Below are 57,671 nucleotides of genomic sequence, written 5' to 3' on the forward strand. Positions count from 1 at the left end.
TCGAAAGACGACTTTGCGGTACCTTTCGGCCCTCACGATAGACGATTTGGGCACGAGAAGACCTCTTGCGTTACCTTTTGGCCCTCACGGTAGACGATTTGGGCACGAGAAGACCTCTTGCGTTACCTTTCGGCTTCCCAGGGAGCACGGTTGGGATCGAAAGGCGACTTTGCGGTACCTTTTAGCTCTCACGGGAACCCGATTGAACACTGTCTGCCAATGATTGGACCCCTTGCAAGCCCAATCCCGCCTCGTAACGCCCTCTTAACCCTTGTCTCAGGCATTATTTTAAACACAATCCATTGATCCACTTCTCATAATAAACTTATGTAATAAGGACAGGGCTTTGCCCTGTGAAATCAGTCTTCATATTTCCTGAATGCAATGGTCGCATTATGGCCGCCAAAGCCAAGCGAGTTGCTAATCGCGGCATTTACTTGTTGCCTGCGGGTTTTATTAGGCACATAGTCCAGATCGCATTCCGGATCCGGGTTCACGAGATTGATGGTCGGCGGCAGGATACCTTCCTTCAAAGCCTTGACTGTGAAAATCGCTTCCACTCCGCCGGCAGCTCCGAGCAGGTGGCCTGTCATCGATTTCGTCGAACTTACCGCCAGTTTGTATGCCTGTTCCCCAAATACTGTCTTGATTGCTATTGTTTCGTATTTATCATTGTATTCCGTGCTTGTTCCGTGGGCGTTGATATATCCGACTTCTTCCGGTGCCATGCCGGCATCGTCTAGCGCCATTTTCATTGCCCTTGCTCCTCCTTCGCCTTCAGGAGCCGGAGCGGTAATATGGTAAGCGTCTCCGGTTGCGCCGTAGCCTACGATTTCTGCATATATTTTTGCGCCGCGGGCGAGGGCGTGATCAAGTTCTTCAAGCACGACGATTCCAGCTCCTTCTCCCATTACGAAGCCGTCACGGTCTTTATCGAAGGGCCTGCTAGCAGTCTTAGGGTCATGGTTGGTCGATAGGGCTGTATTGGCACAAAAACCGGCAAACGACATTTTCGTTATTGGCGCTTCAGCACCGCCTGTTACCATTACATCCGCATCTCCGCGCTGGATAACCTTGAAGGCATCACCGATTGAGTTCGTTCCGGTTGCACAGGCAGTCACCGTGCAGGAATTGAAACCTTTTGCTCCAAGAGTGATTGAAACCTGGCCAGTCGCCATGTCAGGGATCATCATTGGCACAAAGAATGGACTGACCCTGCGGTATCCTCTATTAAGGAAAGTTTCATGCTGCTGCTCGAATGTTTCCATCCCCCCGATGCCAGATCCGATCCAGACACCAACCCTTGGTGCATTTTCATCGTTGATTTCAAGATTCGCATCCTTTACGGCCATCAAGGAGGCAGCTACAGCGTAATGTGTGAAGCGGTCCATTTTTCTAGCATCTTTCCTGTCAATGAAGTTTTCAATATTGAATTCTTTTACTTCAGCGGCTACCTTTGCAGGATAATCATCTGCATTCAGGCGTGTTACCGGTCCGATTCCCGATACACCATTAATGATATTGTTCCACGTCGTTTCTGCGTCATTTCCTACAGGTGTGACTGCACCGATTCCAGTCACTACAACTCTGCGTTTCTCCATCCTATTGCATCTCCTTTAACATAAGAGTTCATTTTCCCCAGCGCATTGCAATCGCGCCCCAAGTCAGGCCACCGCCGAAGCCGACCATGATGATGACATCCCCATCTTTGATTTTCCCTGCTTCCAATTCTTCAGCAAGCGAAATTGGAATCGAAGCAGCGGATGTATTTCCGTACTTATGGACTGTTTTGGACATTTTTTCAATTGGCAGTTCCAGTCGTTGGCGTGCAGACTCCATGATCCTGATATTCGCCTGATGGGGAATAAGGAAATCCACATCCTCTTTTGAAAGACCCGCCTTTTCCAGGACGTTGATACTGCTTTCTCCCATTTGCCTGACGGCGAATTTAAAAACTTCCCTTCCGTTCATGACAACGTAATCATCCTGGTACAGATACTTTCCGCCTGAACCATCTGCTCCAAGTTCGAAGGAAAGGACGCCCATGCCTTCTGAGACAGGTCCCATGACAACCGCGCCAGCCCCGTCACCAAACAGGACAGCTGTATTCCGATCTTCCCAATCTGTAATTTTCGACAGTTTTTCTACACCAACTATTAAAACATATTTATAGGTGCCTGCTTCAATGAATTGTTTTGCCGTCACCATGCCATACATAAAACCGGCACAGGCTGCGCTTAAATCCATCGCAGCTGCTTTTTTCGCCCCAAGCTGTTCCTGGAGCATGCAGGATACGGTCGGGAATGGCTGATCAGGTGTGACAGTTGCCACCAGGATCAAGTCAATCTCCTCCGCCGAAATTCCCGCCTTGTCAATCGCTTCCTTTGCTGCACGATATCCCATATGCGAAGTATCGATATCTTCCCCGGCAATCCTTCTTTCTTCAATCCCTGTCCTTGTGCGGATCCATTCATCAGAAGTGTCCATCCTCTTTTCCAAGTCCAGGTTCGTCACGATATTTTCGGGTAAATATCGTCCAACCCCAATTATCCCTGCGTTCATGGGATCCATCTCCTTTTTATAAAAGTTATCCTATATCTATTTTTAATATCAAATATTATGACTTGGTACTAATTTTATCAGAACCTCTCTCCATTCTGCAACAGTAATTTCTTAATTCCGCACCAGCCCTGATCCATTGATGTCCATCTTTCATACACTAACAGTGATAAACAAACATATAGGAAGGCGGGAATGGTATGGCTGATGAAGAATTGCGGGATATCCTGGGTATTGGGAGGAAGGATGCCAAAAGTGATGGGAATGAGACCGAGGGAAGGGATGATTTTTTCAGTCGCTTCATGTTCGGCGGACGGGAGCCGGAGCCTGTCCCGGAGATAAAAAAGGCTGGAGTGCCGAGGTTCCTTGATGACATAGACCTCGATCAATTGCTCTCTCATGTAGATACGCTGATAACATCTGCACAGGAACTTAAACCATTATTCAGTAAAGCTAAGCCTTATCTTGATCAATTCATGAACAAGCAAAAGAGCTGAGCGAAAGGCTCAAGAAGTTATAATGCATTATTTTAAAGGCTCTATTAAACCTTGGTGTGATTTCCACTCCAGAGACACGCTTTCCGCGGGGCGTCAGTGGAGCTGGTCCAGCTTCAGCGCTTAGCCCGTCCGAGTCGCTTCGCTCCTGCCAATGAAGTCAAAGAGCGACTTGACCGTCAGGCCCTTCGACGGACAGGACGTCCTAGTGCCGACGTTGCCGCAGGACGCGGCGGTCTTAGTCGGCCAACGCTTGTTGGGGCTGACCAAAGCGCTTCAGCTTCCCCATCTCCTCGGCACTAAGGGCGCCTGCGGGGTCTCCACCTTGCCGCTGTTTTCGCAGGACACTGAATGGCTCCGGCGAATTCGCCCACGCACGAAGGAAATGCATTAGCATTTTCAAGGAGGACGTCCCATCCGTTCCAATCAACTCTTAAAAAAACAACATTCAGCTTTAACACAGCCATTTTAAAAAGGGTTAGGCAATCAGGGAATAATTAGCCGCGTATATGACATAGGCCGTCCCGTTTTAAAAAATGGAGAAATGCAAATCATCAACGGCAACCAGGCCGTTCACCATTTTGCATCTCTCCAAATCGCACTTGTTTTCTCTAGACTTTCCAAGGGCAAAAATTCATTAAAAGGGCGTTAATCTCCTGGATTAACGCACCTGCCTAACTTCCTGTCATTCTTTTGCAGCATCAGCTTTGCCAAGCTCGTACGCTTCGTTCATCACTTTAGTAAACAGCGAGAAAAATGGCTGAAGATTGTCCATTGTCAGTTCGATTCCAGCTGCCTCCAGCTGTTGCTGTGCCTCGGGAAGGTGCTTCATCGCAATTTGCATGAACTCCATTGTCTTATCGTTTCTCTCCATGATTGCAATCTCCTTTGCTGTGATTATTGTTTGGGCAATTTGCCTGTCTCTTTGTAGGATTGGATCGATTCGGCCAATCTTTGCCTGAATTCATCATCAACCTTCGGGCTGAACGCTCCAAGCGAGATGACATCGTCCTTAAAATCAAAGAATAGGTTGCCTGATTCCAGCTTACCTTTATTGAATCTTCGGGCAGATAATTCATATAAATCATCCACATGCTGGACAGTGCTTGTCAATACAGTCGATTCCCCAAAGTCTGACTGGTCGGAAATATAACCAATTACATATTTGCCTTTTTCCTTCACTCTTTCTATGACAGGGACATTGAAGCCATCACCAGCAGGATAGATGACATCATTCCCTTCAGCGAGCATTTGATCAAGGGCTTCAAGCGCTTTTTCATCATCATCCCAATGCCCGACATATCGGATCTCTACCTCAATGTCCTTGTTTTCATAAACGGCCCCTTCATAGAAGCCTTCCACTTCAGGCTGCCACTCAAATGCCGCCAGGACGCCAATTTTTCCACTCTTGGACATGTGGCTGGCAACCATTCCGCCGAAGAATCCCATCGCATAGGCGTTAAAATTAAGGCTGGTTGTGTTTTTCTCGGTAGCATCTCCATTAAAACTAATAAAATGGATATCCGGGTATTCCTCAGAGAGCTTGTTGAAAAAGGCTGCATATTCATTGCCATGGCCATACACCAGGTTGACGCCTTTTCTATCAAATTCTTCAACCGCTTGTTCGACAAGCGTCTCTGTATTCATTCCTTCTTTAAAAAAGACATCGACATTCAAACTCGACTGGATTTGCAGAAGTCCCCTATAGCCCTTCGTTCCCCATACCTGGTCATAGATGGTCTCAGGCACCAGCAGGCCCACTTTCTCTACCTTTCCAGGCGAGAGAGGTTGTCCGCATCCGCCAAATAAAAACAGGCTTATCAATATGAGCCCGAAGCGTTTCAGCATCCAATGCATCTCCTTTTATGCAGCGCTGTGTTTTCGGCTGATTGTTGCGCTAATTTTAGAAATGTTTCCATCAAAAACAATCATTTTCCATTTTACTCTTTAAAGGTGTGCTTTGAAAGCCATTTATCAAAATTCGTCTATACGCTACTTTCCTGAATCCGACAAAATCTCTGCTTTTGTTTTAGGATGCCAGCCTTTATACTCTCATTCCTATCCACGGTGACGATGTGGATCCCTTCCTTAATTTCAGGGCTGGTGCGCGGATTCCCAATGATTTTATCGAGCTGTGGGCCAAGAAGGCTGCTGGCACAATCCAGCCACTGGTTCTCTTCGCCGCTCGAAAGCATAAATTGCCCTTCGTGCTCCTTTTCTGCAGTCTTTAGGATAAGCTGAACGGCATCATCGATATAGAGCGCATCATGGATCCATTCGCGCCCTGTGAGTAACGGGAGCTCACTGCCATTCTCAATGTAATTCAACGACTGCTGAAAAAGAAATTCTTCAGGCTGCCAGGGGCCGTAGACAGTAGGCAGATAAAACTCAAGAAGGCCTGCTTTTTTCCTGGAGAAAAAGTTCGCAATCTTTTGCTGGATTCCAGGTGCCGATTCGCCTTTTACAGCGAGGGCAGCAGGAAGGATTAGCACTACCTGGAGACCATCTCCCTTAATTGAAGCAAGCTTTGCCATCCATTCATCCATATACTGCCCTTCACTAAAGATTTTCTCATACAGGGAAATGAACAGGATATCGATTGATTCCGCAACCTCCCATTCCTGGAAGTCTTCCTCGCAGAAATTGGCATTCCTTCCGATTTCGAGTCGTTTCTGCTCTTTATAGTGATTTTCCCGATACGCCAAATCGATTCCTTCAATCTCCAGACCGGTTTCAAGCAATGTTTGGCACAGGCCATAGCCAATGAAACCATACACTCCGAGGATTGCTGCCTTTTCCATTTTGATTCCCCCTTGCAAACAGTCTTTTGTATCCTATGAACTGAAATGGAGAAATATTTGCCTGGAGTCAAAGGACTTGCTCATGATCTTTATAAAACCGGACTGCCTGTACGCCAATTTGCTGTTTTTTTTCAGGAAGTACATACGTCACCTGTACAGGAAGCTTTTCTTGTTCCCAAACAGCCGATAATTCATTAATGGTTTTCGATTGTTTATAGGCGCGGTTGCCTGACAGCACATGAATGATTTTCACCGGCACCTCAGGATGGAAGGTTAACTTTCCTTCCTCTTTTTTTACAATGGCTAAAAGGGAGTTTCTTTCGACTCCATACGCTCTCTCCAGCTCTCCCAACAGCTTTTTATAAAAGAACTTATTTTCCTTCTCCAGCTCGAGATGCCTTGTCAGCGAAAGCACGGGATTGATGAGGACGACAGACCTGATCGATACATCTTCCTGTGACAGCAGCTTTAGGGCAGCAAGGGCTCCCATCCCTTCCGCCATTACATGAAAGGTTCCATTCAGGATTTCATTGCGGACAATGTGGCTGCAGAGCCGTTTGGACATGTCAACAGCCTTGTCACTCCCCCAATGCCTGCCGTATAGATTCGAGTAAAAAATCGTATAGCCTTCCGCCTTCAGAAAATCCAGCAAATGAACCTTTCCTTCATTCTGTGTCCAAAAGCTGCTGCTTTTGTCAACAAAATTCCGTTCATCTCCCAATATGAGGATACCGAAACCATTCGGTTTTTCAGGATAATGGATCATATTCCATTCGGTATCCAATATAAAGTTCCGGCTCTCCATCATATCAACTCCTTTTTACAGATTATTTATATTACTGTATGAAAATAAACAAGAAATGAACGGGAGTTTGCCTATTTTCCCCTTCTTTACTGTCTCATTTCCTCCTTTTCCGCGAGCTGGTTGACCAAAGCAGATGAAAACGCTTTTCAATTTGTCAAAATATCATTTATAATAAGGGGAGCATATGGTAATATTGAAAAAGATTCAATAATGTTAGAGGTGAAACTGATGCAATATTTCTGGACTTTTTTCTGGACATTCCTTTTGGTTCAAATGTTGAATTATGTTGCCGGATCCATGCTTGGTGTTCCGTTTGACTTTGCTACCGGAAGCATCCTTGGGGTTGTTGCGACAATCATCATCCTGGTTGTTCCATCCATCCTTCCAAATGAACCGGCAGAAAAACACCTTCACTAAGATTTTTACATAAAAAAGTCATCCAGGCTAAGCTGGATGACTTTTTTCTTGGCTTTTTACAAATTTCCCAATTTTTCTATCCTTGACCTTGTCAGTCGGAACAAAAATTTTGCGATATCAAGTTTCTTTTAATGCACTTTGTGCAATTGGTCTCATCCGGAAAAGGAGAAAACTTAACATGCTGGAATGGCGAATGCCTCCCCTAAGAGTCAGGCACCACTGCCTAAAGATGGCTATCGAATCTCCAATCGGATTTCCCCATCTTCGACCGCTATTTCCACTTCGCTCTTCTCTTTGATCCTCCCTGAGATGATTTCTTTAGCAAGCTTAGTCTCGACACTCCTTTGGATAAATCGTTTGAGCGGCCTTGCCCCGTATACTGGATCAAATCCTTGTTCCGCGAGATATTCTTTGGCTTCATCAGTGATTGCTAACCGGATCTGCTGGTGGGCAAGTCTTTCTTGAAGTGCTGTGATCAATTTTGAGACAATCTGTTTGATTTCTTTTAGCGCAAGTGGTTTGAATAAAATGATTTCATCTACACGGTTAAGGAACTCCGGCCTGAAATGGCTCCTGAGCTGCGACATCACAAGGTTCCTTGTTTCATCTGCTATTTCGTCCACTCCTTCCTGACGTTCAAGCAGGAAATGTGATCCGATGTTGGATGTCATGATGATAACTGTATTCTTGAAATCGACTGTCCTGCCCTGGGAATCGGTAATACGCCCATCATCGAGCATCTGCAGAAGGATGTTGAACACTTCCGGATGGGCTTTTTCGATTTCATCAAGAAGAATGACAGAATAAGGGTTCCTTCTAACGGCTTCAGTAAGCTGTCCGCCTTCTTCGTATCCGACATATCCTGGAGGCGCGCCAATCAGCCTTGATACAGCATGCTTTTCCATATATTCCGACATATCTATGCGGATGATATGCTCTTCACTATCAAAAAGGGATTGCGCGAGCGTTTTTGCCAATTCGGTCTTTCCGACTCCGGTCGGCCCGAGGAATATGAAAGAACCGATTGGCCTGTTAGGGTCCTTGATTCCCGCCCTTGCCCGTAAAACCGCATCCGCTACAAGCGATACCGCTTCATCCTGTCCGACAACCCGGTCATGGAGGATACTCTCAAGCTTTAGCAGCTTTTCCCTTTCACCTTCGACAAGCTTCATAACCGGTATCCCCGTCCAGCGCGCTACAATGGAAGCAATCTCTTCCTCTGTCACTTCCTCCCGTAAGAGCCTGTCCCCGGAATGGTCGCTTACAGAAGCTTCAAGATCCTTCAATTCCTTTTCCAATGCGGGAATTCTTCCATGCCTTAATTCCGCAGCTTTGTTCAAGTCATAATCATTTTCAGCTTTTTCCAGCTCCCGCCTATGCTTTTCAAGCAATTCACGTTTTTCCCGGACCTTCTGGATGCCTTCCTTCTCCATTATCCATCTTGCCTTCATTTCATTGGATTTTTCTCGAAGATTGGCAAGCTCCTCTTTAAGCGCATCAAGGCGCTCGCGGCTAGCATCATCTTTTTCCTTTGTCAAGGCTGCTTCTTCGATTTCAAGCTGCATGACCCTCCTTGTTACCTCATCAAGTTCGGACGGCATTGAATCGATTTCAGTCCTGATCATTGCGCATGCCTCATCAATGAGGTCAATCGCCTTGTCCGGTAGGAAGCGGTCGGTGATGTACCTGTCGGACAAGGTCGCTGCAGCCACTAATGCACGGTCATGGATATTGACACCGTGGTGGATTTCGAATCTTTCTTTCAAACCTCGTAAAATCGAGATCGTATCTTCAACATCTGGCTCCTTTACGAGTACCTGCTGGAACCTGCGTTCAAGCGCAGGGTCTTTTTCGATATACTTTCGGTGTTCATCCAGCGTCGTGGCGCCAATACAGTGTAGCTCGCCGCGTGCAAGCATTGGCTTAAGCATATTTCCTGCATCCATCGCGCCTTCCGTCTTCCCGGCGCCGACAATCGTATGGAGCTCATCAATGAACAAAAGGATGTTTCCTTCGCTCTTTTTCACTTCATTCAATACGGCCTTCAAACGTTCCTCGAACTCACCCCGGAACTTGGCTCCGGCAATAAGCGAGCTCATGTCCAGGGCAAAAATAGTCTTATCCTTAAGGCCTTCCGGGACGTCCTTCCTGACAATCCTCTGGGCGAGCCCTTCAACAATCGCGGTTTTACCAACTCCGGGTTCTCCAATGAGCACTGGATTATTCTTCGTCTTCCGCGAAAGGATGCGAATGACATTCCGGATTTCCGCATCCCTGCCGATAACCGGGTCAACCTTGCCTGCTTTTACCTCCTCGACAAGATCCCGGCCATACTTTTCCAATACCTGATACGTTGCTTCTGGATTTTGTGAAGTCACTCGCTGATTCCCCCTTACCTGTTTTATTTTCATCAATAGCTTGTCCCTTGTTAAGCCCAGATTCTTCATGATTGTCCCTGTTTCCGATGAGGCAGTCGCTAAAGCGGCTAAAATCACATGTTCGACAGACAGGAACTCATCCTTAAAAACTTTCATTTCATTTTCAGCCTGTGCCAAAACATTTCGCAGTGATGCTGTGATGTATAATTTTCCTTGGCCAGTCCCAGTGCCCGTGACCTTCGGCATTTTCGCCATCGCTGTTTTCAATTGTTCCATCAGGGGTTCAGTGCTTACTCCACTGCCTTCGATCAGTTGAGCTGCCAAATTCCCTTCCTGGCCCAGGAGTTCCAGAAAGAGATGGACGTCATCAATCCCCTGATGATCATTCTGGAGAGCCAGGTTTTGAGCAGATAAAAAAGCATTTTGCAGACTTTCTGTCATTCTATTCAAATCCAAAGCAAGCGCTCCTTTGACCTTTTTTGACCTTTTGCTTTTATTATAATAAAAATTCCCAATAAGTAAAGCCATCCGCATTGGATGGCTAATATTACAATCATGCATTTTTCATCAAGGTTTCCGCTGGTATGTCCAAAGACGGTTGTGATTCGAGGTTTCCGGAAAACGGTCCCCGGCCTTGAGCTTTAACAATTGTGGATTGTTGACATTGCTCCCTGTTTCGCCGATTTCAATGTACATACCATTGTTCGGAGCCTTCTGCCCTGGTCGAAATTGACGGTTCTGTCCCATTTTGCCTTCCTCCTTAAAAGTATTCCGGCCATTATAGTATTTGCACCCCGGATTATCCTATCGGGATAAATAGTTGGAAATTCCACCGTCCAGTTTTTAAAAAGAGTGGTTATCTCTTTACATCGAAAAAGGTTATACGTTAGATTAGGTGGTATGGAAATCAAACCATGAGATAAAACGGAGGAATTCCAACACTTTATGGAAAATTTATATGATTTGATCAAATATGTTCTATTAGGTCTTTTCCAGGGACTGACTGAGCCGATTCCGGTTTCGTCCAGCGGGCACCTGGAAATAGCTGAATACTTTTTCGGACTGGAAATCAGGGGCATGAGTTTTGCCCTTCTTGTCAATACCGCTTCGCTTTTCGCTGTTTTGCTTGTATACAGGGAAGATGTCCTCAGGTTGGCCAGGAATGGATTGGACTATTTGAAAAACAGGGACCCGAAAGCTAAACCGGATTTCATGTTCATCGTATACTTGATCGTCGGCACCATTCCAGCTGGGGTCATCGGTGTCCTTTTTGGGGATTTCATTGAAGATAAGCTAGCTTCCATTGAAACTGTCGGCATCACGCTGCTAATCACAGGTCTCGCGCTCTGGTTCATCCGCAATTTGCGCGGCCGAAAAAATGACGGCGATCTGCGTTTCAAGGATGCTATCATCATCGGACTTGCACAGGCTGTTGCGCTGATTCTGGGAATAAGCCGGTCAGGGGCGACTATCGTAGCTGCCATGGGACTGGGGATGAAACAGGAAACGGCATTAAGGTATTCTTTCCTATTATATATTCCAGTCAGCCTTGGCGGGATGATCCTTGGCATTTCCGATATCCTTAAGGACCCGTACCTGGAGGAACTTGCCTTCCCGTATGTCATGGCGTTTTTCGCTTCACTCGCGGCATCTTATTTTTCTTTGAAATGGTTCATGAATATCATGGCCCGCGGAGACCTGAAATATTTCGCGATTTATTGCTTCATCGCCGGGCCGTTTGTAATTTTCTTTTCATAAATCCAGCGATCAAAGCGAGCCTCCGCTGCGCATTGCCATTGAAGCATCTCTTCGGATTTTTCAATGGTTGAATACAAACTTTATACCACCTAAATTGGCTGCCGGCTCAAATCTTGCTGCCGCCAATTTATCTTAGTCAATATATGAAGAAAGCCGGCTGGGAACTCATCGTTTCCAGCCGGCTTTTCCTTTTGTTCTGTTCTAGGATCAGAATTGTGCAGATAAGCCAGTACCCAATTCATCCGGAAGGTGCAAAAAGCTGGATTCTTGCTCTTTTTCTTGATCACGGATCGCAAAAGAAGCACAAGGCATCCTTCCTATTTAAGGATTTCAACAAGCAGGGCTTTTTGGGCATGCAGACGGTTCCCTGCTTGCTGGAACACGACGGAATGGGCACCATCGATAATTGCTGAAGAGACTTCCTCACCGCGGTGGGCAGGAAGGCAATGCATGAATAAAAAGTCCTCGTTGGCAATGGCTGCTAATTCCTCGTTGACCTGATAGCCATGAAAATCCCTTAAGCGCTCCTGATTTTCATTCTCCTGGCCCATACTCGTCCAAACATCGGTGTAGAGGATATCCGCATTTTTTGCTGCTTCGTATGGGGAATCGGTGATGATAAGCTTTGCTCCGCTTTGCTCTGCGTATTCCTTACACTGCGCAGTTACGGTTTCATCAGGGGCATACTCTTCGGGTGCAGCAATTGCTACATCGATCCCTACCTTGGAGCAGGCAATCATCAATGAGTGTGCAACATTATTGCCATCCCCGATATAGGCAAGCTTCAATCCCTCCAGCTTGCCCTTATGTTCATGAATCGTCAAGAGATCAGCGAGAGCCTGGCAAGGGTGGTAAAGGTCAGTCAAACCATTGATTACCGGAATATCCGCATATTTTGCAAGCTCTTCTACAGATTGATGGGAAAAAGTCCTGATCATGATGCCATCAACATATTGCGACAGCACTCTCGCAGTATCGGCAATCGTTTCACCCCTGCCAAGCTGCAGATCATTTCCATTCAAGAAAAGGGCATTCCCCCCAAGCTGGATCATCCCCACTTCAAATGAGACTCGTGTCCGGGTCGATGATTTATCAAAGATCATACCAAGAATCTTCCCTTTTAAAGGCTGGACGATTTGTTTTTGCGCCGTCTTTTCTTTTAAAGCAACAGCCTTTTCAACAAGCAATCGGATTTCATGGGATTCAAGTTCCGCCAATGTCAATAAATCCTTGCCTGCTAAATTCAATTCTGCGTGCTGTAATGCCGTCATTTAGCCATCACTTCCTCATTGATTAATTCATGCCATTCACCTAATGACTTGACGTCCCATCTCCCTTTTGAAGAACTTTTCAGGAATGCATTCAATGTCTCTTCTTCCGTGAAGACGAGCTTGCGATTCTTGATTGCCCATTCCCTCATCTGGACATCCCTTTCTGAATCCCCTGGCGAGTACAGGACAGAGATTTCTCTGGAATCCTCGACTTCCCCAAGTTCAACAAGGGATATATCTGCTGCGCCCATATCCATGCTAACAGCCGCAAAATCACTTTTTTGGGCAAATGCTACTGTTTTCTTCAGTTCCTTTCCGAGAAGTGAATGAAAGCTTTTAAACAGTGCTTCTTCAGCTGTCTTTGCTATGCTGATCCCTTCCCCAGTCGAGATCATCTGTGGGCCCGTCTTTGCGTCCAGTCCTTTTAAAGCAAAATTGGAGAAAACGGGATGCTTGACACAAATGAAAGGAAGATTCCCATCAAGCAATATTTCGTCCTTCGACAAATAATATTTCCCGAGCAATATTCTTGTCGCTTTTTTCACTAAGTCCTCCCCACTCACTTTGCTGACAATCGGCATCGTCCGGCTGGAACGAGGGTTTACCTCCAGCATATAAACCTGCTCATCCTTCACGATGAACTGGATATTCATCAACCCTTTATAGTTCAATGCTGTTACGATCTTTTTCGCATATTCCGCCATCAGCTGTTGAAGATTCGCTGGAAAATTTTGAGATGGGATGAAGCAAAAGCTGTCACCTGAATGGACACCCGTTTTTTCAATGTGTTCGATGATTGCTGGGATAGCAATGTGCTTCCCATCTGCTGCAAGGTCCAATTCGGCTTCCTTCGCCTCAAGGTATTGGTCGACCAGGATCGGATATTGCATTGTTCCTTGTTCAATATAATCTTCAAGCTGGCGTTCGCTGTTGATGACTGTCATGTTCAGTCCGCCAATCACATAGGAAGGCCGGACAAGAACAGGGTAGCCAAGACGCGCCGCCGCTTCAAGGAGTTCTGATTTATTCTCTGCAGTTTCGCCTTTTACCCTCGGAATCTCAAGACGGTCAAGAAGCTGATAAAACAGGTCCCTATCTTCAAGCACATCGATTGTTTGGGAATTTGTTCCCAGCAGCGTTACACCAGCTTCCTCAAGACCCTTTGCAAGATTCAGGGCTGTCTGGCCGCCAAGCTGGACGATCGCTTCTTTGATTCCTTCCGCCTCGACCACATTCAGAATATCTTCGATTGTTAATGGTTCAAAATATAATCGATCGGAAATAGTAAAGTCAGTACTCACGGTTTCAGGATTGTTATTGATCATGATGGTTTCGACATTTTCTTCTTTTAAAGCGAAAACCCCATGGACAGAGCAATAATCGAACTCGATCCCCTGGCCGATACTGATCGGTCCGCTCCCAAGGATGAGTACTTTGTGTTTTCCACTCTGTGCAGGTGTCTCACTCTCTCCGGAATAAGTAGAGTAGAAATAATTGGATGATGATTCAAATTCAGCGGCACATGTATCAACCATTTTAAAGGCAGGTTTGATGCCGTGTTCTTTGCGCAGCATCCTGATTTCAGCTTCGGGAACTCGCCATTCATTCGCTAAATATTGGTCACTGAAGCCTTTTTCCTTCATCAGCTTCAGTTCTGGCCTAGTAACCGATTTTATGTCCAATTGGGAGATCATTGTTTCTATTTCAATCATGTTCCTTAATTTATCAAGATAGAATAAATCGATTTTCGTACTCTGATGAAGGGTATAGAGATCAACCTTCCTGCGCATAAGTTCGAGGAGCACAAAAATACGCTGGTCCGTTTGCTTGCCTGCCAGTTCATGAAGCTGTCCCACGGTGAGCCCCGATAATGCAGGAAGCTTCAGGTCGTGCGTCTTGATATTCAGCGACCTCACTGCCTTGGCAAAAGCACGTTCGAAATTGCGGTCCATCGCCATCACTTCCCCGGTAGCCTTCATTTGGGTACCTAGTGTCCTGTCGATTTGCGGGAATTGGTCAAATGGCCATTTCGGTATTTTAACGACGATATAATCAAGTGATGGTTCATAGCTTGCAAATGTATTGCCTGTCACAGGATTCTTAATTTCCGCCAACTGGTATCCAACTGCCAGCTTAGCCGCCATCCGGGCAATCGGATAGCCTGTTGCTTTTGAAGCCAAGGCTGAAGATCTGCTCACTCTTGGATTCACTTCGATCAGATAGTAATGTTTGCTTACAGGATCCAGGGCAAATTGAATGTTGCAGCCGCCAATGATTCCTAGGGCCGAAACGATTTTCACCGCAGATGTCCGGAGCATCTGGTATTCGCGGTCGGTCAATGTCTGTGACGGAGCCACGACAATCGAATCACCGGTATGGATGCCGACTGGGTCAATGTTTTCCATATTGCAGACAGCGATACAAGTTCCAGATGCATCCCGGATCATTTCATATTCTACCTCTTTGTAGCCTGCGATGCTCCGTTCTATCAGGCATTGAGTAATCGGGCTTTCATTGAGCCCGCTTGAGACAATCGCTTTTAACTCTTCCATTGAGCCGGCAATCCCGCCTCCTGTCCCGCCCAATGTATAGGCCGGCCTGATGATAAGGGGGAAGCCGATTTTTTCCGCGAATAAAACTGCTTCATTTATAGTATGGACAATTTCACTCTCAGGGACTGGCTCATTCAGTTCATGCATCAAAGTCCGGAACGCTTCACGATCCTCTCCTTGCTTGATGCTGGCGACAGGTGTTCCGAGGACTTTGATATTGTGTTTGTCGAGAATTCCCTGTTCGCTCAGCTTGAACACGAGATTCAATCCTGCTTGCCCCCCAAGTGTCCCGAGGATGCCATCCGGCTTTTCCCGTTCGATGACCTTTTCAAGACCTTCGACAGTCATAGGTTCAAAATAGACTGCGTCTGCGTATACATGGTCCGTCATCACAGTCGCTGGATTGTTGTTCACCAGAATGACCCTGTATCCTTCTTCCTTCAGGGCAATGCATGCCTGCGTTCCCGCATAATCAAATTCGGCTGCCTGGCCAATGATGATGGGGCCGGAGCCGATTACTAACACTGATTCAATACTCATGTCTTTAGGCATAGCTGACTTCTCTCCGTTTAATTGATTTGACTGTGCTTATGAATTCCTCGAAAATGAAGGAACTGTCTTCCGGCCCCGGATTTGCTTCCGGATGGAACTGGACGGTAAGCAGCGGAAAGCTTGTATGGAACAACCCTTCTATTGATTGATCATTTTGATTATAAAAACGGACTTTCAAGCCTGTACCTGCAATGCTTGCTGGTTCAACTGAATAACTATGGTTCTGGGAACTCATGAATACCCGTTTTCCTGCTGTATCGTAAACCGGCTGATTCGCGCCGCGATGTCCGAATAGCATTTTCTTCGTATTGCCTCCAAGTGCAAGGGCAGCTAGCTGGTGCCCAAGACAAATTCCAAGAACCGGATAGTTTTCAATGACTCTTTTGATTTCAGGCACCTGGGCGAGGAGGTCCTTTGGGTCGCCAGGTCCATTCGATAACAGCACCCCATTTGGCTGAAGGACAGCGATTTTGTCAAATGGATAGTCAAATGGAACGGTCGTCACACGGCAATTTTGCTTAATGAGCATTTCCGCTATCGATTTCTTGAATCCGAAATCCATCAAGACGATATGGACATCACCGCTGCCGATCGTTTCTGGTTGAGTGCTTGATACTTGCTTGACCTTCATACCCTCTGGATGCTCCATCTTCAAGTCAAACTTTGATTTTGCAGATAGGGCAGCCGGCATTGTTCCCTTTTGGCGGATCCTCTTCACTAGTTCTCTTGTATCGATATGCTCCAGGATTGGAATATTCCAATCCTTTAAATAATCAAGGAATGAGTACCGAGCTTCATAATGGTATGCCGTCCTGGCGGCCTCCTGCACGATTACAGCGGCTACCCTGGGTTTCAGGCTCTCAGAGTCATTTGCGTTTATTCCATAATTCCCGATAAGCGGGTAGGTAAATACGATGATTTGATTTGTATAGGAGGGGTCGGTTAAAACCTCCTGGTATCCGGTCATTCCTGTAAAAAACACAATTTCGCCGGCAATGCCGTGTTCAGGCAGCTCGCCATGCAAGTCTCCCTGAAATGCCTTTCCATCAGATAGATGCAGATATCCTTTCATTAGGCACCTCCTCATTTGTATTTTTATTAATACAAATTAATTTTTATTCAAAAATAAACAAAAAAATCAGTCAGTTCAGGAAACCGCATCTGCTGTGCTGAAGGCATTCTTCATAATCAGCATAGCTTTTTCAATCTCCTGGACCCTGACGGTCAAAGGCGGAAGCAGCCTAACTACATTTTCCCCTGCCGGAAGCGCAAGCAGGCCTGCTTTTCTTAAATCGGCAAGCAGTGGCTTTAATTCAGCCTCCACCTCAATCCCAGCCATCATCCCTATTCCCCTGATTTCTTTAACAATTTCAAGACTGGCTAGTTCCTTTTCTAGCAAATCGAAAAGAATATGTCCTTTATCTATTGTTTGCTGTAAAAACCCTTGTTCGAAGATAATCTCCATCGTTGCCTTTGCTGCCGCAATGCTGACAGGGTTCCCGCCAAATGTGGAACCATGGCTTCCAGGGCCAAAATGTTTGTTGAGGCTCACCCTGCCGATAACCGCCCCGATTGGCAAGCCGCTTCCAAGCCCTTTCGCCACCGTAACCAAATCGGGAGTAAGATTAAAATGCTGAAAAGCAAATGGTTTCCCGGTTCGCCCAATTCCGGTCTGGATTTCGTCAATGATCAATAATGCCCCATATTTGCGACAGGCCGCTTCCACTGCCTTCAGGAATTCAGGCTCTGCTACATGTATGCCTCCTTCACCTTGAATGACTTCAAGCATGACGGCAGCAGTGTCAATGTCGAGTTCTTTTTCAAGTCCCGCGATATCGTTGAAGGGAACATGCACAAAGGTTTCCAGCATAGATCCGAATCCCTGCTTGATTTTGTCCTGTCCAGTTGCTGCCATCCCGGCAAACGTCCGTCCGTGGAACGATTGGAGGAAGGAAATGATCTTTGTTCTTCCTGTCGCTTTCCTTGCCAATTTGATAGCCGCTTCATTCGCTTCAGCTCCGCTGTTGGCAAAGAATACACTGCCGAGCCCTGCGGCTTCCGCCAGGCATTTTGCAGCCTGTTCCTGTGCTGTTTGCGGGAATAGATTGGAGACATGCCAGAACAATCCGAGCTGTTCTTTGACAGCCTGTTCAACCCCTTTCGGGCGATGGCCAAGATTGCAGACACCGATTCCGGATGTAAAGTCGAGGTATTCCTTTCCGTCCTTCCCCAAAATTACAGAGCCTTCAGCCTTCGCTGGTTCGATATCCCACCTTTGATAGGTAGGGAATAAATAGCTCATTTCAAAACCCTCTCTTTTGCAGCTATAGCAGTTCCCTGCCAGCTGTTATTTTTATAAAATTGTTTTTTCCCTGAAATGATCATCACTTTTTGTATCCCGGCGTGCATGGCCGCCAGAGCCGATTTCACCTTTGGGATCATTCCTCCGTATATATTGCCATCTCCGATGGATGCCTCTATTTCCTGATCCGTCATTTCGGCTTTGATTTTCCCATTGACCATAATGCCGTCAACATTGGTCACAAAAGCGCATCGATCCGCATTTAGTGCTTTGGCGATCGAGGCTGCGGCGTAATCGCCGTTCACATTCAGCTTGCTGCCATCTTTCGCAGTTGCAATTGGAGTTATCACCGGAATATAGCCATTCTCCAGCAGCATCTTGATCAGTCCTGCGTTGACAGATGAAATCTCCCCTACATAGCCAAGGGCCGATTGATCTATGAAGTCTCCTTCAAGACAAGCCCCATCGCTACCGTTCAATCCAATCGGCTTGAATCCATGCTTTGCCAGCAAGGCACAGAGCTTGCGGTTTACCTCACCAGCAAGAACGAGTTCAACGATTTCCATCGTCTTCTCACATGTTACCCTTAAGCCATCACGGAAGCTTGCCTCGACCTCGAAGAAATCAAGCATCCTGTTGATGGCCGGTCCTCCGCCATGGACAATCACCGGGTAATGCCCATTTTCAATCAGTTCCCTCAGGCTTCCAAAAAAGTCATCCTTCAACTCTTCCAAAACACTTCCGCCACATTTCAAGACAACGATATCCAAAAGATTCTCTCCTTTATGTGCGATAGCTAGCATTGATTTTCACATAGTCATAAGACAGGTCACAGCCCCAGGCCAAACCTTCACCAGCTGCCAGGTGCAGATTAACGAAAATTTGCACATTATCCTTTAAAAGATATTCCTTGGCCTCTCCTTCATCAAAAGCAACAGGCTTGCTGCCTTCGAGCATGGCGATGGATCCCAGGGAGATATCCACCGTTTTCGGATTCACTTCGGCTTCACTTTGGCCGATTGCCCCAATGATCCTCCCCCAGTTTGCATCTGCTCCGTGGACGGCTGTCTTCACTAGGTTGGAACCGGCAATCTTCTTGGCGACCTTCCTTGCTTCCTCATCAGAGACTGCCCCTTTAACAGAAACTTCAATTAATTTGGTCGCCCCCTCTCCATCACGGGCAATTTGCTTCGCAAGGCTCGCACAGCTTTCTCGCAACATTCCTTTGAAGACATCCCATTGCGGATGGCCGGGATGGAGGGGATCATTCCCTGCTGACCCGTTCGCCATCACAATCACCATGTCATTAGTCGAGACGTCTCCATCTACCGTGATTTGATTGAAAGTGGTGTTGGTGACTTCCTTCAGTGCAGCCTCAAGATGTTCAGGAGAAACTGCTGCGTCTGTTGTCAGGAAGCCGAGCATTGTGGCCATGTTTGGATGAATCATTCCCGACCCTTTGGCAGCCCCGCCCATCGAAACGGTTTTCCCGTCAATTTCAGCAGTGTAACAGCATCGTTTCATGACCATATCCGTTGTCAGGATAGCTGTTTGGAAAGCTTCTGCCTTTTCGGACTCTTTTCCTGGATCCGCCATCTCGATCCCGGCTGCGATTTTATCCATCTGAAGATATTCACCAATCACACCTGTCGATGCAACCGCGATTAAATGCTCATCGATTCCCAGCTTCTTAGCTGTGAGCGACCTCATCATCAAGGCATCCTTGTATCCCTGGTCACCCGTGCAGGCATTCGCACAGGCACTGTTCACTACGATTCCCTGGATTTTGCCCGCCTTGCTGATGCTATCCTGCGTCACAAGCAATGGCGGCGCCTGAAAGTGGCTTGTCGTGTAGACGGCTGCTGTACTGCAAGGCGTTTCACTCACGATCATCCCCATATCGAGCTTGTTGTAGCGGAGTCCCGCATGGACACCATCGCACTTAAAGCCTTTCGGAGCTAAAATACCGCCGTCGGTCTTTTCTTTTATCAACTGTTTTTCTGTCATTGCCTGGTACATGAGAACCTCCTTATGGATATATTGGAATCATTTCAAGTCCTGCTTTTTCCTCGATTCCGTGCATGATATTGGCGTTCTGGACGGCCTGCCCTGCTGCGCCTTTCATTAAATTATCGATGACAGTAACGATGGTCACCCTTCCTGTCCTGCCATCTGCATGCAGCCCGATATCGCAAAAATTCGAACCCCTTACTTCCTTTATTGCGGGAAAAACCCCTTCCTTCCTGACTCTGATGAATGGATGTTCCCGATAGAATTCTTCATATAATTCAAGCAGCGTGGATGTCTCCAATTCATTGCCCAGCTCTGCATACATCGTTGCCATGATGCCCCTGGCCACTGGGATCAAATGGGCATTGAAAGTAACCTTGACTTCCTTTCCGCCCCAGATCGAGAGCTGCTGCTCGATTTCTGGAATGTGCTGATGTTCATTCACTTTATAGATTTTGAAATTTTCATTTAATTCAGAGTAGAGTGTACCCATTGAAGGGGACCTTCCTGCTCCAGTCACCCCTGACTTGGCATCGATGATGATAGTCTCTGGGTTGACCAGTCTTTCCTTGATGACAGGAGCGAGGCCTAGGAGGGCAGCTGTCGGATAGCAGCCTGGATTTGCAAGTATCCTGGCTTTCTTGATTTCTTCCCTGTTCCATTCGCTAAGACCGTATACCGCTTCTGAAAGGATTGTCTCCCCAACGGGTTCATGTCCATACCATTCTTTGTAGGAGTTCCTGTCTTTCAACCTTAAATCTCCTGATAAATCAATCACCTTGATATCCTTTCCGTGAAATCCCTCAGCAAGTTTCCCGGAAACCCTGGACGGTGTTGCAAGAAAAACAACATCTGCCTCTTCTGCAATCCTATCAATCTCGATTTTTTCAAGGACTTTTTCAAATACCCCTGTCAGATGTGGATACTCCTCTGATACTGGCCGCTCATCCCTTGCTGTATGGACGGAATCTATTTCGAAGACAGGATGCCCCTGCAGGATCCGGATCAACTCTCCTCCTCCATAACCAGATGTTCCGATAATCGCTGCTTTCAACTTTCTCCCCCTTTTGGATGAACGCTCATTTGAATAAATACTCATCCGGATTAATAATTATAAATTTAAGTTCTTTTCATTATAAGAATACATTTTTGAAAAATCAACAAATTTATTAAAAATATGTGAACTATTCACAAATTTATTGCTCATTTTCAACTCTTTGCAATATAATTATATTAAAATCGAAGATACGGTTAGGTGTATACTCCCCAGCCTATGATAAGGTGGTTATAACATGCAGGCTGCAACAGCTATTTCACCAGATTTGAATAAATTATTTGAAAGAGTCCACAGAGTCAAAAACATCGAAAAGGGGGATTTCCTGTTTGAAGAAGGGAATTCCGCTAACGAACTGTATATTATCCAAAGCGGCAAAGTCCAAATCAGCAAGATGGTCCCGGACGGCAGGGAACTGACAATCAGGATGTGTTCGGCTGGTGAATTGGTGGGGGAACTCTCGTTGTTCAGTCCTGCTGCCAAGCATATGATTAATGCAAGAGCGGTTGAGAACGGTTCGGTGGCCGTCATCCATAAGGATAAACTTGAGGAAGAGCTAGCCAGGGATAATGGCCTGGCCCTTGAAATGATCAAGTGGCTTTCACTGCAGCACAGAAAATCGCAAACAAGATTCAGGGATTTGGTCCTTCATGGCAAAAAGGGAGCATTGTATTCGACGCTGATCAGGCTGGCCAACAGCTATGGCGTAGAAGCGGATCAAGGAGTCAAAATCAATGTGTCGCTTACAAACCAGGAGCTTGCCAATTTTTGTGGAACGTCAAGAGAGGTTGTCAACCGGCTGCTCAGTGAAATGCGCAAGGCTGGCAGCATTTCGATTGATAGGGGATTCATTACCATCCATGCGATGAACCATTTGCGAAAAGAAATTGATTGTGAAGGCTGCTCCGCAGAAATTTGCAGCATAGAATAGGAAAAACAGAAGCCGCCAGCGAATGCTGGCGGCTTCTGTTTGTTCAGATAGCAAATAACATTATGATGAAAAACAAGGAAGCATTGACGATTTCGTATATGCCTACCTTGATGACCGTAAGCGGCCTTCCGTAGAACACGACAGCCCTGAGCAGGCTGGGGAGTGCTGCGATCGCTGCCACTTCCTCCCCCGCTGACACCCAAAGGATTGGAACCAGCAGATGGTAGACCCAGGAAATCCACTTATAGTTGGCATTCCTCTTTTCGCGGATCATTGTTTTAACATAAAAGGTACTACCAGTGAAGAAGAGGATCGATGCGGCGAATACGAGAATCGCCTCCCGTCCGATCGATGCGGCCGGCAGATAGCTGCTGGCAAGTCCTGCTATTGAAAAGACTACGATGGCGCTGAGATCATTCAGCAGGTCCCGATCTTTATTTTTTGATGAGAAATAGGCATTGATGATGAAAAATGGGATCATTGAAAAACCGAAATACACAATCGTTGGCGTCGTGAAGAGCGGTACCATTAAGAAGAGCAATGCCGGCGCCAAGTAGATCAGTGTCCATTTGCGATAATACGGGATTTTTTTCCCTTTGAACATCAAAAGCATTGGATAGGTCGCAAGATATAATAATACCCAGCCAATGAAAAACGGGATATGCTGCCAGACTATTCCGCCTGCTGCTGCGCCCAGCCAAAATGGGATGACAAGCATGGCCCAGGCGCCGTGCTGTTTTGGCATAAATAATTTCATGATTTACACTCCCTTTTGATTCCTACCTTAACTATAAATGAGCAGCGACACCCAATAAGTGAACCTCATCACATTTTCCGCCTGCAAAGGCCATCTGACACCGAACTGTCAAAAAGGGAGATTTTTTCCCATATAATACAAAAAGCTGAATCTAACATCCCGTTAGGTTCAGCCTCTTTTTTCCAATTGCAGTTTCAAAAATAGTTTCTTTAAGTATAAATGCGGTTTCAACAGATAGGAAATTTCCTTCGTGAAAGCCAGGATCAGCAAGAATAAGAAAACAGAAATGAAATGTATCTTTGAGAGGATGGAAATGTCCAGGATCAATTCCTTATCCGGCTGCAATTGGGCTAGGCTTATCAGCCATTTCAACAAGAGCACCGGTTCATTCGAAAGCCTGCCTGACAATACAATTGCTATTCCTGTCACTGTGCAGACAATCATCAATCCCTTGACTGCATAGGCCAAAAGCCTTCCCGCCTTGCTTTGTGAACCTTCTTCCCTGGATGAATCGTACTGCCAAACCAGCCCCATGACCACAATGGCGGCAACCGTATAAGGATAGACTATCCACAAAAAGATCTGAAGCATTTCCATTGCCCTCACCTCGACCCATATGTCACAAACATTAACCCCTTTTAACATTCTAACTGGGGAAGGATCGAGATACAGTGACAAAAGTCTCTTTTCCCGCCTTAACGGAGGACTTTTTTGCTATTTGATGAACACCGCTTTCTCTTAGATGGGGTTTTTCACCTATTTGCCTGTTCTTTCACAAGCCTCAGGATAAGGTGTTCCCCTCTGTCGTCACCAATATGGAATGCGGGCATTGGAAGCTCTTTGAATAACTTTTCCAATCTGGAATCATGATAGAGAACCACCTTGATTGCCTGAAGCTCGTCCAGCAGGCACAAATCCTCTTCATTGCGAAGGAGCAGCGCTTTTGGAAAACTTTCATGTTTATGCCCTTCTATTAAAATGACATCAGGGTCCAGAGACGAAAGCAGCTCTATTTTTTCCTTGATCGTCCATTCGCCATCTTCTGCCTGAAGGAGGAGCCTCCCACCGCCTTCGACAAGGGAAGCGGAGGCGCCGGCAGTAATATGGCGCCCTGAATCCTTTTGGCCGTTTACATCCGGTTTGCCTCCATGTCCATGATGCTTGACCGTTGCGACCTTCAAACCCGATTGTGAAAGTTGTTCAATCAGCTTCAGGGATAATGTTGTCTTGCCGCTGTCCTGGAAGCCGGCAATCTGGAAGATTACCGGCTTTACCAAGGCCATTCACTGCCTGTATGATCCTCAAGCATCAAGACTTCAACATCATCGCCGTTTTCAAAACCTCTTGTTCCGCCAGGGAGGATCATCAGGGAATTGGCTCCCGCAAGGCTCATGATGATATTGGATTTATCCAGGCCGCTTGGAGAAACGACAAGTCTGCCATCCTCGATTGTCAGCGCGCTCCTTACAAACCTTGTGAATGGATTGGCTTTCGGGAAGTCAGCCTGAAGGACCGCTTTTTCCTTGCGTAAATGTGGTTGTTCCGTGAACAGCATCGCCCTGACTGCCGGACGAGCGAACAGCTCGAAGCCAACATAGCAGGCCGATGGATTGCCTGAAAGGCCAAACAGGAGTTTTCCGTCCAGCTGGGCAACAGTCGTTACGCTCCCAGGACGCATGGCAACCTTATTGAACAGCACCTCTGCTCCAAGCTTGGCGTAAATTTCCGGAAGATAGTCGAAATCCCCAACCGAAACACCGCCGGTTGTGATGAATAAATCCACCTCTTTGACCGCTTTGCTGACAGCCTCAAAGCAGGTGTCGAAATCATCCGGGAGTTGTCCGAGATATTTCACATCCGCTCCTGCGCGCCGGATCTGGGCAGAAATCATATAGGAATTGCTGTTGCGGATTTTCCCCGGCTCCAAAGGCTCGTGGACATCCAGCAACTCGGTTCCAGTGGCATAGAGTCCTATGACGGGCTTTTTGGCAACGGGGACTTGTGCATATCCGAATGTTGCGAGCATCGCCTGGATTCCTGGGTTAATAAAGGTTCCTTTCTTGACAAGAATCTCACCTTCTTTCGCATCTTCCCCGCGATACGAAACATTGTCCCCCTTTTTATGCTTCTTTTTCGTTTGCATATATTTTTTGCCGTCACGTTCCTGCTCTTTCGACAGCTCCAGCATGACAACTGCATCTGCTCCGACAGGCATTTGTGCCCCGGTCATGATCCTTACCGCCTGGAATGGGCCAAGTTCTTTATCGGTGAGCATTCCTGCTCCGATATGGTCAATGACTTCAAACTCTATTGCTTTATCCTGAGATGCTTCCTGGGTATCGGCAGATCGGATCGCATATCCATCATATGGGGCCCTGTCAAAATGAGGCACATCGCTTGTCGCCTTCAAATCTTCGGAAAGGAAGCGGCCATAGCTTTCGTTTATCGAGACGAACTCAGTGGAGCCGGTTTTCTTATGCTCCATTATTTTTCTTACTGCCTCCCCGATCGGGATCGGATTTCTTTTCTCCAACATACTATCAGCTCCTACTGCAGGCTAATCTTAAATTTTTGCGAAATCATCCTCTTACATTATAAGACTAATGGAAAAGAGGAAATATAACAAACCTCACAATTTCCCCTTATAATGCTCAATTATTCACAACATAAATCCATAAAAAATGATAATTCTCTTCCGGAAACCGCCTCATGATTTTGCCCCTCCAGGTTCTCCCCCAGCCGCATATTCCTGCAGAATGACCGGGCTTCCCTTGAGCTCAGTCTTGCACGAAGGAAACGCTCAAGCTTTTTTGAAGAGTCCTCATGCCATCAAATCCTAACCAGCCAATATTCAAAAATCCACCGGCCAATAACATTGCCTAAAAATTTTTGCGATGTGTGATGCAGGTCACCAGGTGATACCCCCATTTCCTTTATGATTAATTTGTAGCCAGAAAAAAATTGGAGGTATTAGTGATGACCATGCCTTTTAATGAAAACACGTTGGTTAAAGATATCGTCAACCAGTTTCCCCAGGCAAGCGACCTTTTCAAAAAGAACAGACTTGATTTTTGCTGTGGGGGGAATCGGCCGCTTGCGGATGCAGCTGCGGAAATGGCGCTTGATGTGCAGGGTATCATGGCAGATCTTGAAGAACTCTATAAGAAGCATAGCGGTTCGGCCGAGAACATGGAGGCTTGGACAGATACAGATTCAAAAGCACTTATCGAACATATCAAGAGTAAGTACCATCGCGAACTGGAAGAAGAACTGTCATTGCTGAGCCCGTATGTGACAAAGGTTTCCAAAGTCCATGGCGAGCGCCATCCCGAGCTTGTGAAAGTCTATGAACTTTTCCGTGAATTAAAGAATGAACTTCTTGAGCACACCGCAAAAGAAGAGGCAAGAGTTTTTCCGCTTCTACTTGAACTTGAAGATGCCGCGGAAGAAATACGGACCGAAATCCTCTCTGAAATCGCGGAACTTGAAAAAGAACATGACGCTGCCGGATCTATCCTGAAGGAATTGCGCGACATCACGTCGGACTTCAACCCGCCGATGGATGCTTGCGGCACCTACCGCCTCGTGTACAAACGCCTTGAGTTGCTCGAAGCGCATACCTTCATGCATGTGCATCTGGAAAACAATATTTTGTTCCCAAGATATACAGCATAGAACAGCCTGATCGTTTACAAGGAAGCAGGAGAATATTCTCCTGCTTTTTATAATACACCTGAAAACAGCCTGGCGAATGATTCCTTCGTCCTTTCCCACAGTCCCCTTTTATAATATTGCACTGGGCTGATCTTTTCCGATTCTTCCATATCCTCCTCATTATGCGCGACAAGGTCCCTGATGGAGCTTGTCCCGAACAGGAATACATTCACCTCGAAATTCAAATGGAAACTCCTCATATCCATATTCGCTGTCCCTATTGTCGCAAGATTCCCATCGACGATGATGACCTTTTGATGCAGGAAACCTTTTTTATAGGAATAAATTTCAGCACCATTCCGGAGCAGTTCACCGAAATAGGAGCGGCTGGCATATTGGGTAAAATAACTGTCGTTGATTTCCGGTACCATGATCTTCACTTCTATCCCCTTCGCAGCTGCCACTCTGAGTGCTGTCCGTATTGCTTCATCAGGGACAAAATACGGTGTCGCTATCCAGATGGACTTTGTCGCGCAGGACATCATCGTATAGTAAAAGTCGCTCATGATCCCTTGCTGGGTATCTGGGCCACTTGCCACCACCTGGATGGCACCATCAAGCTCATCCGCTTCCTCTGGTTTCTTCACGGCAAGGTGTTTTTCCAAAACGCGCTCCCCGCTGACATATTCCCAATCAAGGAGGAATACATTGTGCAGCGTATATACTGCCTCGCCCGTCAGCATCATATGTGTGTCCCTCCAAAATCCAATGCTGTCATCCTCTCCCAAATATTCGACTCCAACATTCAAACCGCCGACAAATCCAACTTCTCCGTCGATGATGACGATTTTACGGTGATTGCGGAAATTGAACTTTTGATTGAAGAATCCATACTTCAGGGGAGAAAACGGAAATACTTTAATACCCGCATCCTGCATTTCCTTAATATCCTTCCCCGCAAGATTCATGCTGCCGGCAGCATCGAAGATGAACAGTACTTCGATGCCCTGCTTCGCTTTATCGATCAGGATGTCGATAATTTCTTTCCCAAGCCTGTCAGACCTGAAAATATAATATTCAAGATGGATGAATTTTTCCGCCTTTCTCAGCTCGGTTTTAATTTCAGAAAAAGTCTCAGGGCCATTCTTGAGGATTTTCGCTCGCGACCTCGTCGTAATTGGGGTGAGTGAAGCGTTCTTCGCATAGCTGGCGAAACACATCTGATTTTCAATCAGGAAGGACAAATCACGGGATTCTTCATTCCTCATCAGCTTTTCCCATTGATCACGGTCCCTTGTCCGCTTGTTCTTATATAAATAACCTTTCAAATAAAGCTGTCCAGAAAACAGATAAAAGAAGTAACCAGCCACAGGAAACAGGATCATAACATAGATCCAAAGCAGTGTATTTTGGGCAGATCGATTCTCCAGGATCAGTGAATAGATGCTGACCAGGATGATCACCGCGTAAAACAGGATTGCCGATCCTTTTACCAGTTTACTGTAGTCGCTCAGGAATACGATATAAAGACAAACAATCAAAATGAATACAAATAAAAAATCCAATCTTCTTTTCAGCATCCAGCATTCTCCAAGTCATGTATAATGATGTAACGACATTACGACTATACCCAAATATGATTTATCCAGAAACATAGTATGCCCAAATCCTGACTTTGCAAGAAACTTGCCAAGGGCAAAAGAAAAAGACCCCCTAGGGAGTCTTATCTTATCCGCCAATATAGGACATTTCGATTTTCTTCCGGTTTGCGGCTGTTTCTTCAGTCCGTTCATCAGAATATCTGTCCGCCCGATGGTTCCATATATCAGTAATGCGCTGCTCCAATTCTTCATCCGTAGCACCATTGCGCATGAAATCACGGATGTCATGGCCATTGCCGTTGAAAAGGCAGTTGAAAATCTGGCCGTTGGCAGACAAACGGGACCTGGTGCAGCTTGAGCAGAAGGATTCGGACACGGATGAAATGAATCCGACGTTGATATCCGTTCCTTTATAGCGGTACTTTTTCGCTACCTCTCCGAAATAATCAGGGTCTACTTTTTCCAGTTCATAATGTTCGCTAATGATATCATAGATTTGCTTTTTGGTGATGACATCATCCATTTTCCAGCCATTCGTGCTCCCTACGTCCATATATTCAATATAGCGCAGCTCAAGGCCTTCTTTTTTGCAGAATTCAGCCATTGGCAAAATCTCAGTATCATTCAGCCCCTTTTTGATGACAGTGTTGATCTTAACGCCAAGACCGGCCTGCTTAGCTGCCTGGATTCCTTCAAGGACAGGTCCTACACCGACATTCCTGCCGTTGATCTGGCCAAATAGTTCATCCTTCAAGCTGTCCAGGCTGATGTTGACCCGCTTGAGCCCGGCTGCTTTCAACTGCCTGGCATGTTTCGGAAGCAGGACCCCATTGGTTGTCAACGCAATATCCTTGAGGCCCTCAATCTGGTTAAGCTTCCCCACGAGGATTGGAAGGTCTTTCCGCAACAGCGGTTCCCCTCCTGTTAGCCGGATTTTTTCTACCCCCAAACCAATGAAGATCTTCGCAACCCGTTCGATTTCCTCATATGATAACAACTCACTCTTTGGCAGGAAAGCAAAGTCGGGACCGAACTTCTCGGCAGGCATGCAATACCGGCAGCGAAAATTACAGCGATCTATGACCGAAATCCGCAAATCGCGAAGCGGCCTGTTTAATTTATCCTTAATGATTTTCTTGTCCATTTACGTCAACTCCATTTAGAGAAGATCTTATTATTGCGATTGTAACAGTATTAAAAACAAATAAACTGTTAATAATCTCACACTAACACATTAACCTTCTATTTAAAATAGGCGTTTCACAATCTTGTAAGTATATTACAACATACAAACTACTCGGATAGTGTTATTTACCCTTAATTGTCATGATGTTGTCAAAAAAAATGAAGATGGAAAAAACTGCATCCTGTTTACGATGCAGTTTAGCCAGATTATCTCTTTTTAAACTCTAGTTCACTGAACATCCCGACAAAGTTCTTTACTTCCCCAGCATCGTTTTTCACCGGGCTGATTGTCAGCCATTCTGGATAAATCTCTCCGTTTTTCCTCTTGTTCCAGATTTCTCCCTGCCATGAACCCTTTTTTTTGATTGTCTCCCACATTTCAGAATAGAACTGTTCCCCATGTTCACCCGAACGAAGGATTCGCGGATTTTTCCCGATTACCTCTTCAGGCTCATATCCAGTAACCAAAGTGAAGGCGGGATTCACTTTTTCTATATTCCCCTTCAGATCAGTAACCATGATTCCTTCGGCGGTATGGTCGATGATGTCGGAAGCCAGGCTCAGCTTATCTTGGTAGAACATCCAGATGACGATGATCAAGCTTGCAAGAGCCACCTGCGAAAGAGCCATGAAGCCAATGGCATAATGCCCTGTCAGGTTGAAAAGGATAGATAGCATCAGAGGCGGGAAGAAGCCTCCAAGACCGCCCATCGCCGATACAATCCCATTGACGATACCTGCCTGTTTTGAAAAGTAAAGCGGGACAAGCTTAAAAATCGTTCCATTGCCAATGCCGGCACAGATAGCTACTGCAAGGCAGCCGATCGTGTACAGTGTCAGCGAAGGCATGAATGACAACAAGATTCCAGAGATTGTCATGCCAGCGAAGACAACCATAAGGATGACGAAGGAGTTGAATTTATCCCCTAGCCAGCCGCCTACCGGTCTTAAGAAGGTCGCCGTCGCAATAAACCCTGCGGTGCGGAGGCCTGCGTCTACCTTATCAAGTTCGAAATGTGTCACCAGGAAGTTCGGCAAATAGATTGTGAAAGCGACGAATGATCCAAAAGTCAAGAAATAAAACAGACTTAAAGCCCAAAGCTTTTGATTCTTATAAACGCTTTTGATCTGCTCACCAAGCGGTGTAACGACCTTTTTTTCATTTTTATCGCCAAAAATGAAGTTGAACAAGGCGAAGGCAAGCAGCAAGATCAAATACAGTTTCACAGTCGTTTGCCAGCCGAGCTCGATAGCGACCACTGGTGCCGAGAAGGTTGAAACCGCGGTCCCAATGTTCCCGACTCCATAAATGCCATTCACGAATCCATGGCGTTCTTTTGGATAATATTTTGGCAATGATGTTACCCCTACTGAAAAAATTGCGCCGCCAATCCCGACGAACAGGCCTCCGATCAGCAAATCTGTATAGCTGTCAGCAAGGCTGATGAAATAAACAGGGAATAAGAGCAATGTAAAACTGATGAAGAACAATCTTCGGGCACCGAAACGATTTGTCCAGTAACCGATCGGTATCCTCAAGACTGAACCAAGGATGACTGGGATTGCCGTCGCCATCGCGATTTGATTGGCAGACATCGGTATGTCTTCTTTGATGAACGGCATGAGTGACGATAAAATTACCCAAACCATGAACCCTGCAACAAGGCTAAGTGTCTGGAGCGGCAATTGGATTTTTTGTGTTTTCATGTTTATCTCCCTTTCGTGATTTCCCCGTAAGGTTTTGTATGTTCCAGTAGTGCTTTCCTTGGGTAAATCGTAAGAAAATCATACACTTTAAGATGTGACGAACTTCACACCTACTTCTTTGTTCAACAAACCGTCACAGTTAATCAATAAACCTCGAACAAATAAGGCTTTTTTTATCGTTATAATAGAAAAAGCGATTGTTGCATTTTTGTGAACATTACCATACAGTAAAAATGACGACATTTTGACATTTCCTGCTGGTTTATACATTTTACACTATGGCGGTGTTATTATTGTATCTATAGAAATAGTGTCACGGGAAATAAAACAAAGGGTGATGACCATGCCGAACACGAACAAAATAACTCATTCAATTGAGATAAAAGAATTGTTTCAATTTGCGGACCGGACAATCCAGGCCGAGAAAGGGAGTTATATCTTCCAGGAAGGCATGGAAGCAGAGGAACTTTATTTGATTCTAAGCGGCAAGGTGCAAATCAGCAAGGTTTCACAGGATGGGCGTGAACTGGCACTTAGGATTTGCGGCGAAAATGATATTTGCGGGGAGCTGACTTTATTTACCGACGCACCCAAGTACCTTTTAAGTGCGCTTGTACTGGAAGACGCGAAGGTCCTGGCGATCAGGAAGGATGTCATTGAAAGAGAAATTTTCCAGAATCCATCACTGGCATTTGAATTCATGAAGTGGATGAGCGACCATTTCCGTAAGACCCAGACGAAATTCCGTGATCTTGTGCTGAATGGAAAAAAAGGAGCGTTATTTTCAACTCTGATCAGGATGACGAATAGCTATGGAATTAAGAAAGAGAACGGAATCCTGATTGATTTGCCGCTGACGAACCAGGAACTGGCAAACTTTTGTGGCACTTCGAGGGAGAGCACAAACAGGATTCTCAACGACTTGAAACGGGAAGGAATCATTTCGATTAAGAAGGGCAAAATCCTGGTGCATGACCTTGAGTATTTACGGAGAGAAATCGGCTGTGAAAATTGCCCGGCTGTATTTTGTTCTATCGATTAGGAAACAAGCGTTTACTTCCACTGGCCTCAACCATCGTTTCCTTTGCAAAAACAAGCCAGGAACGAGATCATCGAACAAAAATCAACGAATAACGAAAATGGGTGAAGCCTGCTGGCTTCACCCATTTTAAGTAGCAGCACTGAAGGTTATGCGGCACAAGTAAACCCGGGTATTTGCTGATTAGGCTTTCTTTTGTTTTCTTAACGCTTCAGGGATATAAACACAGAATGGCTCGCTTTCCAAATAATCCCCTGTCATCGCGTATGCGCGAGAACGGGAACCGCCGCATACATGCCTGAACTCGCACACTCCGCATTTCCCTTTGTACCCATCAGGATTCCGGAGCGATTTGAAAACCGGGGATTCCCTGTAAATTTCAGCAAGAGGCTGTTCCCTGATATTTCCCGCCTTTACCGGCAGTAGTCCGCTAGGATAAACGTCCCCGATATGTGAAATGAATACAAAGCCATTTCCATCATTGACTCCTTTAGGTGCCCTGCCAAGACCATCTATCGAACCTGTCAATCCTTCCTTCGTCAGCGCAGTCAGGTAGTCGATCTGTTCTGTATGCTCCTTTGATTCCCTCATTTTTTGCTGGATGACAACGCGCCGGTAGTGTTGGGCGGCTGTTGTCTTGATATCAAATGATACCTTTTTGCTCAACTCATAGAGCCATGTGAAGACCTTCTCGTGTTCAACAGGGGAAATCATATCTGTTTCCTGTCCCCTTCCTGTCGGTACGAGGAAGAATACGCTCCAGAGCACACACTCCAGTTCTTCAATCAGCTTCGCCATTTCCTCTAAATAATCAATATTGTAGCGGGAAATGACCGTATTGATTTGAATCGGGATTTCAAGCTCATGCAGGTATTTGATTCTTTCAATCGTCAAGTCGAAAGATCCTGCTGTCCCGCGGAAGTGATCATGGATTTCTGCTGTCGGTCCATCCAGGCTGAAGGCCCAGCGCGACAGGCCTACCTCCTTCGCTTTTTCGATTGCTTCCTTCGTTACGTTCGGCGTGGCACTTGGCGTCATTGAAACACGGACACCTTTCTTGACCGCATAGGCAGCTATGTCAAATACATCTTCACGCATCAATGGATCCCCTCCGGTAAAAACAAGCAGCGGGTTGTTCATTTCATATATTTGGTCAATAAGCACTTTCCCCTCTTCAAACGAAAGCTCGCGAGGATCTCTTCTATATTGGGCTTCTGCCCTGCAGTGCAGGCATTTCAACTGGCAGGCTCTTGTCAGTTCCCAAATTACTATGAATGGGTCCTGATTAAAATCTCTTGAAAACATCGAATGGCGCCTCCTTATACTTCTCTATAGCTGAAGTATAAATTTATTTACATCATGATTAAGTGAAATAACTCACATCTTTGCAATCCCATCCGATGGATTGTATGACAATTTTGTGTCCTGCCTGTATCCAGTTTCCTTGTTAAAGCATATTGGTTGTTCCAAAATCAAAAACGAAATTTGATTCAATCAAAGGATCAGGTATTGCCAGTATTACATAAATTCTAACCTGTCTCTTATGATTTTCTTATCCCTGTCTCACCATCACCGCCCACTCACGGTACATTTTCTAGGGAAGCGGAAAATGGGTTCCTGAGGGAGCGAATTGAAATAAAAAATTGCTTCCATAGTTATCAAAAAAAGCAGCAGGAGCTGCTCCTGCTGCTTTTCTAGGATATCGTAACGACTTCATATTTTGCGGCTAAATCGACAAAGTCAGCCATTCCGCTGATTTTTCCGGCAGCCAATTTTTCTTCCACGCCGTAATACTCCACACACGTTTTACAGGCCAGGACATTTACACCCTTATCTTCCAATTCTTTAAGATGGACGGATGAAAAGGAATCGGCAGTCAATGCATAGACCCCACTGTTCATGAAAAAAATGGCATATGGAAGGTCATCCCTTTGCTTGAGGACTGTAAAGAAGGTTTCAAGCACGCCCTCTCCCAGTTCCTTATTCCCTCTTCCCAGCTGGTCTGAACTGACCAAGATAACTTTATTTTTCATTTTGCAGCCCTCCAGGAATCCTTAATCCCTTACACCAAGCGCAATCTTGGCGTAGCGGGACATCATATCTTTTGACCATGGAGGATTGAAGACGATATTGACTTCTGTATCCTTGACTTCCGGTAAGTCTGACAGCGCCATTTTTACCTGATCGACGATCGTGCCGGCAAGGGGGCATCCCATTGAAGTCAATGTCATCGTGACCGTAGCCAGTCCTTCTTCATTCAATTCGACATCATAGACTAGTCCAAGATTCACGATATCTATTCCAAGTTCAGGGTCGACTACCATTTCGAGCGCACCCATGATGCTGTCTTTCAATTCTTGATCCATGCTGATCACTCCTTATGAATTACTTTTATCTAATGATAACAATGATGGACGGGTATTTAAAGCGGAAACTGCCGTAAATGCATGTGAGATTTCTCACATTGTTTTAACTCCCTCTCATATCATTTTATATTTCACTTGACTTTTATACCTGCCAGATGCTTTTCAAACCAATTTACAGTACTTTTGACCCCTTTATTGGTCACATTGTGCCCCGCCTGCTCATCGGTGATGAACATGAGCCTGTCTTCATTTCCTAGATAGTTTTTCCTGATTTGCTGATAAAAATCATGCGCAGCATGGTAGGGGACAATAGGGTCCTTCTTGCCATGCCAGAAGAGCAGCGGCCGCTTATCCAGCTTTTCAGGCTGGGCACTCAGGTCGTATTTTTCCAATTGGCTTAAAAGACGATCGACTTCCTCATCGGAGAGGTTCAGGCTTATCTTCTGCTGTTCCAGCTGGTCCATCTGCCAGAGAGCGAATTGCCCAAATGCCGGATTTCCCATCAGACTGGCAGCTGTCCTGATCCAGTCATATTCAGAGAGCGCTCCAAGCGTGGCGATCGCTCCCATTGAAGTACCTGCCACTCCTATCTGCGACGGATTTATGAGCCTCTCCGCAGCAAGTTCTTCTCTCATGATGGAGAGCTCCTTTATGGAAGTGATGACGATTTCCCAAAACTTTAGTGCAAGCTGTTTTTCAGGCAAGTCCTTCGCCCGTTTTCCATGGTATATGGCATCAGGCATGATGACCCTGAAGCCTCTTTCTGCCAATAGGTAGGCGTAGTGCATGTTCCTTTCCTTTGTACTTGTAAACCCATGAAGGAATACAACAAGGGGCAATTCTTCTGAAAATTTCTTTTGTTTCACTACGTGGAGAACGGGAATATGTTTTATGCGTTTTTTCTCGATTACAATCAACTTACTTCCTCCCTGTCAAGGCGGATATGATGGTTTCCGAATTTTACCGCCTTTTAAGTTTAGATAAATGATTTTTTAACAATTTAACTGTAAAATGATAATCACAGCATTCAAGGAAGAACCAATATATGTATTGTAGGACTCTTGGGAAAAAAGAGCCAACGATACGCATATTATTAAAATAAAAAGAAAAATTCATGATTAAGAAGGAGTTTTTATGGCTGAAAAACATTTAATCGCATTAGATTTGGATGGTACTTTACTTACTGATGATAAAAAGATTTCGGAGAACAACAAACGTGTGATCCAAAAAGCGCGTGAAGAAGGGCATGTTGTGATGATTGCGACAGGGAGGCCCTTCCGCGCGAGTGAAATGTATTACCATGAACTTAAGCTGGACACTCCAATCGTCAATTTCAACGGGGCATTCATCCATCACCCGCTTGATGAAAAATGGGGCGTACACCATTCTCCGCTGTCAATCGATGTCGCGCAGGATATCGTTGAAGCGCTCGAGGATTTCAAATATCATAACATCATCGCTGAGGTGATTGATGATGTCTATATCCATTATCATGATGAGAAACTGCTTGATATTTTCAATATGGGCAATCCAACCATCACCACAGGCGATTTGCGGAGGTTCCTGAAGGCATCCCCTACAAGTATGCTGATCCATACGGAGGAAAATGACCTGAAAAACATCCGCCACCACCTGTCAGAGGTGCATGCCGAGGTCATCGACCATCGAAGCTGGGCAGCACCCTTCCATGTCATTGAAATTGTCAGATATGGCTTGAACAAAGCGGTGGGCCTGAAGAAGGCAGCGGAGCATTACCAGATTCCGGCGGATAGGATCATCGCTTTTGGAGATGAGGATAACGACCTGGATATGCTTGAATATGCGGGCCGGGGAATCGCGATGGGAAATGCCATTGATGATGTAAAAACAATTGCCAATGATATTACTCTTTCAAACGAAGAAGATGGCATCGGCGTTTACCTCAATGACCTTCTCAACCTGAAAGCACTGTAAAAAATCCCTTCTGTGTTCCAGGTTGAATCCCCTTGTAAAAGAACATAATAATAATTGAAACGGGCTAGTCCCGTTTCAAAAATTAGCTCGTACATGGAGGGGTAAACAATGGGTAAACGCAATAAATCCAAACGTTTTGTACAGCAAGGTGCAGATACTGTCGCCAAGCACGATGAACGGATCCCTTACCACACGACGTATGCCGATGCAGAAGCGCAAAAGCTTGAGAATGTCAGGAATGCCTCATTAGGTGGAGCTTAAATGGGCAACTGGCTTTTCCGGGAAGCAAAGAAAGCTATCTTCCTGGCCAGGATGGCACAGCCAGTTCTCCACAAAACCACAATCAGGAATGCACAGGCCGCCTTGCCACCCGCTCAGGCGACTCCGGCAATTGCTGAAAAAGTGAAGCTGCGATCGTTCCAGGACGAGCTGGATTCAATTGGAACCAACTAAACGAAAACAAAGCAGGAGGCCATGCCTCCTGCTTTGTTTCAGTTACTTGAATCTTTCAAGGAGTACAGGATAAATGTTAAGCATGGTTCCAGCCTGATCTTCTTCATACAGATTCAAGATGAGCGAACCGCTTGAGGGAAGTTTTTCCCTTGTCACGTCAATACGGATCGTGAAATGTTTCCACTCCGGATACTTCGATCCGGTTGCAACCTTCGTTTCGCTCACTAGCTCATTATGGCCGTCTTCTAGTGAATAATGGAACCAGCCATTTCCCGGCCTTGCTTCCCCATACACAATATAACTCCCGTTGCTTCCCTCCACGTTTATCTTCCTGAAGACTGGATTCATGCCGGGAATGACCAAGCTTTTCGAATCCATGAGTGCAGATTGCTTTGAAATCGGCTTGGTATTCACCCCTACTGCCTTCAGTTTTGCTGCAACCGTATACTCACCTGGTTCCACCCGTTCTCCATTCTTGTAATAATCCCAGCTTTCCTTCCACCGGATGCTTTGCTGCGGCTTAAGCTTCAATGTTTCAAAAGCCTGGGCAAAAGCCTTCCCCTCAGAATATTGATATACCCTTTGCTTACTGGCATCATAAACAGTTATTTCATACTTCTGGGAGGTTGGAAATTCGAATGCCAATGGTGTTCCTCCATCATTCCTCAGCACTAATTCGAATTCCGCTTTTTCCGGCCCAGCTACCAGGTCTGCAAAAAAGGAGAAGGGAATTCCTGATTGTCTGGAATCCTGTTCTTTTCCGTCAACTGCCTGTGAAGGCGCCGACGATATCAGCAGCACTGCCAACAGCAAAATGATACTTCTCAATACCTAGCCTCCTTTCCTTATTCCTTCCTAAAGGATCCGAATATTCCAGCTGTCTCGATAATATTGGTGAAGGCTTGCGGATCAACTTCCCTGATTGTCCTTTCAAGGTCAAACATCTCATATCTGGTGATGACAATGACCAGCATTTCTCTTTGCTCTCCACTGAAGGCTCCTTTTGCAGGAATGATCGTAATCCCTCTGACTAGTTTTTCATGGATGGCTTTCTTTAATTCATCAGGCTTCTTGGTCACGATCATTGCCGTCAACTTTTCATGCCGGGTATGGATAGCATCAATGACCCTTGTTGAAACATAGAGTGCTACAAGTGTATAGAGAGCGTTTTCCCAGCCAAACACAAAGCCCGCCGTTACTATAATGATGCTGTTCAACGTAAAAAAATATGTACCGACCGGACGATCCTTCATTCGTGACAGCACCATCGCAATGATATCCATCCCTCCCGTCGATGCCCCCCATTTGAGTGTCAGCCCTACTCCGATTGCGCCAATCACCCCGCCGAACACCGCATTCAGCAAAATATCCTCAGATAATTGCTTCACTGGAAGGATCTCAAGAAAGAAAGATGACAGCAGCACGGAAATGAAACTGTATAATGTAAAGGATTTGCCTACCTTCATCCATCCGAGAATCGTCACAGGAATGTTCAGGAGCAATAACAAAATCCCTGTTGAAATATTAAATGGCGCAAATTCGCCCAGTATGCTTGAAACGAGCTGTGCGATCCCTGTGAAGCCGCTGGCATAGACATTTGCCGGGATCAAGAAGAAATTCAGGGCTAATGCGTTCAGGAATGCCCCTACCAGTACAATAATGATTTTTTTCGTTTCCAACCAGACCATATGAATCCCCCTTTTTTTATTCTTCCTCTACCCCTATTTTACGGAAAATCACTACATTTAATTGTCTTTTTGCGATATTCCCTTTAAACTATTAGCATATACTGGTTGAAAGCAGGTGAAAGTTCCATGTCAGTAAAAATCATGGCTGACAGTGCGTGTGATTTGCCATTGGAATTTTATGGGCAAAATGACACGCTATTATTTCCTTTAAAAGTTCAAATTGATGGGTCGGAATATGACGACCTCAAGACGATACAGCCAGATCAAGTATATGATGCAATAAGGGCTGGCAATCTTCCTAAGACATCCCAGGCTTCCCCTGCTGGTTTTAAAGAGGCGTTCACAGAACTGGCGAAAAACAAACAGGATGGAATATACATAGCCTTTTCTTCTGAATTATCAGGTACATACCAGACAGCGGTGATGATTGCCGATCAGGTAAAAGAAGAATACCCTGACTTGAATCTGACAATCATCGATACGAAGTGCGCTTCCCTTGGATATGGCCTGATTGTCATGGAAGCTGTAAAAATGGCAAAAGAGAATGCATCAAAGGAAGCCATCCTGAAGGACATAGAGTTCCGCCGCCAGCATATGGAGCATCTATTCTCGGTGGATGACCTCGATCATCTTGCAAAAGGCGGACGCGTTTCAAAAGCATCGGCCTTCGTTGGCGGGCTGCTGAACATTAAGCCACTACTGAATGTGGAAGACGGGAAACTGATTCCCATCGAAAAAATCCGCGGCAAGAAAAAGCTGCTCCGACGGATCCTCGAAGTGATGAAGGAACGCGGGGTAAGCTTCGAACAACAAACCGTTGGCATCAGCCACGCAGATGACCTTGGAACAGCACACGAGATGAAAGACATGATCAGCCAGGAACTAAATCCAAAAGAGATCGTGATCACCTCCATCGGTGCAGCAATCGGGTCACATACCGGACCCGGGACAATTGCCATTTTCTTTTTGAATAAACTGCCATCATAATCATACATACTCCTTTTGGGTTTCAGGAACAATAACATCAATCCTGACCTTGAAAGGAGTTTTATTATGCCAAATACCTCGGATAACGATAAAAAAGCAAGGGACAATAACGCCCTTCGTCACGAAAAGAACATGGAACGCGAAAAGAACCGGAAGGCCGGAAAGCATCAATATTCGAAAAAAACAGATCATTTATAAGGGAAAACAATGCAAAATAGAGCCACTTGGCTCTATTTTTGTTTTTTGAATGTCCAATTATCCTGCTGATAAATCCTATCTTCCTTCATCAGCCTGCCAAGCGCCCTTTTGAAGGATCCCTTGCTCATCCCAAAACGTTCCTGTATGTCTTCTGCCATGCTTTTATCATGGTATGGCATGGCGCCATTCCTTGACTCAAGATAGTCCATGATCTTTTCGGCATCTTTATCCAGGGCCTCCTGTTTCCGCGGCAGAAGTGAAACGTTGATTGAGCCATCTTCTTTGACATCGATGATCCTGCCTTCGACTTTCTCTCCAATCCTGGGTTCTGTGCGGCGTTGCGATTCATGGATGAAGCCTTTGAAGCCCTCTGTGGTGATGATCCAGCTTCCCACTCGCGCAGTCCTGTAAATATAACCGTGGACATTTTTATTGAAATCCTGTCTTGTTGCCTTCACGGAGATTTCCTGGATGACCGGGTCAGCAGCCATCCTCGCGTAAATCATGTTATTGCGGTTCACCCTGAGAGTGATGTAGAGCAAATCCCCTTTTTGTGGCCAGACTGCTTTTACCACTGGCAAATCATCCTTCCCGAGAAGGATGTCTTTATTGATGCCGATATCGAGAAAAGCACCCAGGCCTTCTTTGACTTCAACGACAGGGACCCAGTCATATTTCCCAACCGTTACTTTAGGAATGGTTGTTGTCGCAGCAAGCCTCCCTTGTGAATCCACAAACAGGAAAACTTCAACCGTATCGCCTTCCTTAAAAGTTCTGGCGGTATCGTTTGAATGAAGAAGGACATCTTCTTCGCCATCGGTCAAAAAATAACCATAATCTGCAATCCTTGCGACCGTCATCTTTAAGACCTGGCCGGTATAATCCTGTAAAGACATTTCATTCCTCCTGCAAAGGTTTTATTTAAAAGTATAACCAAATATCGTGAGCATTGTTTGAACTGCTATATTTTACTATAATGAAAGGAAAAGCGAAAGCGGCTTAAACCGGATGGGGCGTTTTCGCCAAAAAAAAGAAAATTCTTTCATGTTGGAGGTAGCTATGGCTAAAGAAAGTTCGTTTGATATCGTATCCAAAATCGAAATGTCAGAAGTAACGAATGCAATTAACATCGCGATGAAGGAAATCCAGAATCGTTATGATTTCAAAGGAAGCAAAAGCGACATTACCCTGGATAAGGAAGAGCTCGTGCTGATTTCAGACGATGAATTCAAACTTGAGCAATTAAAGGACGTGCTTTTCAGCAAAATGGTCAAGCGGGAGATTCCGGTAAAGAATCTCGATTATGGCAAGGTGGAGCGCGCTTCTGGCGGAACTGTCCGCCAGCGGGCCAAATTGATCCAGGGAATCGATAAGGAAAACGCAAAGAAAATCAATACTATCATCAAAAACAGCGGCGTAAAAGTCAAGAGCCAAAACCAAGATGACCAGATTCGCGTCACAGGCAAAAGCCGCGATGATCTCCAAAAAATCATTGCTGCTATCAAAGAAGCCGATCTTTCGATAGACGTACAATTCGTGAACTATCGTTAATAGCAGAAGCGGGCCATCATTGGTCCGCTTTTCCCCTATCTAAATCTTCATAAATCCTTCACAAAACCCCTGCCCCTATTTTATATTTCCAAGTTAAAATTAGTAAATAAAGAGGGTTGTAGTGACTTTTATAGTTAGCGACCCAAAAAGATTCACAATTTCTTCACATTGATATGTTGGTTTTCCCCTATTCTCAGGTTAATATACCAGTAGGGGTATAAATTAATTTTTTCTCCGAAAGGATGACTGGAAAATGGGTAAAAAAATCGTGATCGTAGGCGGCGTTGCCGGTGGAGCTACTACAGCAACAAAGCTGAGAAGACTAGATGAACAGGCTGAAATCGTATTATTTGAAAGAGGAGAATATATATCTTTCGCAAACTGCGGGCTGCCCTACCATATAAGTGGTGTCATCGAGGACAGGGCGAAATTGCTGCTCCAGACAGTAGAAGGAATGAACGCCCGTTACAATATGGATATCCGCAACCTGACTGAAGTGACTTCAATCGACCGCAAGGAGAAAACCATCACAGCAAGGAATGTCCAAACAGGCGAAGAGTATAGCGAAAGCTATGATGTGCTTATTTTATCACCGGGTGCGAAACCAATCGTCCCTCCAATCGAGGGGCTGAAGAGCAGCAATGTTTTCACTTTGAGAAACATTCCGGATATGGATAAAATAAAAAACTACCTTGAAGAAAACAATCCGAAGAATGCTGTTGTGATCGGCGGCGGTTTCATTGGACTGGAAATGGCTGAAAACCTGGTTGAAGCAGGGATTTCCGTCACCCTGATAGAAAAATTGCCACAGGTAATGGGGCCTATCGACCCTGAAATGGCTGCGATTGTTGAAGAAGAGTTAACGAAGCATGGCATCAATTTGATTCTTGGGGACGGCATCGCCGACGTCATTGAAAACGGAACAAAGGTTGTGCTTGAAAGCGGCAAAGAACTGGATGCTGAAATGATTATCCTGTCTATCGGCGTCCGGCCAGAAAACACCCTTGCTGTCGAAGCTGGCCTTGAGCTTGGAGAACGAGGCGGCATCAAGGTGAATGAATACCTGCAAACCTCCGATCCAGCGATTTACGCAATGGGAGATGCCATCGAAGTGCTTGATTACATCAATGGCAAACCAACGATGATTCCGCTTGCCTGGCCAGCTAACCGCCAAGCTCATATTGTCGGACACCATATCAATGGCCGTAACATCAAATACCCAGGCACGCTTGGCACGTCAATCGTAAAAGTATTCGACCTGACTGCTGCGACTACCGGAAATAGTGAGAAATTGCTTAAGAGACTGGGTATCCCATATGAAGTCGTGCATATCCATCCTATGTCCCACGCTGGATACTATCCTGGCGCGGAGCAAATCGCACTTAAGTTGGTCTTCGACAAGGAGACGGGCAAAATCTATGGTGCACAGGCGGTTGGCAAAGATGGGGCCGATAAACGCATAGATGTTATCGCAACGGCCATCAAGGGCGGTCTGACTGTATATGACCTCCAGGAGCTCGAGCTTGCCTATGCGCCGCCATTCTCTTCAGCAAAGGATCCAGTGAACATGGCTGGTTATGTTGCGTCCAACATCGTAGATGGTACAATCGAAACGTTCCAATGGCATGAAGTCGATGACTTGGTCAGGGATGGAGCCTACATGATCGATGTTCGTACGGAGGAAGAGTTTGCTGACGGAAAAATCGAAGGGACAAAGAACATCCCGCTTGATGAATTGCGCAGCCGTCTCGATGAGCTTCCAAAAGACAAAACGATCCTCATCACATGCCAAGTCGGCTTAAGAGGATACCTTGCATCCCGAATTCTTCTTCACAACGGATTTGAGGCCAAAAATCTCACAGGAGGTTACAAAACATACTCCATGTCGAGAAAATAAATGTCCATGCAGCAGCTTCTGATATAGAGGCTGCTGTTTTTTATCTTTGATCTTCTGGAACTCGTAGTTCCCTATTTCCTCCATCTTCCTGAACGCCCGAAGCAGCCAAACCCTGAACCCCAAGTTTGGAATCGAATCTCTTCACCGTGATTTCTCCGGATACAAGGCAATAGAAGAACCCATTCAAGACCAGAACACTTCCTCTTCCGTATCAGCAATGGATGATGCCATTTCCGCCACAAAGAATTTATTTCCATGTTTTTTCAAAGAGCATTTAAGGAATTAATTAAAATAGGCCGAAATTAATTTGGGAGTGATGTTTGAAATGTCAAAAGAAAGCAAGCAAGGCTTCCCGCCCCAGCATCAAGACCATCAGCCTGGAACCGAACCAGAAATGACACCTGAACCGAGATCGGTGGATGAAAACTACAAAGGTTCCGGGAAGCTGGAAGGAAAAGTCGCATTGATCACTGGCGGCGACAGTGGAATCGGTAAATCTGTAGCCATTTATTATGCGAAGGAAGGCGCGGATGTTGCCATTGTATACCTTGAAGAAAATAAAGATGCACAGACGGCAAAGGAGCTGATCGAAGCTGAAGGACGAAAATGCCTGCTGCTAGCCGGCGATGTCGGAAGCGATGATTTCTGCAAGGAAGCCGTCAAGCAAACTCTAAATGAATTTGGGAAAATTGACATCCTAGTCAATAATGCTGCTGAGCAGCATCCGCAGGAGAGCCTGTTGGATATTTCAGCAGAACAAATGGAGAAGACTTTCAGGACGAATATCTTCTCAATATTTTATTTGACGAAAGCTGTCTTGCCCGAGCTGAAGAAAGGCAGTACGATCATCAACACATCTTCGATCACCGCCTATAAAGGAAATCCTAAACTGATTGACTATTCATCTACGAAAGGCGCGATTGTCACCTTCACCCGTTCATTGGCGATGTCCCTGGTATCGAAAGGGATCCGCGTGAACAGCGTGGCACCTGGTCCAATCTGGACGCCGCTGATTCCATCAACCTTTTCGGAAGACGAAGTCGCGAAGTTCGGCAAAGATTCCCCGATGGGACGTGCGGGGCAGCCATATGAACTGGCACCGGCCTACGTTTACCTTGCAAGCGATGATTCCGCATATGTGAGCGGCCAGACGATACACGTCAATGGCGGCACAGTGGTCAATGGGTAAAGATCAGGAAGAGGCTGTCCCAAAAGGATAACTTTTGGGACAGCCTCTTTTCTTATTCTTGTTAGACAACCCGTTGTTTTGCGCTCCAGGCCCTTCGATGGACAGGACCTAGTGGCGACGTTGCCGCAGGACGCGGCGGTCTTAGTGGCCCAGCGCTTATCGGGGCTGACCAAAGTGCTTCCGCCTTTCTTTCTCCTCCGCGCAAACGCCTGCGGAATCTCCCCTGCCATGTATTCCCGCAGGACACTGAATGGGCTTCCTTGAGTTTGTCCACGCACGAAGAAAATACGTAAGCATTTTCGAGGAGTCTCCGTGCCTTCCGCTCCAATCAAATAAGTGTACTTTTCCTTATCGGTAAATAGGTGAAGAAATAAGAGAATCGCCCTTCTTTTGTATAATGCAGTCACCACAACCACCATACCAAAGGAGCGATTTTCTTATGAAACATGATCATAATTCCTTCATCGATTATAACAGGGATCAATTGACCCTGCCGCCTGACCTCGAAGTCCTCACCCCGAAAACCATCTTAGCCGAATTGTGCCCGCTCTGCCCGTGAATCAAGAAAACTCTTTGCAAGCGGCGTTTCAAATAAAGAAAAAACAAAGCATCGCTGCCTTGCTTTTTAAAATTCCCGAAATAGTATGTTAGTTTTCCTTCTGTTCCGCGCATGAAGATCGCTGGACAATTTTAAAAGGGACGATTGTCTGGGCAATCGGTTCATCTGGATTCTCAATCCGTCTGATAAGGCTTTTCGCTGCTTCGTAGCCAAGATTGAAAATGTTGATATCGACTGATGTCAACGGGGGACGAGCCATTTCCGCGATCAGGACATTATTGAAGCTGACAACCGAGATATCATCCGGAACGGCAATACCCATTTCATCCAGCTTATTCAGGACACCAAGTGCCATAAGGTCATCGGCTACAACCACCGCTGTCGGCGGTTTTTCCAAGGACAGAAGCTCTTTGACTGCATCCTGCCCGCTCTCTCGAAGGAATTCATCATTGACGACATATTCATCCACCAATTCAATGCCTGCGTTCCTCAATGCTTTTTCATATCCGAGCAGCCTCTCGACTGTGACGACCAGATCAAGATTTCCACCGATGAAGCCAATCCTTTCATGCCCCAGCTTGATCAGATGCTCTGTCACTTCTTTCCCCGCCTTGAAGTTGTCATTGTCGACATAGCTGATTCCGTCATCATCCTTGATTGGCTTGCCGATGACAACGAAAGGAAAATCCCGTTCCCTTAAGTAGGAGATGACCCTGTCTTCTACTTTTGAATACAGCAGCACGACTCCATCGACCCTGCCGCCCTGGACCATTTTGACAACGCCCTCGAATATTTCATCATCCGTCTTTCCAGTTGTCATATGCAGGGCATATTGCTTGGCGTGCGCACCCTCGCTCAGGCCGGTCAAAACAGTTGGAAAGAACGGGTTCTGGAAGACGACATCGTTCGAACTTGGCATGACCAGGCCGATTGCTTGTGTCGATTGGCTCGCTAAGCTTCTGGCTATGAAGTTGGGATGATACCCAAGCTGATCCATTACCTCCCTGACTCTTTCTTTCGTTTTTTCGCTGATCCTTGGACTGTTGGCGATTACACGCGAGACAGTTGAAGGCGCGACATTTGCAACCTTGGCAACATCCTTTATTGTGACAGCCATAAGTTCCCCTCCCCCTTTGCCAGAAAAATTCCTTATCTCTATTATAAAATAACCAGTATGGATTTTATCGTTTTTTTTTCGTTATCTCAACGAATGGACAGCCATTATACGGAAACATCATTGCTCATTCCTTCTTCTTCTCCCCCTTTTCAAGAGAAGGAAAATAAAGAAGAAGAAAGCGGCATAGACAGCAGCCATTACCACTAAATAAGGAATGTTCAGGCCAGTCTTTTCTGCAAGCACGTAAACTTCTGCCTTTTCCCGGTCAAGCGTGAGTTTGTACTTGTCCTTGTCGCTCCTGATAAGGTCATCAGCGAGCAAACCACGCAATTCCATATCCTCGGCCAGTTGATCGGCGCTCAAAGTGACGTGGCGGGTATCCGATGTGTTGTTGATGGCAACCACAGCTGTTTCATCCTTATACGTCCGTTTGAAAACAGCCATGCCATCTTTTTCGTAAAGGACTTCCATATCCCCACGGCTAAGTGAAGGCAGCTGGTTCCTGAGTTCACCAATTTTCGCGATGTAATCGATCAATTCCTTATCCGCCCTGAAGCTCATTTGCCTCCGGTTATCAGGATCCTTCCCTCCATCAAGGGCGATTTCAGTTCCATAATAAACGATTGGAATACCTGGGGCAGTGTACAGATACGTCAGGGCAAGCTTCCATCTCGTACCCGGATGCTGCCTGTTTTGGACCGCTTCCCTTGTGAATCGGACGGTATTGTGATTGTCCATGAAATTTCCCATCAATTCAGGATTTTCATAGATTTTTTTATTTCTTTCTGCTGTTGTGAACAGCCAGTCCAATGTCTGATCGGGTTTGGCAAAAGCTGATCTTAGATGCTCATTCAGGGGATAATCCACAAAACCGTCTATCCCTGCCTTGTCATACTTGGCTATGTTGTTCGGGTCTTTTGCCCAGACCTCGCCGATCAAGTAGAAATCATCTTTTACACTTTTGACTTCCTTCGAAAAATCTTCCCAAAAATCGACTGGAACATGGCGGACAGTATCCAGCCTGTAGCCATCAATATCTGTCTCTTCAATCCACCATTTAGCTGCATCCAGCAGATACTTCCTTGTCTCCGGATTCTCCTGGGCGAGATCCGGCAAACCATATAGCCAATTGTTCTCCAGCTCGTCCTGGTCATTCCAATCCATGATGTCCTTCTTCAGATGGAACCAGTCGTTTTTGGCAGGATCATTGAGCCATTCATGCTCAGGTCCTACATGGTTGACAACAAAGTCAAGAATGATCTTGATATCACGCTTGTGGGCTTCTTTTACAAGCTCTTTGAATTTGTCAACGCTTCCAAAATGCTCTTCCGTTTTATAGAAATCTTTAATCCAGTATCCGTGGTAGCCTTTATCGACATTATCAAAAACCGGTGTCAGCCAGATGGCCGTGAATCCCATGTCCTTGATGTAATCCAGTTCGTCGATGATGCCCTGGAAATCGCCGCCGTGATAGGCTGTGGGATCCTTCGTGTCTACTTTGTAATCATTTTTATTGTCACCGTTGTTAAAACGGTCAACCATCAGGAAATAAATCGTTTCATCCTGCCATTTGCGTCCTTCTTTTTCAACAGCGCCTACAGGGAGGGCGTAAAAAAGAAGAAACGGAATTAAGATGAATGCTGCCAGCTTGTTTTTCATCCCCGCTCCTCCTTCATAATTTAAGCAAAGGCTCGTAACAGCCTTTGCTTAAAAAGTATATGCCCTTATAGATTATCCTTTTGTACCGCCTGCCGTCAAACCGGATACAAAGTATTTCTGGAATGACAGGAACAGAAGCGCGATTGGAACGGCAATCAACACAGCGCCGGCTGCGAATGTCGTGAATTCAGCACCGAACTGTTTCGCTACCATATCGTACAGCCCAACAGCGAGAGTGTATTTTGTTTCTGTCCTAAGCAGGATGCTTGCGATGATGAAATCGCCAAAAGGAGCGATGAAGGCAAATAGTGCAACAACAGCGATGATTGGCGTCGCAAGCGGCATGACAATCTGGAAGAATATCCGCAAATGCCCTGCACCGTCCATTTTTGCTGATTCATCGAGCTCCTTCGGAATGGTATCAAGATAGCCCTTCATCAGCCACGTATTCATTGGAATCTGGCCGCTTTTTCCGTTAATTTTTTGTGAAGGCACTTTTCCTGATTGACATTTGAAAATAGGTGTTCTAACCTTGTTTTAATCATGCTTAGCCTAGAAAGGAATGGTTATACATTGTTCAAAGAAGCGATTTACCACCGTCCTAAAGATAACTATGCATACGCTTGCACAAATGAAGAGCTGCATATTCGCCTGCGTACCAAGAAAGATGACATCAAAGACGTTTCATTAATCAATGGCGATCCTTATGACTGGACAGATCATAAATGGAATACAACAATTATCCAAATGGACAAAAGCGGTTCAGACCAATTATTTGATTACTGGCTCGTATCTATCAAACCTCCATACAGAAGACTGCGCTATGGTTTCCTTTTGAATGACGGGGTGGAAACTGCCTGTCTGACAGAGAAAGGCTTCTATAATCAAGCTCCACTGGATGATACAGCCTATTATTTCTGCTTTCCTTTCCTGAACAATATAGATGTTTTCCAGGCTCCCTCCTGGGTCAAGGATACGGTCTGGTATCAAATTTTCCCGGAGCGTTTCGGGAATGGGGACCCTTCAAACGACCCCGAAGGCAGCCTTCCATGGGGAGGCGCTGATCCTTCTCCGGCAAACTTTTTCGGCGGCGACCTCGAAGGCGTAATCCAGAACATCGACCATCTCGCGGAGCTTGGAATCAGCGGCATCTATTTCACACCAATTTTCAAAGCCTATTCAAACCACAAATACGATACGATTGATTATTTGGAAATCGATCCTCAATTCGGCACGAAGGAAACATTGAAGCGCCTTGTGGAAGTTTGCCATGAACATGGTATCAAGGTCATGCTTGATGCGGTTTTCAACCATAGTGGTTTTTATTTCCCACAATTTCAGGATGTCCTTGAAAAAGGCAGGGAGTCCCGTTATAAGGACTGGTTTCATATCCGTGAATTCCCGCTAGTGACTGAACCGCGTCCCAACTACGATACATTTGCTTTTGAAAAAGCGATGCCGAAGCTGAATACTGAAAATCCGGAAGTAATCGATTATTTACTTGAGGTCGGACGCTACTGGGTGCATGAATTCGATATTGACGGCTGGAGGCTGGATGTCGCCAACGAAGTTGATCACTCCTTCTGGAGGAAATTCCGCAAAGAAGTAAAGGCGATCAAGCCTGATCTTTATATTCTGGGGGAGATCTGGCATGATTCGATGCCCTGGCTGAAGGGCGATCAGTTTGACGCCGTGATGAACTATCCATTTACAACGAATATCTTGAATTTATTTGCCCGCAACACCATTACCGCCAAAGAATTTATCGAAAATATGACGACTGTTAACCACATGTATCCGAAAAATGTCAATGAAGTGGCGTTCAACCTGATCGGCAGCCATGATACGCCAAGGATCTTGACTGAATGCGGAGGAGACGTTGACAAAGTAAAACAAATCTTCACCGTCCTGCTTACTTATATCGGAACCCCGTGCATTTATTATGGTGATGAAATCGGAATGACAGGCGGACAGGATCCAGGCTGCCGTGAATGCATGAAGTGGAATAAGAAAGACCAGGACCGTGATCTGTTCAGTCACGTGCAAAAAATGATCAAGCTCCGTAAGGACAATCCGCTTCTGGCGAATGAAGGCGAACTGCACTTCCTCCCATCTGATGGCCATGACACTTGCTTTGCCTATACAAAGTCAAATAGCGAAGAGACAATCATGGTGATTGTGAACATGAGCGCTGAAGAAGCTGACTACCCTCTCCCTTTTAACCTGAAAGGCAGGAAAATCACCAATTTGTACACCGGGGAAGAATTCGCGGCGGAGAGTGACGATTTATCTGCTCGCATTGCCGCAAGCGGCTTCTCTATTATCAAGTTTTGACTCCGTACCCTTTCCTGCCAGGTCGGGAAAGGGTTTGTTGTTTGGCATTCAGGGGCACTGGTAGTTGGGCATTTGCTCGAATGGGATATTTTACACCTCACATTACCTTTATTCCGGTTTGCGGGATTTCGGCAAAAGTTCGCGGAATTTCCCTATGCAGGAGCCAATATACACAAGAAACTAGACTTCTAAGCCTGAATAACAAAGAGAATCCAACCTGGAGCTGCATTTAATGAAAAAAACTGCTAATCTATCACTTTTTGCGATTACATGGCCGCTTTTTATTGAGATTTTACTTTATATGCTGATGGGGAATGCGGATACACTGATGCTTTCCCAGTATTCTGATAATTCGGTGGCAGCTGTTGGAGTATCCAACCAAATTCTTTCCATGATTATCGTCATGTTCGGGTTTATTTCCACTGGAACCGCCATCCTTGTAGCCCAAAACCTTGGTGCCAGGAAAAATGACCATGCTGTCCAAGTATCCGCTGTTTCGATCGGCGCCAATCTTGTTTTTGGCTTGATCCTTAGCGGAGCTGTCCTCATTTTCAGCGAGTCGCTGTTGAAGATGATGGATTTGCCTCCTGAATTATGGGTTGAAGCCAATGTTTACTTAAGGATTGTGGGCGGCTTTTCATTCATCCAATCGTTGATCATGACTGTCAGCAGTATCGTCCGCAGTTACGGATTCACACGAGACATCATGTACGTGACTCTTGGCATGAACCTGCTCAATGTAATCGGCAATTACTTTTTCATTTTCGGCCCGTTCGGGACCCCGGTCCTGGGAGTTGAAGGCGTAGCCATTTCGACGGCCGCAAGCCGGATCACCGGCCTGATCGCATCTTTTTATGTCATGAATAAGAGGCTTCCCGAAAAAATGCCGATCCGCATGGTTTTCCATTTTCCGAAAAAACACCTGAAGGATCTTTTGAATATTGGTATTCCTTCCGCAGGGGAACACCTTAGCTACAATGGATCTCAGATTGTGATCACTTATTTTATCGCAGCGTTAGGCACCCAAGCTTTGACAGCCAAAGTATACACGCAAAACTTAATGATGTTCATCTTCCTGTTCAGCATTGCGATCAGCCAGGGCACCCAGATTCTGATCGGCCATATGGTCGGGGCCAAGGAATTTGAAAAAGCCTACCATCGCTGCATGAAAAGCTTGAAGCTTGCCATCATCATTTCGATTGCTGCTGCCGGAATCGTATCCATGTTCGCAAAGGACCTTATGGGGATCTTCACAGATAACGGAAACATCATCGAGCTAGGGAGCACGCTGATCCTGTTGACGATCATCCTTGAGCCCGGAAGGTCTTTCAATCTTGTAATCATCAGTTCCCTGAGGGCTGCAGGTGATGTTAAGTTCCCGGTTTATATGGGCATCCTATCAATGTGGGGAGTCTCTGTCACCCTTTCGTATTTCCTCGGAATATGGCTCGGACTAGGGCTCGTCGGGGTGTGGATTGCCTTCATCGCAGATGAATGGCTGCGAGGATTGCTGATGCTCTGGCGATGGAAGTCCAAAATCTGGGTGAAAAAATCCTTTATTCCTACAACAGACAAGGAAATTGATGACTGATTTTTCCCCTGGGAATCGATTTTTTCAAAAGAGGAAGGCTTTAGTGGAAGAAATTGGACAAACGGGAGAATACGGCACCTGATTGGGAGATTATGCTGGCTGATTGGGAGAATACAGCTCCCGATTGGGAGATTATGCAGACTGATTAGGAGAATACAGCTCCCGATCGGGAGAATATGCTGGCTGATTAGGAGAATACAGCTCCCGATTGGGAGAATATGCAGACTGATTAGGAGAATACAGCACTCGTTTGGGAGATTATGCTGGCTGATTGGGAGAATACGGCTCCCGATTGGGAGAATACCCTGTTTGATTGCACTTCGCTAGCAAAAAAAAGAGAATTTAATAGTTTTGCCTATCGTTAGCTGGCCGGTTAGTTAGCAATTTTCCAAAAAGACCGCAGTTTAATAGGCGTTGTCGGTCAACATGTCAGTTATTTGGTGACAAAACATCTATTCCCGCAGTAAACTCCAGTTTTTTGCCGGACTTGAGTGATGAGGTTTGGAAGAAATTGGACAAACGGGAGAATACGGCACCTGATTGGGAGAATATGCTGGCTGATTAGGAGAATACAGCTCCCGATTGGGAGAATATGCAGACTGATTAGGAGAATACAGCTCTCGATTGGGAGAATACCCTGTTTGATTGCACTTCGCTAGCAAAAAAAAGAGAATTTAATAGTTTTGCCTATCGTTAGCTGGCCGGTTAGTTAGCAATTTTCCAAAAAGACCGCAGTTTAATAGGCGTTGTCGGTCAACATGTCAGTTATTTGGTGACAAAACATCTATTCCCGCAGTAAACTCCAGTTTTTTGCCGGACTTGAGTGATGAGGGTTGGAAGAAATTGGACAAACAGGAGAATACGGCACCTGATTGGGAGATTATGCTGGCTGATTGGGAGAATACAGCACTCGTTTGGGAGATTATGCTGGCTGATTGGGAGAATACAGCTCCCGATTGGGAGATTATGCAGACTGATTAGGAGAATACAGCTCCCGATTGGGAGATTATGCAGACTGATTAGGAGAATACAGCTCCCGATTGGGAGAATATGCAAACTGATTGGGAGAATACGGCTCCCGATTGGGAGAATACCCTGTTTGATCGCACTTCGCTAGCAAAAAAAAGAGAAATTAATAGTTTTTCGTTAGCTGGCCGGTTAGTAAGCAATTTTCCAAAAAGGCCGCATTTAAGTAGGCGTTATCGGTCACCAAGTCATAGCAAGTAAACTCGGTTCTGGCTGCAATTTTGATTGGATTTTAATTTTTCGGATGCCTTCTTGGCTTACCTGGTTTTCCTTCTTCCTTTGGGGGATCTGGTTGACTCTCTGAAAAACGATTCCATTGGTCGTACCAATAGTGGTGCAAAATCTGTAAAACTTGCCAGGTTGACTTCGTCTTTTTCGTTTGGACCTTAATGGCCTCACTAAGGGCACAGTCAATCATCGGCAACCGAAACTGCGTCTCATTTGCAGTTTAAGAGCCTCGCCACCTCGATACCATTTAAAAGTTCCCATCTTCGAATGTTGAAGTGCTGTAAGATTGGCCGCTTCTTATGCCGGAGATCTTTCAAGCCTATTTATCCAAGGAGATTTAAATCCACCTTTTTGCAAAGCTAGGCTGCTGTAATGCTCTTGCTCATTAAACTTGGTCCTGTCAAAAAAACCCCCTCCTTGTCGCTAGTCCTTCCCGCTTCCCATATTACCTCATATGCCAAAACAAAAACGCCAGCTTAAATGAGGAAGCTTCCTGCGCTTTTCTAACAAGATGTGGCGAAACCCCAGTATCAGAATGACTTCGGGGAGAGTATCCTGTTAATACCAGTTTTTAAGAGATTGTTAGTGTGACAGGTGTTTTACAGTAAATAAGCTGCCGGCTATGTCCCTTGCTCAGTTGCATGGCCTGCCTTCTTCGTTCTCCTACTCCTAAGGAAGCATTGTCAGCACCCAAAAAATCTATGCCTCCTAGATCCCTTTCACTTTTAAGGTCCATCAATCTTACACCAATATAGCAAACTGGCTATATTGATTCTTTAATAACCCTTCCTGCAATCCAGTGCTTTCCATGCTATCTTTCGGCGAAGCCATTTTAATCCCGGATCCCCTCTATCTGTAAAACATTACTCATCATATGCAATTATTTTTAATCTGGTTATTTCCACCATGTTATAATTTCGCCAAAATCTGTCTACAAAGTAGGTGAGTGATCATTTACGGAGGATTCAAATGAACCGACAACAACGAAGCGATATGATTGAAATTCAACCCCGGGCATTCCTCTCGGGAACAGTAGAATACATCAATTCACAATGGGTGTTTTTTGATGAAGAAACAGAAGAGGCCGCATTGATGGATGAATTCATTCACCAGGAGATTGAACTGCTCCGGAAAGATAAATGGAGAAAAGGTTTCTTACTGGAAGATGGCAGCATCCAGACGGGTAAGGAAACATTAGTTTTACAAGACCAGGAAAGGATCAAAGTCAGGAAACAACTGGTATATTCTCTTGAGCGTTTGCTCGATGAACTGAATGACGAGGCCTTCGTCCAATTCATCAATATACTGAACTCTTTTAATTTTTCCATCTATGATTGTATATACTGCTATAACCATATGACGTTCTTGGACCAGGGCCTCAGAAGGTTTGGGGTCAATTTTTTGATTTTTGATAATGAAGAGCTAATTTCTAATGTGCAGCATCATTTTGATTACGGCGAAACTGCAGCGGACAGGTTTGAATTCACGCTCAGCAATGGCAAACGGGCTGTGATTGAAAAAATATCCTAGAAGGTGCAAAAAGCCTGCATGTGTCTTCATGCAGGCTTTCTCCGTTCTATTCCAAGGCATAGACTGCCTTCTCCAACGTATGGAATCCATCATCGAATGCCGTGGATTCGAGCGGTCTGTGGATATAAAATCCTTGTGCATAATGACAGTCAAGGTCTCTCAGGATATTGATCTGTTCTTTTGTTTCAACGCCTTCAGCCACAATCTTGACCGAAAGGCCGTGTCCCATTGTGATGATCGCCTTCACAATCGCAATGTCTGATGGATCTTGATGAAGATTATTGATAAAGGATTGATCGATCTTTAACGTATCGATCGGCAGGCTCCTTAAATAACTCAATGACGAGTATCCTGTTCCGAAATCATCAATCGATACCTTTACACCCAGATTCTGCAGGACCCTCATGACCGAAATGCTATACGCAATATCGTTCAGCATCGCGCTTTCGGTAAGCTCCAGTGTAAGGAATTCCGGATTAAGCCGGGATTCCTCAAGTGCGTTGACGACCTGTCCAATGAAAGCATGCTGCTGGAACTGATAGGCGGATACATTGACAGATACGCCGAGTTTCGAATGGCCTTTCTGCTGCCATTCTTTTGTTTGTTTGCAGGCCGTTGCCAGCACCCATGCTCCGATTTCCTCGATGAGTCCTGTCTCTTCAGCCAGCGGGATGAATTGGGCAGGTGATACGAGACCAAGATGGGGGTGCCTCCAGCGAATCAATGCTTCCGTGCAAGTGATCTCGCCTGATTTCAGGTCCATCAGAGGCTGGTAGCAAAGATAGAATTCATTTTTTTGGAGGGCTTTGCGCAAATAGCTCTCCAGTTCAAGCCGGATCATTGCCTGGTCATTCATGTCGTTCGAGAAGAAGGTAATCTTGTTGCCTCCCTCGTTCTTTGAACGGTTCATGGCGATATCGGCATTCTTGAGTAATACTTGTTCATCAAGTCCGTCACCCGGAAAGGAACTGATGCCGATGCTTGCCGTTACAATGAACTCCTGGTTTTGATAATACAATGGTTTGGCAATGACTTTTTGCAGCTCTCTTGAAGTCCTTGTGGCCTTCTCGATACTGACATCCTTAGTCAACAGCAATGTGAATTTATCGCCGCTGAACCTGCCGAGGAAGGCTCCTTCCGGAAGATTTGATTGAATCCTCTCAGCGAGTTCCTTCAAAACAATGTCCCCCGCATAGTGGCCAAGGCTGTCGTTGATGATCTTGAACCGGTCGATATCAAGAACTAACACGGCAATGACTTCTTTTTTCTTCTTCGCCTGCTTCAGAATCTCTTCCAGATGCTCCGTGAATTTCATCCTATTCGGAAGCCCGGTATCACGGTCATAATATGCCAGCTGGATGATCTTTTCTTCGGTTTTTTTCTGGCTCGTGATATTCCTGCCAATCCCATAGGTGCCCACACAATTTCCATTGACCGTAATCGGGATATTCTTGATTTCGAAAATCTGGGTTTCTCCTGACTTGATCTTGATTTCGATATTGTATGTCTGATTTTTGCCTCGCACTGCTTTCAAAAAATGAAGCCTTGCCCTTGGAATATCATCCTGGCTGATGAAATCAAGAGCCGGACTGCCAATCAGTTCCGCTTCACTGAAACCGAATGTTTTAAAAAAAGAATGGTTCACACTTGTAAAATTGCCTTCGAGATCGGTTGAATACACAAAATCGCCGTTGTTGTCAAAAAGCGAGCGATAATGCTGCTCAGATACCTTCAGGCTTTCATTCAATTGGATGATATCCTGCCTGGAAGCTGCCACCAAGTCTACCAGGGTATTGATGGTATTTTGATTCTGCTGCTGAAGGATCAAATCCAGTTCCTGGCTGGTGAATGACGTAAATGACAGAACATCCTGGCCCAGACTCTTTCCGGTTGTACTGCTGATAATGATTGCGTGAGGAAGAGATCTCTTGACCAGCGCATTCAGCAGAAGGAATCCATTTTCCTTTTCCGTGAAAATCTGTACAAGCAAATTGGAGCATGCCTGTAATGAATGGTATTCCATAAAACGATTCAGTTGTTGTTCGTTCTCAAATACGCAGCAATTTGTCCTGGCCATTGTATTCTCCAATGTTTATATTTCTCCAACATCCCCTATCTCATAAAATACCATATTCAGGGGGCTGAGGATATGACAAAAAAAAGAAAAAACTGCCAACCGACAGCTTTTTCATCCAGTCTATTTAGAATAAATCGGTACCTAATGGAAGGGAGAATCCAAGATACAATACTAGCAGCAGAGCCACGATGAATTGGATCCAAAGGATCGATGCCTTCTCGTTCTTCTTTGTGCGGATGAGGATCAATTCAAGCAACGAAATGACCCACAGCCCAACAGCTGCTTTAAGAATATATGTCAGGCTGATACTGTCGAGGCTAAACAGAAGCATAAGCCCTGTCAGCAAAATCAGCAGGTAAACAACCCGTAAGACCATCTGGACAATCTTCGAACCTTTTTCTTTTCCGCTCTTATGTAGTCCTAGCGATACAAAAAACAAAACAATTGCTAAAAACCATGCTGTCATATGTGCATGTATCATTCAATCCGTCCTCCTATTGTCAAGTTCCCAAACATCATACCATATTTGCCTATGAATTCCTAAATATAAGGTATCCAAGGTTTATATGTTGATTCTCTATTCGATCGAATTTTTCAGTGCCCCGATGTTTTCAACTGTAATTTCAATCACATCCCCGGACTTTAGGAATCTTGGTGGATTGAAGCCTTTCCCTACTCCAGCTGGCGTTCCGGTGGCGATGATATCGCCGGGTTCCAATGTCATTCCCTGTGAAAGCACAGCGATGATTTCCTCTATCGGAAAAATGAAATTTCCTGTGTTCGAATCCTGCCTGATTTCACCATTCACTTTGGTCTGGATGTCAAGGTTGTTCGGATTTTCGATAGCCGATTTGTGAACAATCCATGGCCCCATCGGGCACGTCGTATCAAGGCTCTTGCCGATGAAAAATTGCTTATGCCGCGCTTGAAGATCCCTGGCCGTTAGATCATTGATGATTGTATAGCCGAAGACATAATCCAGAGCGTCTTCTCGCTTGATGGCCCTTCCCTTCTTGCCGATGACGACGGCAAGTTCACCTTCGTAGTCGAGCTCCTCTGTCAGTTCCTTGTGGTTCATGACTTTCATGTCGTGGCCAGTGACAGAGGTGGGAGATTTAGTGAATACCATAACATGCTTAGGGATATCATCCTTGCTTCCCATTTCGATAGCATGTTCAGCGTAATTTTTGCCGACACAGAAGATATTCTTAACAGGCTTCGGAATTGGCGGCAAAAGCTTCACCTGCCCCAGAGGAATCAACAGCTCCTCTTCTAGCTGATTCTCTTTCACCCATTCTGAGATTTTAACAGCTTCATTGTAAAAGTCTTCCCCTCTTGCAATCCCCTCAAGCATGGATGCAGGGAATCCTGCCTTGCCATCCATCCGTTCAGAAGCCGCAGCAAGCGGAAGGACACAATCGTTCTTTTCATTGACAATCCC

General features: G+C 45.6%; 52 protein-coding genes and 1 pseudogene (1 of these 53 only partly in view). 18 read left to right on the top strand and 35 right to left on the bottom strand.

The features are described from left to right. Nucleotides 1–359: 359 nt before the first annotated feature. Both fabF and JJQ88_RS04665 read right to left on the bottom strand, forming a co-directional pair. The gene (gene fabF, locus JJQ88_RS04660) at nt 360–1,601 is read right to left on the bottom strand and encodes a beta-ketoacyl-ACP synthase II (protein WP_210364576.1); all 1,242 of its coding nucleotides are present in this window, start codon (nt 1,599–1,601) and stop codon (nt 360–362) included. 28 nt (nt 1,602–1,629) lie between these two features. After that, a complete protein-coding gene (locus JJQ88_RS04665) occupies nt 1,630–2,562 on the bottom strand; it encodes a beta-ketoacyl-ACP synthase III (protein ID WP_210364577.1) in 933 nt (310 codons plus the stop codon). 197 nt (nt 2,563–2,759) lie between these two features. Here JJQ88_RS04665 and JJQ88_RS04670 point away from each other — a divergent pair, with 197 nt between their 5' ends. After that, a complete protein-coding gene (locus JJQ88_RS04670) occupies nt 2,760–3,056 on the top strand; it encodes a hypothetical protein (RefSeq protein WP_210364578.1) in 297 nt (98 codons plus the stop codon). A 682-nt stretch (nt 3,057–3,738) separates the two neighbouring features. Here the strand turns inward: JJQ88_RS04670 and JJQ88_RS04675 are convergent. The 4 genes from JJQ88_RS04675 to JJQ88_RS04690 all read right to left on the bottom strand — a co-directional run bounded on the left by JJQ88_RS04675 (nt 3,739) and on the right by JJQ88_RS04690 (nt 6,659). Then, nucleotides 3,739–3,927 (bottom strand): ComZ family protein, encoded by a 189-nt coding sequence (locus tag JJQ88_RS04675; protein ID WP_210364579.1) that lies wholly within the window; start codon nt 3,925–3,927, stop codon nt 3,739–3,741. Between the two features lie 23 nt (nt 3,928–3,950). Next, complete coding sequence (locus tag JJQ88_RS04680) at nt 3,951–4,901, bottom strand: BMP family ABC transporter substrate-binding protein (RefSeq protein ID WP_210364580.1); 951 nt, start codon at nt 4,899–4,901, stop codon at nt 3,951–3,953. 137 nt (nt 4,902–5,038) lie between these two features. Beyond that, complete coding sequence (locus JJQ88_RS04685) at nt 5,039–5,854, bottom strand: NAD-dependent epimerase/dehydratase family protein (protein ID WP_210364581.1); 816 nt, start codon at nt 5,852–5,854, stop codon at nt 5,039–5,041. A gap of 67 nt (nt 5,855–5,921) precedes the next feature. Further along, the gene (locus JJQ88_RS04690; RefSeq protein WP_210364582.1) at nt 5,922–6,659 is read right to left on the bottom strand and encodes a hydrolase; all 738 of its coding nucleotides are present in this window, start codon (nt 6,657–6,659) and stop codon (nt 5,922–5,924) included. Nucleotides 6,660–6,887: 228 nt separating this feature from the next. Between JJQ88_RS04690 and JJQ88_RS04695 the strand changes: the two genes are divergently transcribed. Continuing rightward, complete coding sequence (locus JJQ88_RS04695; RefSeq protein ID WP_210364583.1) at nt 6,888–7,076, top strand: YjzD family protein; 189 nt, start codon at nt 6,888–6,890, stop codon at nt 7,074–7,076. A gap of 233 nt (nt 7,077–7,309) precedes the next feature. On the opposite strand, the gene clpB is transcribed toward JJQ88_RS04695, so the two are convergent. Both clpB and JJQ88_RS04705 read right to left on the bottom strand, forming a co-directional pair. Continuing rightward, nucleotides 7,310–9,910, bottom strand: a complete 2,601-nt coding sequence (gene clpB, locus JJQ88_RS04700; RefSeq protein WP_246860938.1) for an ATP-dependent chaperone ClpB — start codon at nt 9,908–9,910, stop codon at nt 7,310–7,312. Nucleotides 9,911–10,021: 111 nt separating this feature from the next. Next, the gene (locus tag JJQ88_RS04705) at nt 10,022–10,201 is read right to left on the bottom strand and encodes a YjzC family protein (RefSeq protein ID WP_210364584.1); all 180 of its coding nucleotides are present in this window, start codon (nt 10,199–10,201) and stop codon (nt 10,022–10,024) included. A 198-nt stretch (nt 10,202–10,399) separates the two neighbouring features. Here JJQ88_RS04705 and JJQ88_RS04710 point away from each other — a divergent pair, with 198 nt between their 5' ends. Continuing rightward, the gene (locus JJQ88_RS04710) at nt 10,400–11,212 is read left to right on the top strand and encodes an undecaprenyl-diphosphate phosphatase (protein ID WP_210364585.1); all 813 of its coding nucleotides are present in this window, start codon (nt 10,400–10,402) and stop codon (nt 11,210–11,212) included. A 317-nt stretch (nt 11,213–11,529) separates the two neighbouring features. Here the strand turns inward: JJQ88_RS04710 and argF are convergent, their stop codons facing one another. The 7 genes from argF to argC all read right to left on the bottom strand — a co-directional run bounded on the left by argF (nt 11,530) and on the right by argC (nt 20,953). Continuing rightward, nucleotides 11,530–12,483, bottom strand: a complete 954-nt coding sequence (gene argF, locus JJQ88_RS04715) for an ornithine carbamoyltransferase (protein WP_210364586.1) — start codon at nt 12,481–12,483, stop codon at nt 11,530–11,532. Further along, nucleotides 12,480–15,587 (bottom strand): carbamoyl phosphate synthase large subunit, encoded by a 3,108-nt coding sequence (locus tag JJQ88_RS04720; RefSeq protein WP_210364587.1) that lies wholly within the window; start codon nt 15,585–15,587, stop codon nt 12,480–12,482. The genes argF and JJQ88_RS04720 overlap by 4 nt, the downstream gene beginning before the upstream one ends. Beyond that, nucleotides 15,580–16,659: a carbamoyl phosphate synthase small subunit gene (locus JJQ88_RS04725; RefSeq protein WP_210364588.1), complete on the bottom strand. Its 1,080-nt coding sequence runs from the start codon at nt 16,657–16,659 to the stop codon at nt 15,580–15,582. Before JJQ88_RS04725 ends, JJQ88_RS04720 begins: the two co-directional genes overlap by 8 nt. Before the next feature lie 75 nt (nt 16,660–16,734). Next, nucleotides 16,735–17,889: an acetylornithine transaminase gene (locus JJQ88_RS04730; protein WP_210364589.1), complete on the bottom strand. Its 1,155-nt coding sequence runs from the start codon at nt 17,887–17,889 to the stop codon at nt 16,735–16,737. Then, on the bottom strand, nt 17,886–18,659 hold the full coding sequence (gene argB, locus JJQ88_RS04735) for an acetylglutamate kinase (RefSeq protein ID WP_210364590.1): 774 nt from the start codon (nt 18,657–18,659) through the stop codon (nt 17,886–17,888). The genes JJQ88_RS04730 and argB overlap by 4 nt, the downstream gene beginning before the upstream one ends. Nucleotides 18,660–18,672: 13 nt before the next feature. Then, nucleotides 18,673–19,908 (bottom strand): bifunctional ornithine acetyltransferase/N-acetylglutamate synthase, encoded by a 1,236-nt coding sequence (gene argJ, locus JJQ88_RS04740; RefSeq protein ID WP_282597665.1) that lies wholly within the window; start codon nt 19,906–19,908, stop codon nt 18,673–18,675. Nucleotides 19,909–19,918: 10 nt separating this feature from the next. Then, entirely contained in the window at nt 19,919–20,953 is a 1,035-nt protein-coding gene (gene argC, locus JJQ88_RS04745; protein WP_210364591.1) for an N-acetyl-gamma-glutamyl-phosphate reductase, read from the bottom strand. A 238-nt stretch (nt 20,954–21,191) separates the two neighbouring features. Between argC and JJQ88_RS04750 the strand changes: the two genes are divergently transcribed. Then, a complete protein-coding gene (locus JJQ88_RS04750) occupies nt 21,192–21,884 on the top strand; it encodes a Crp/Fnr family transcriptional regulator (RefSeq protein ID WP_210364592.1) in 693 nt (230 codons plus the stop codon). 43 nt (nt 21,885–21,927) lie between these two features. Here the strand turns inward: JJQ88_RS04750 and JJQ88_RS04755 are convergent, their stop codons facing one another. From JJQ88_RS04755 to JJQ88_RS04770, 4 genes are all read right to left on the bottom strand, one after another. Further along, nucleotides 21,928–22,641, bottom strand: a complete 714-nt coding sequence (locus tag JJQ88_RS04755) for a YwiC-like family protein (protein ID WP_210364593.1) — start codon at nt 22,639–22,641, stop codon at nt 21,928–21,930. A 168-nt stretch (nt 22,642–22,809) separates the two neighbouring features. Further along, nucleotides 22,810–23,238, bottom strand: a complete 429-nt coding sequence (locus JJQ88_RS04760) for a respiratory nitrate reductase subunit gamma (protein WP_210364594.1) — start codon at nt 23,236–23,238, stop codon at nt 22,810–22,812. 155 nt (nt 23,239–23,393) lie between these two features. Further along, nucleotides 23,394–23,924, bottom strand: coding sequence for a molybdopterin-guanine dinucleotide biosynthesis protein B (gene mobB / locus JJQ88_RS04765; protein WP_210364595.1), 531 nt, complete (start codon nt 23,922–23,924; stop codon nt 23,394–23,396). Further along, a complete protein-coding gene (locus JJQ88_RS04770) occupies nt 23,912–25,177 on the bottom strand; it encodes a molybdopterin molybdotransferase MoeA (protein ID WP_210364596.1) in 1,266 nt (421 codons plus the stop codon). Before JJQ88_RS04770 ends, mobB begins: the two co-directional genes overlap by 13 nt. A gap of 440 nt (nt 25,178–25,617) precedes the next feature. Between JJQ88_RS04770 and ric the strand changes: the two genes are divergently transcribed. After that, a complete protein-coding gene (ric, locus tag JJQ88_RS04775) occupies nt 25,618–26,316 on the top strand; it encodes an iron-sulfur cluster repair di-iron protein (RefSeq protein ID WP_210364597.1) in 699 nt (232 codons plus the stop codon). Between the two features lie 47 nt (nt 26,317–26,363). On the opposite strand, the gene cls is transcribed toward ric, so the two are convergent. From cls to JJQ88_RS04790, 3 genes are all read right to left on the bottom strand, one after another. Beyond that, entirely contained in the window at nt 26,364–27,875 is a 1,512-nt protein-coding gene (gene cls, locus JJQ88_RS04780) for a cardiolipin synthase (protein ID WP_210364598.1), read from the bottom strand. A gap of 148 nt (nt 27,876–28,023) precedes the next feature. Then, nucleotides 28,024–29,040, bottom strand: a complete 1,017-nt coding sequence (gene moaA, locus JJQ88_RS04785) for a GTP 3',8-cyclase MoaA (RefSeq protein ID WP_210364599.1) — start codon at nt 29,038–29,040, stop codon at nt 28,024–28,026. 248 nt (nt 29,041–29,288) lie between these two features. Next, complete coding sequence (locus JJQ88_RS04790) at nt 29,289–30,788, bottom strand: nitrate/nitrite transporter (protein WP_210364600.1); 1,500 nt, start codon at nt 30,786–30,788, stop codon at nt 29,289–29,291. Nucleotides 30,789–31,131: 343 nt separating this feature from the next. On the opposite strand from JJQ88_RS04790, the gene JJQ88_RS04795 reads away from it, so the two are divergent. Beyond that, nucleotides 31,132–31,830, top strand: a complete 699-nt coding sequence (locus JJQ88_RS04795) for a Crp/Fnr family transcriptional regulator (RefSeq protein WP_210364601.1) — start codon at nt 31,132–31,134, stop codon at nt 31,828–31,830. A 180-nt stretch (nt 31,831–32,010) separates the two neighbouring features. On the opposite strand, the gene JJQ88_RS04800 is transcribed toward JJQ88_RS04795, so the two are convergent. The 4 genes from JJQ88_RS04800 to yjfP all read right to left on the bottom strand — a co-directional run bounded on the left by JJQ88_RS04800 (nt 32,011) and on the right by yjfP (nt 35,110). Beyond that, nucleotides 32,011–33,132, bottom strand: a complete 1,122-nt coding sequence (locus tag JJQ88_RS04800) for a TIGR04053 family radical SAM/SPASM domain-containing protein (protein WP_210364602.1) — start codon at nt 33,130–33,132, stop codon at nt 32,011–32,013. Between the two features lie 389 nt (nt 33,133–33,521). Continuing rightward, nucleotides 33,522–33,860, bottom strand: coding sequence for a DsrE family protein (locus JJQ88_RS04805; RefSeq protein ID WP_210364603.1), 339 nt, complete (start codon nt 33,858–33,860; stop codon nt 33,522–33,524). 21 nt (nt 33,861–33,881) lie between these two features. Next, nucleotides 33,882–34,193, bottom strand: a complete 312-nt coding sequence (locus tag JJQ88_RS04810; RefSeq protein WP_210364604.1) for a metal-sulfur cluster assembly factor — start codon at nt 34,191–34,193, stop codon at nt 33,882–33,884. 131 nt (nt 34,194–34,324) lie between these two features. Beyond that, on the bottom strand, nt 34,325–35,110 hold the full coding sequence (gene yjfP, locus JJQ88_RS04815; RefSeq protein ID WP_210364605.1) for an esterase: 786 nt from the start codon (nt 35,108–35,110) through the stop codon (nt 34,325–34,327). Nucleotides 35,111–35,327: 217 nt separating this feature from the next. Here yjfP and JJQ88_RS04820 point away from each other — a divergent pair, with 217 nt between their 5' ends. From JJQ88_RS04820 to JJQ88_RS04830, 3 genes are all read left to right on the top strand, one after another. Continuing rightward, the gene (locus JJQ88_RS04820) at nt 35,328–36,146 is read left to right on the top strand and encodes a Cof-type HAD-IIB family hydrolase (protein ID WP_210364606.1); all 819 of its coding nucleotides are present in this window, start codon (nt 35,328–35,330) and stop codon (nt 36,144–36,146) included. A 108-nt stretch (nt 36,147–36,254) separates the two neighbouring features. Next, the gene (locus JJQ88_RS04825; protein ID WP_210364607.1) at nt 36,255–36,407 is read left to right on the top strand and encodes a hypothetical protein; all 153 of its coding nucleotides are present in this window, start codon (nt 36,255–36,257) and stop codon (nt 36,405–36,407) included. After that, on the top strand, nt 36,408–36,599 hold the full coding sequence (locus JJQ88_RS04830; RefSeq protein ID WP_210364608.1) for a DUF3813 family protein: 192 nt from the start codon (nt 36,408–36,410) through the stop codon (nt 36,597–36,599). Nucleotides 36,600–36,641: 42 nt separating this feature from the next. Here JJQ88_RS04830 and JJQ88_RS04835 read toward each other — a convergent pair whose 3' ends face one another. Then, nucleotides 36,642–37,427: a BsuPI-related putative proteinase inhibitor gene (locus tag JJQ88_RS04835; protein WP_210364609.1), complete on the bottom strand. Its 786-nt coding sequence runs from the start codon at nt 37,425–37,427 to the stop codon at nt 36,642–36,644. Between the two features lie 17 nt (nt 37,428–37,444). Beyond that, nucleotides 37,445–38,287 carry a YitT family protein gene (locus JJQ88_RS04840; RefSeq protein WP_210364610.1) on the bottom strand — a complete coding sequence of 281 codons (843 nt, stop codon included), beginning with the start codon at nt 38,285–38,287 and terminating at the stop codon, nt 37,445–37,447. A gap of 126 nt (nt 38,288–38,413) precedes the next feature. Between JJQ88_RS04840 and JJQ88_RS04845 the strand changes: the two genes are divergently transcribed. Together JJQ88_RS04845 and JJQ88_RS04850 are read left to right on the top strand one after the other, a co-directional pair. After that, a complete protein-coding gene (locus JJQ88_RS04845; protein ID WP_210364611.1) occupies nt 38,414–39,274 on the top strand; it encodes a DegV family protein in 861 nt (286 codons plus the stop codon). A 66-nt stretch (nt 39,275–39,340) separates the two neighbouring features. Next, nucleotides 39,341–39,472: a DUF3941 domain-containing protein gene (locus tag JJQ88_RS04850; protein WP_210364612.1), complete on the top strand. Its 132-nt coding sequence runs from the start codon at nt 39,341–39,343 to the stop codon at nt 39,470–39,472. Nucleotides 39,473–39,504: 32 nt separating this feature from the next. On the opposite strand, the gene JJQ88_RS04855 is transcribed toward JJQ88_RS04850, so the two are convergent. Next, nucleotides 39,505–40,368, bottom strand: a complete 864-nt coding sequence (locus tag JJQ88_RS04855) for a CvfB family protein (protein WP_210364613.1) — start codon at nt 40,366–40,368, stop codon at nt 39,505–39,507. Nucleotides 40,369–40,531: 163 nt separating this feature from the next. On the opposite strand from JJQ88_RS04855, the gene JJQ88_RS04860 reads away from it, so the two are divergent. From JJQ88_RS04860 to JJQ88_RS04870, 3 genes are all read left to right on the top strand, one after another. Continuing rightward, a complete protein-coding gene (locus JJQ88_RS04860) occupies nt 40,532–41,023 on the top strand; it encodes a YajQ family cyclic di-GMP-binding protein (RefSeq protein ID WP_210364614.1) in 492 nt (163 codons plus the stop codon). Nucleotides 41,024–41,276: 253 nt separating this feature from the next. Beyond that, the gene (locus tag JJQ88_RS04865; protein WP_210364615.1) at nt 41,277–42,920 is read left to right on the top strand and encodes a CoA-disulfide reductase; all 1,644 of its coding nucleotides are present in this window, start codon (nt 41,277–41,279) and stop codon (nt 42,918–42,920) included. Nucleotides 42,921–43,245: 325 nt separating this feature from the next. Continuing rightward, the gene (locus JJQ88_RS04870) at nt 43,246–44,109 is read left to right on the top strand and encodes an SDR family oxidoreductase (protein WP_210364616.1); all 864 of its coding nucleotides are present in this window, start codon (nt 43,246–43,248) and stop codon (nt 44,107–44,109) included. A gap of 647 nt (nt 44,110–44,756) precedes the next feature. On the opposite strand, the gene JJQ88_RS04875 is transcribed toward JJQ88_RS04870, so the two are convergent. The 3 genes and pseudogenes from JJQ88_RS04875 to JJQ88_RS04885 all read right to left on the bottom strand — a co-directional run. After that, nucleotides 44,757–45,785, bottom strand: a complete 1,029-nt coding sequence (locus tag JJQ88_RS04875; RefSeq protein WP_210364617.1) for a LacI family DNA-binding transcriptional regulator — start codon at nt 45,783–45,785, stop codon at nt 44,757–44,759. Nucleotides 45,786–45,902: 117 nt separating this feature from the next. Continuing rightward, entirely contained in the window at nt 45,903–47,444 is a 1,542-nt protein-coding gene (locus JJQ88_RS04880) for an alpha-amylase family glycosyl hydrolase (RefSeq protein WP_210364618.1), read from the bottom strand. A gap of 72 nt (nt 47,445–47,516) precedes the next feature. Beyond that, nucleotides 47,517–47,909, bottom strand: a pseudogene (locus JJQ88_RS04885) (ABC transporter permease subunit); the annotation flags it as partial. A gap of 108 nt (nt 47,910–48,017) precedes the next feature. On the opposite strand from JJQ88_RS04885, the gene JJQ88_RS04890 reads away from it, so the two are divergent. The 4 genes from JJQ88_RS04890 (at nt 48,018) to JJQ88_RS04905 (ending at nt 54,153) form a co-directional block, all read left to right on the top strand. Then, nucleotides 48,018–49,778, top strand: coding sequence for an alpha-glycosidase (locus JJQ88_RS04890; protein ID WP_210364619.1), 1,761 nt, complete (start codon nt 48,018–48,020; stop codon nt 49,776–49,778). A gap of 232 nt (nt 49,779–50,010) precedes the next feature. Next, nucleotides 50,011–51,369: an MATE family efflux transporter gene (locus tag JJQ88_RS04895; protein WP_210364620.1), complete on the top strand. Its 1,359-nt coding sequence runs from the start codon at nt 50,011–50,013 to the stop codon at nt 51,367–51,369. A gap of 843 nt (nt 51,370–52,212) precedes the next feature. Beyond that, a complete protein-coding gene (locus JJQ88_RS04900) occupies nt 52,213–52,350 on the top strand; it encodes a hypothetical protein (RefSeq protein ID WP_210364621.1) in 138 nt (45 codons plus the stop codon). 1,242 nt (nt 52,351–53,592) lie between these two features. Next, the gene (locus tag JJQ88_RS04905; RefSeq protein WP_210364622.1) at nt 53,593–54,153 is read left to right on the top strand and encodes a DUF2777 domain-containing protein; all 561 of its coding nucleotides are present in this window, start codon (nt 53,593–53,595) and stop codon (nt 54,151–54,153) included. Between the two features lie 46 nt (nt 54,154–54,199). Here the strand turns inward: JJQ88_RS04905 and JJQ88_RS04910 are convergent, their stop codons facing one another. The 3 genes from JJQ88_RS04910 to JJQ88_RS04920 all read right to left on the bottom strand — a co-directional run. After that, nucleotides 54,200–56,242: a putative bifunctional diguanylate cyclase/phosphodiesterase gene (locus tag JJQ88_RS04910; RefSeq protein ID WP_246860939.1), complete on the bottom strand. Its 2,043-nt coding sequence runs from the start codon at nt 56,240–56,242 to the stop codon at nt 54,200–54,202. A 112-nt stretch (nt 56,243–56,354) separates the two neighbouring features. Continuing rightward, nucleotides 56,355–56,711, bottom strand: a complete 357-nt coding sequence (locus JJQ88_RS04915; protein WP_210364623.1) for a YisL family protein — start codon at nt 56,709–56,711, stop codon at nt 56,355–56,357. A 96-nt stretch (nt 56,712–56,807) separates the two neighbouring features. Continuing rightward, nucleotides 56,808–57,671, bottom strand: the 3' portion of a protein-coding gene (locus tag JJQ88_RS04920) for a fumarylacetoacetate hydrolase family protein (RefSeq protein WP_210364624.1). It continues 42 nt past the right edge of the window; only the last 864 of its 906 coding nucleotides appear in the window; its start codon lies off the right edge, out of view; it ends in the stop codon at nt 56,808–56,810.

Origin of the sequence: Bacillus sp. REN3 (assembly GCF_017912555.1) — a bacterium.
In the GTDB taxonomy this organism is placed as follows: domain Bacteria; phylum Bacillota; class Bacilli; order Bacillales; family Cytobacillaceae; genus Mesobacillus.

What these genes read in the sequence shown, in the direction of transcription:
- fabF (WP_210364576.1), bottom strand. Translation starts at nt 1,601, where the DNA reads ATGGAGAAACGCAGAGTTGTAGTGACTGGAATCGGTGCAGTCACACCT.
- JJQ88_RS04665 (WP_210364577.1), bottom strand. Translation starts at nt 2,562, where the DNA reads ATGAACGCAGGGATAATTGGGGTTGGACGATATTTACCCGAAAATATC.
- JJQ88_RS04670 (WP_210364578.1), top strand. Translation starts at nt 2,760, where the DNA reads ATGGCTGATGAAGAATTGCGGGATATCCTGGGTATTGGGAGGAAGGAT.
- JJQ88_RS04675 (WP_210364579.1), bottom strand. Translation starts at nt 3,927, where the DNA reads ATGGAGAGAAACGATAAGACAATGGAGTTCATGCAAATTGCGATGAAG.
- JJQ88_RS04680 (WP_210364580.1), bottom strand. Translation starts at nt 4,901, where the DNA reads ATGCTGAAACGCTTCGGGCTCATATTGATAAGCCTGTTTTTATTTGGC.
- JJQ88_RS04685 (WP_210364581.1), bottom strand. Translation starts at nt 5,854, where the DNA reads ATGGAAAAGGCAGCAATCCTCGGAGTGTATGGTTTCATTGGCTATGGC.
- JJQ88_RS04690 (WP_210364582.1), bottom strand. Translation starts at nt 6,659, where the DNA reads ATGGAGAGCCGGAACTTTATATTGGATACCGAATGGAATATGATCCAT.
- JJQ88_RS04695 (WP_210364583.1), top strand. Translation starts at nt 6,888, where the DNA reads ATGCAATATTTCTGGACTTTTTTCTGGACATTCCTTTTGGTTCAAATG.
- JJQ88_RS04705 (WP_210364584.1), bottom strand. Translation starts at nt 10,201, where the DNA reads ATGGGACAGAACCGTCAATTTCGACCAGGGCAGAAGGCTCCGAACAAT.
- JJQ88_RS04710 (WP_210364585.1), top strand. Translation starts at nt 10,400, where the DNA reads ATGGAAAATTTATATGATTTGATCAAATATGTTCTATTAGGTCTTTTC.
- argF (WP_210364586.1), bottom strand. Translation starts at nt 12,483, where the DNA reads ATGACGGCATTACAGCACGCAGAATTGAATTTAGCAGGCAAGGATTTA.
- JJQ88_RS04720 (WP_210364587.1), bottom strand. Translation starts at nt 15,587, where the DNA reads ATGCCTAAAGACATGAGTATTGAATCAGTGTTAGTAATCGGCTCCGGC.
- JJQ88_RS04725 (WP_210364588.1), bottom strand. Translation starts at nt 16,659, where the DNA reads ATGAAAGGATATCTGCATCTATCTGATGGAAAGGCATTTCAGGGAGAC.
- JJQ88_RS04730 (WP_210364589.1), bottom strand. Translation starts at nt 17,889, where the DNA reads ATGAGCTATTTATTCCCTACCTATCAAAGGTGGGATATCGAACCAGCG.
- argJ (WP_282597665.1), bottom strand. Translation starts at nt 19,908, where the DNA reads ATGTACCAGGCAATGACAGAAAAACAGTTGATAAAAGAAAAGACCGAC.
- JJQ88_RS04750 (WP_210364592.1), top strand. Translation starts at nt 21,192, where the DNA reads ATGCAGGCTGCAACAGCTATTTCACCAGATTTGAATAAATTATTTGAA.
- JJQ88_RS04755 (WP_210364593.1), bottom strand. Translation starts at nt 22,641, where the DNA reads ATGAAATTATTTATGCCAAAACAGCACGGCGCCTGGGCCATGCTTGTC.
- JJQ88_RS04760 (WP_210364594.1), bottom strand. Translation starts at nt 23,238, where the DNA reads ATGGAAATGCTTCAGATCTTTTTGTGGATAGTCTATCCTTATACGGTT.
- mobB (WP_210364595.1), bottom strand. Translation starts at nt 23,924, where the DNA reads ATGGCCTTGGTAAAGCCGGTAATCTTCCAGATTGCCGGCTTCCAGGAC.
- JJQ88_RS04770 (WP_210364596.1), bottom strand. Translation starts at nt 25,177, where the DNA reads ATGTTGGAGAAAAGAAATCCGATCCCGATCGGGGAGGCAGTAAGAAAA.
- ric (WP_210364597.1), top strand. Translation starts at nt 25,618, where the DNA reads ATGACCATGCCTTTTAATGAAAACACGTTGGTTAAAGATATCGTCAAC.
- cls (WP_210364598.1), bottom strand. Translation starts at nt 27,875, where the DNA reads ATGCTGAAAAGAAGATTGGATTTTTTATTTGTATTCATTTTGATTGTT.
- moaA (WP_210364599.1), bottom strand. Translation starts at nt 29,040, where the DNA reads ATGGACAAGAAAATCATTAAGGATAAATTAAACAGGCCGCTTCGCGAT.
- JJQ88_RS04790 (WP_210364600.1), bottom strand. Translation starts at nt 30,788, where the DNA reads ATGAAAACACAAAAAATCCAATTGCCGCTCCAGACACTTAGCCTTGTT.
- JJQ88_RS04795 (WP_210364601.1), top strand. Translation starts at nt 31,132, where the DNA reads ATGCCGAACACGAACAAAATAACTCATTCAATTGAGATAAAAGAATTG.
- JJQ88_RS04800 (WP_210364602.1), bottom strand. Translation starts at nt 33,132, where the DNA reads ATGTTTTCAAGAGATTTTAATCAGGACCCATTCATAGTAATTTGGGAA.
- JJQ88_RS04805 (WP_210364603.1), bottom strand. Translation starts at nt 33,860, where the DNA reads ATGAAAAATAAAGTTATCTTGGTCAGTTCAGACCAGCTGGGAAGAGGG.
- JJQ88_RS04810 (WP_210364604.1), bottom strand. Translation starts at nt 34,193, where the DNA reads ATGGATCAAGAATTGAAAGACAGCATCATGGGTGCGCTCGAAATGGTA.
- JJQ88_RS04820 (WP_210364606.1), top strand. Translation starts at nt 35,328, where the DNA reads ATGGCTGAAAAACATTTAATCGCATTAGATTTGGATGGTACTTTACTT.
- JJQ88_RS04825 (WP_210364607.1), top strand. Translation starts at nt 36,255, where the DNA reads ATGGGTAAACGCAATAAATCCAAACGTTTTGTACAGCAAGGTGCAGAT.
- JJQ88_RS04830 (WP_210364608.1), top strand. Translation starts at nt 36,408, where the DNA reads ATGGGCAACTGGCTTTTCCGGGAAGCAAAGAAAGCTATCTTCCTGGCC.
- JJQ88_RS04840 (WP_210364610.1), bottom strand. Translation starts at nt 38,287, where the DNA reads ATGGTCTGGTTGGAAACGAAAAAAATCATTATTGTACTGGTAGGGGCA.
- JJQ88_RS04845 (WP_210364611.1), top strand. Translation starts at nt 38,414, where the DNA reads ATGTCAGTAAAAATCATGGCTGACAGTGCGTGTGATTTGCCATTGGAA.
- JJQ88_RS04850 (WP_210364612.1), top strand. Translation starts at nt 39,341, where the DNA reads ATGCCAAATACCTCGGATAACGATAAAAAAGCAAGGGACAATAACGCC.
- JJQ88_RS04855 (WP_210364613.1), bottom strand. Translation starts at nt 40,368, where the DNA reads ATGTCTTTACAGGATTATACCGGCCAGGTCTTAAAGATGACGGTCGCA.
- JJQ88_RS04860 (WP_210364614.1), top strand. Translation starts at nt 40,532, where the DNA reads ATGGCTAAAGAAAGTTCGTTTGATATCGTATCCAAAATCGAAATGTCA.
- JJQ88_RS04865 (WP_210364615.1), top strand. Translation starts at nt 41,277, where the DNA reads ATGGGTAAAAAAATCGTGATCGTAGGCGGCGTTGCCGGTGGAGCTACT.
- JJQ88_RS04870 (WP_210364616.1), top strand. Translation starts at nt 43,246, where the DNA reads ATGTCAAAAGAAAGCAAGCAAGGCTTCCCGCCCCAGCATCAAGACCAT.
- JJQ88_RS04875 (WP_210364617.1), bottom strand. Translation starts at nt 45,785, where the DNA reads ATGGCTGTCACAATAAAGGATGTTGCCAAGGTTGCAAATGTCGCGCCT.
- JJQ88_RS04880 (WP_210364618.1), bottom strand. Translation starts at nt 47,444, where the DNA reads ATGAAAAACAAGCTGGCAGCATTCATCTTAATTCCGTTTCTTCTTTTT.
- JJQ88_RS04895 (WP_210364620.1), top strand. Translation starts at nt 50,011, where the DNA reads ATGAAAAAAACTGCTAATCTATCACTTTTTGCGATTACATGGCCGCTT.
- JJQ88_RS04905 (WP_210364622.1), top strand. Translation starts at nt 53,593, where the DNA reads ATGAACCGACAACAACGAAGCGATATGATTGAAATTCAACCCCGGGCA.
- JJQ88_RS04915 (WP_210364623.1), bottom strand. Translation starts at nt 56,711, where the DNA reads ATGATACATGCACATATGACAGCATGGTTTTTAGCAATTGTTTTGTTT.